Source organism: Paenibacillus sp. LS1, from assembly GCF_026013365.1.
Lineage (GTDB): Bacteria > Bacillota > Bacilli > Paenibacillales > Paenibacillaceae > Paenibacillus.
The window spans coordinates 1-49,423 of the sequence record NZ_JAPDOE010000022.1 but is presented as its reverse complement, the minus strand read 5'-3'; the positions used below and the strand labels follow the sequence as shown (position 1 = coordinate 49,423).

Sequence of the window (49,423 nt, the reverse complement as noted above, 5' to 3'; positions counted from 1 at the left end):
CCAATAAAAGATGAATTTCAGCAGCGTGGTTATACGCTATAAAAATCATCTCAAGTATTTGAAAAGAGCGATAAGCTCATTTTGAATCTGACGAGATTAAAAATCTCATTTTTCGCTTCGAATCATACAGTCCGAAGACTTGTACCGATTTCTCAGCGTCGATCTTGCAAGCAAGATCGTTACTCACTCGTTGTTCAGTTTTCAAAGATCAAACTTGTTTTTTGGTCACCATTTTCTCTCAGCGGCGACTTTTATAATATATCATACTTCGTTTGTTTTGGTCAAGTGTTTTTTTGAAATTCTTTTTTCGAAGCTCGTAATGAGCTGTTCATTTCATCAAAAGCATGTAACCAAGCAAGCAAAGCAACGAGATATAATATACCATATAAATATCCCAGGAGTCAACTATCCAAACAAAGAAATTTTCAACCCCAATAATAACCCCACACCCGGCAATCCTAAAACAGTTACGGTTCCTATGGTTGCAGGGTTCAGAGGGATGTAGGTTCCAGTTAACCAGCCGGAATAATTGACGACGTATATCCCTACTGCAGCCATCACCAGATGAATCCCAAACGATGTGAAAAACGATAACCCTATTCTCTTTCTGAATAAAACAACGATTAGCCCCAGTAGTGATATAACCAATACACTTCCCAATATGACACTCTTCATACCCAACACCTCCATATATAGTGTGAATTTGAATCTACATACTAATCCCTCGCTGCGTTTCAACCCCATCATTAGCCCTGGCCCGCTTGGCTCTCTTCAAATGAATCTGATACTTCCGCTCAGCCGCCTCCAGTACATAAATGGCATAATCAATCTCATCCTGCCCCTGCGCATCTTCGAATTGCCTCATAGCCCTTTCCCACTCCTGCTTTGCCATCTGAATATCTGCATAGATCTGATCCGCCTCAAGTTCCTTCAACATTCTCTTGTGTTTCTCTACCGATTTCCGTGTATTCCGCCACATGAACATAAACTCTCCCCCTCCTGATCAGCACAGCATATTCTCATACTTATCAGGGAAAGGACAAACTTAGAACTTGGACATTTCATTTTCATCATAAAAAAAGAGAGCCCTAGGGCCCTCTCCGCACATCAAACATATTTAGCATCCAAAAGTTTATAAGGAAGCACGCTGTGCGCGAAACCAACTCAAACACGCTAACGCATCTCCCTACGCCCTTCCAGTGCTTTGGAAAGAGTCACTTCATCCGCATACTCCAGATCGCCGCCCACAGGCAATCCATGGGCAATCCGGGTCACACTGATCTCAAACGGACGCACCAAGCGGGAGATGTACATCGCTGTAGCCTCGCCCTCAATATTGGGGTTCGTCGCCAAGATAATCTCTTTTATACGTTCATCACTTAATCGAATCAGGAGTTCCTTCAAACGGATATCATCTGGGCCAATTCCCTCCATAGGTGAAATCGCACCCTGTAACACATGATAGTACCCATCGAATTCCTTGGTGCGTTCCATAGCCACCAGATCTTTCGAATCTTGAACTACACAAATTACAGAGACATCCCTGGACTTATCCTGACAGATGCGACACGGATCCGTATCAGTGATATTACAACACACAGAACAGTAATGAAGGTTACGCTTCACACTTACGAGTGCTTTGGCAAAATCGATAACGTCATCTTCCTTCATGTTAAGCACATGAAAAGCTAAACGCGCTGCCGTCTTGGGCCCCACACCCGGCAACCGGGTGAAGGCATCAATCAGCTTTGCTATTGGTTCGGGATAATACAATCGATTGTGTCTCCTTTGACAGGATCAATTTTTAATTAAAATAATCCCGGAATATTCATGCCGCCTGTGAACTTGCCCATATCCTTATTGGCAATCTCATCAGCCTTGGCCATTGCATCATTAACAGCTGTCATAACGAGATCCTGCAACATTTCAACATCTTCCGGATCTACCGCTTCAGGTTTGATCGTGATAGCAAGCAATTTTTTGTGTCCATTAACTTCAGCAGTTACAACGCCGCCACCCGAAGTACCTTGAACTGTTTTGTCCGCCAGTTCCTCTTGCGCTTTCAGCATTTGCTCCTGCATTTTCTTCACTTGTTTCATCATTTGGTTCATGTTGTTCATAATCATTCATCTCCTTTGTTATAGTTATCGCGCTATGCGCATTATTCTTTGATTACTACAAGGTCCTCACCAAAGAGCTGGATGGCTTCATCAATCCAAGGCTGTTTGTTGCCTGAACCGCCGTCTTCATGCTCAGGTTCAAGCTTAAAGTCCTCCTTTGGCGCTTCAGAAGCCCCTTCCATCGCCCCGGTCCAATCTTTGAGCATCATCGTCACCAATCGTGCTGGACGCCCAAGTTGTTCGGACAACACCCGCTCAATGACTTCGCGGTTAGCCTGCTTCTCCGTCGTTTCACGGTGAATATTGTTTTTAAAAGCAACCAGAACGTTGTCTTCAAGCAATGATACCGGTTCACCATCCACAAACCAGGCATGAACGGTAACCCTTTCTTCCTTCACTCGTTGAAGGATCTGACTCCATTTTTTGCTGATATCTGCGAACTCAGGGGCTCCCTTGCGAGCAACATATTGATCCAACTGTGCTGGAAGCTTCGCAGGCGAGTTCCCTCTCGATACAGGGGCTCTTGTTGCCGGACGAGATGGAGCACTTGATGCACCCTCTCCACCAGACAACCCACTTTTAAGTGCGCGATCCAATTTCTTCTCCAGCTCAGCAAGTTGCTGCTTCAAGCGGTTGATCTCTCCCCCATCAGCAGGTGCCGCATGTGACGAAGCTCCAACTTGGACAGAAGCCTCTCCTTGTACTGGAATACTACACAGTTTAAGCAACGCGACTTCAAATAATGTCTGTGGCTGTACCGCGTACTTCATTTCACTCTGGTACCGATTAAGGGTGTCGATCATGTGGAACAGCTGTTCCTTGGTGAAGGATTCCGCCATATCACGGAAAGATTCCGGATTAAGCACCCGATCCGTCAGTTTATCTGCATCAGGTACCATCTTAATCATAAGCAAATCACGGAAATAATAAAGCAGATTCTCCATGCACTTGTCTGCACTCTTTCCTTCATGCATGAAACCTTCAATCATCTGCAAAATGTAACCAACATCACCTTTGAGCAGCGAAGCAGCCAGTTTGGCAAATTGCTCTGAAGCAATTCCGCCAGTCATATCCATAACCTGCTGGTACGTTACTCGTCCATCCGTAAATGAAGAGATCTGATCCAGCACACTAAGTGCATCCCTCATTCCACCGTCGGATAAACGGGCAATGTATTGGAGTGCATCCTGGTCAGCTTCCATGCCTTCCTGTTCGCAGATCAGTGTAAGTCTTGCTGTCTGCTCTTCCAGGGAAACCCGGCGAAAATCAAATCGCTGACAACGCGATATAATGGTAGCCGGAAGGCGATGTGGTTCTGTTGTTGCCAAAATAAACATCACATGTGGTGGTGGCTCCTCCAATGTTTTGAGCAAAGCATTGAATGCCTCCGTCGTCAGCATGTGCACTTCATCAATAATATAGACTTTCTGCCGGACTTCGGTTGGCGCATATTTAACCTTTTCCCGAAGATCACGGATTTCCTCAACACCCCGATTGGATGCAGCATCAATCTCCTGTACATCCATCACAGCGCCGGTCGTAATCCTGCGGCAAGCTTCACACTCGTTACAAGGTTCAGGCGCAGGTCCACGTTCGCAGTTCACAGCTTTGGCCAAAATCTTGGCGGCACTTGTCTTTCCCGTTCCTCTGGGCCCGCTAAATAAGTAGGCATGGGAAGTCCGCTGTTCACGAATCGCGTTCTGCAAGGTCTGAATAATATGCTGTTGTCCCACCATATCTTGAAACGACTGGGGACGCCAAGCCCGGTATAACGCGATATGCTCCATGATGCGTTACCTTCCTTCCACTTCGCATTCGAGTCCTTTGTCGTTCCCCTATTATACTATATTCCGGGGTGAATCCAAACTTTATCTGACTCATTCATGCGTGGTTTTTTAAGACATATCAAAAAGACCTCTGCATACATACAACTGCAAAGGTCTCTACATTTAAATGGTAAGCCGTGCACCTGCTATCGATATTTGCGATCCAAGTGGCACCCCTGAACAATAGCTCGGGCTAGGCGACCCTCCGGCACAAGAGTAATCTCACTTATGGCTGCTTCCTTCCGGACCTGACCAGGTTCATGAGCACTCATTGCGGAGGACCCAACCGTCAACACCACGTTCAGGGACCAAACCTCACATCGACAAAACCTCTAGCAGGAATTCAACCTCGCTATAGCGGATTGCGAGTTACAGGGCACCGCTACCTCCCCATCTAGCACGGTAAGAAATAGTATAACGTAAGGTTATCCAAATTGCAACCAGAAGGAATGTGAAGGCAGCTAGGCATACATAAAACATATAAAAAACCCCTGCCAGATCAGCAGGGGTTGGTTGGATGCAATTAGCAGACAACTCCAAGAATTGTCCTATTAGATTCCGTATTTCTTCTTGAAACGATCAACACGGCCGCCAGCATCGATAAACTTCTGTTTACCTGTGAAGAACGGGTGGCACGCGGAGCAAATCTCTACACGAAGTCCGTCTTTAACCGAACCTGTCTCAAAAGTATTCCCGCAAGCGCAAGATACTTGACCAATCGTGTAATTAGGATGAATTGCTTCTTTCATTACCTTTCACCTCTTTCCGCCCTGAGCCTCAAGCGGACCCAGAGTAAATGGCACAACTCTGAGATTATAACACGGCCTAATGCCTGTTGCAATCCATTATTGTTAAGAGGTAATCAATCGTTTAGGACGTGCCATTCCAGCTGGTGGAACGTGGGTATACGATCCAATCACCACATCAGGCAACTCGTCTTCAAAGATCTCGATCATCTGCTTCATGCCCAGGATATCACCTTGAGCTGGAGGAATTAACCCCAGATAGCTCTCCGGATCAATATTGAGATTACGCATCTGAATCAAACGTAGATCAGTTCTTCGTGCAAACTCAATCATCGCCTCAATCTCTTCTTCACGATCTGTTACGCCAGGGAAAATCAAATAGTTAATGGATGTGTATACACCTTGCTGCGCCGCGTATTTCATCGACTTCTCGACATTAGCCAAGGTATAACCACGCGGTTTATAGTAGGCGTTATAGTGGTCATCCAGTGCACTAATTGTACTTACGCGCATCAGATCCAATCCAGCGTCTACAATACCTCTAATGTGATCATTCAGACCGGCATTGGTATTAATGTTGATATACCCCATATCCGTTACAGAACGCACTTCACGAATCGCTTCAATAATTAGCTTGGCCTGCGTGGATGGCTCCCCTTCGCAACCTTGTCCAAAGCTAATGATGGATTCTGGTGTCTTCAGGTGTTCCATCATGACCTGGACAATCTCATCCACACGCGGACGGAAGTTCATACGCGTCTGCGGAGAAACAAAGCCACTGTCATCCGGTTGCTCGGAGATACATCCGAAACAACCCGCATTACAGGAATAGGATACTGGTACTCCGCCCTCCCAACGATTCAGGAACGTGTTCGACGAAGTTAGACATTCATATCCGAGTGCACAATTGGACAGGTGAGTATAGAGTCGATTCTCGGGATATCGCTCCGTCAATCGCTTAACCCCCGAACGCACATCATCACGATCACAGTTCAGCGGATTCCATTGATCCGGACTATCCGACTTCGAAGCTGTGACATAGAAACCGCCGTCTTTCCAGACTACTGCGGAATAACCGAACAACGGCAACTTATATTCCTTATCCGTCTTCACATAACCGGGAAGACACAAACGAGTGAATCCTTGTGGAAGCAACGCACCTACAGCCTGTGTGTCTGTTGGCATTGGCAGCATCTCACCTGTGTCCGGGTCCATACCAATGGGCCGGGTACTCGGGAGTCCAACCAACGTTGCACCCTCTGGCAAAGGAATCAACTCATCCTCCATAATCTCAACGATCATATCTCCACTGCGGGCAAGACCGTACAGGGAAGGATGATCAAATACATTACCTTTTTCATCTGCGTATACTAAATACATGATGTTCTCCTCACATCTAATGGGTTAAACCTAACGACGAGTGTATTGTAAAATTCACAGCAAAGCTGCTAAAAATAAGTTATTGGTCGAACGACACTTATGTCGATGTACCTGATGTAGCTGTCTGTCTCGGTGAGCGACGGGTTGTTGTTGTCCCCGAATTGCTTGTTGGACCATTACCAGCTGAATCAAATGCCGCCAAAAACTCTGCATTCGTCTTGCTGTTACGAAGTTTCTTCAGGAAACCTTCGACAAAGTCATGTGAATCATTCATGTTCTTACGAATCGTCCAGATCGTATCCAGCTCTTCCTTGCTGAGCAATACTTCTTCACGACGTGTACCAGAACGACGAATGTCGATCGCCGGGAATATACGACGCTCAGCCAGACGACGGTCCAGATGCAGCTCCATATTACCCGTACCCTTAAACTCTTCATAAATGACGTCATCCATACGTGATCCGGTATCAATTAATGCCGTTGCCAGGATGGTCAGGCTTCCGCCTTCTTCCACATTCCGGGCAGAACCGAAGAAACGTTTTGGACGATGGAATGCAGCTGGGTCAATACCACCACTAAGTGTACGACCGGATGGTGGAATAACCAGGTTATATGCACGAGCAAGACGCGTAATGCTATCCAGCAGGATAACGACATCCTTTTTCGCCTCAACCAGACGAAGTGCACGCTCAAGTACCAACTCTGCCACCTTGATATGATTCTCAGGCAGTTCATCGAATGTCGAAGCCACAACTTCCCCTTTTACCGAACGCGACATATCCGTTACTTCCTCTGGACGTTCATCAATCAACAGGACAAACAGTTCAATTTCAGGATTGTTAGTTGAGATGCTGTTGGCAATTTCTTTGAGGAGAAGCGTTTTACCCGCTTTGGGAGGTGCTACGATCAATCCGCGCTGTCCCAATCCTACCGGGGCGAGCACATCCATAATGCGTGTGGACAAATGGTTGGGGGATGTTTCGAGAACCAGTTTTTTCTGCGGATACAGTGGGGTTAGTGCCGGGAAGTGAAGTCGCTCTGCAGCCGCCGATGGATTCTCACCATTTACAGCGTTGACTTGCAACAATCCGAAGTATCTCTCGTTTTCCTTAGGCGTTCTACACTTACCTGATACAAGGTCACCTGTTCTTAGGTCAAACTTGCGAATCTGAGAAGCTGAGATGTAGATGTCTTCCGTACTTGGCAAGTAGTTAATGGGCCTTAAGAATCCGTAACCTTCAGGTAAAATCTCGAGTACGCCTTGCATGAACATCAGACCGCTCTGTTCAGCTTGTGCGCGTAATATAGCAAAGATTAATTCTTTCTTTTTTAACGTACCATAGTAAGGTATCTGATATTTTTTGGCCAGCTTGTAGAGGTCCGTTAGTTTCATTTCTTCCAAATCGGAAATTTGTAGATCCATATAATAACCACCTATTCAATTAATAAGTCCGTGTGAAATGGATAGTTTCGCTAGATGTTCCGGCTATAGAGCGCAGCTTCTGCCACAATCTCTTCTGTCCATTGTACGGAATGTAACCGTTATAATGCAAATACTTGTCTTTGAGTGTAAGTTTCCGGGTGGGATGGCCAATGTTCGGCAAGATCCGCTAATGAGTGAACACGATGCATTGAGGCGATCAATCCGGATAGACCGGCTATGGAGCGCAGTTCAAACAAAACCGGGGGTTGGGGAAGAGAAATGATGTTCTTACAGCCATATGAAGTTTGATTCAAAAAAAGACCCTCCGGTAAAGGAAACAGAAACATTTCGTCTTATGCCGGAGAGACTGAGAACTCTATTAAAACAGGTTTACCCAATAACTGAAAGGATATGCAGTTCAGCTAAAATAAACATGTGTATGACTGAATCATGCATGATACTGCCATATTAATCGGTTTCCCGCCATACATCTGCACCAAGCAGGCGCAGATTGGTCACCAGATGATCGTAACCACGGTCGATATATTCGACCCCCGTTACTTCAGTCACACCTTCACTGACAGTGAGACCTGCAATCACCAGTGCCGCTCCAGCGCGAAGATCGGATGCTTTTACTTTGGCCGCGTTCAATGCACTGCCTTCAATAATCGCCGAACGTCCTTCTACCCGAATCTTTGCGCCCATCCGCACCAGCTCAGGCACATGTTTGAATCGATTACTGTATACAAAGTCGCTCAGGACACTCACGCCGGTTGCCTGTGTCAAAACACTGGTCATCGGTGACTGTAGATCTGTTGGGAAACCAGGATATACAAGTGCCTTCACGTCAACATGGTTATAATTTGGCTTACCAATGACACGTATACTTTCATCCAATTCCTCAATGCCAACACCCATCTCCAGCAGCTTTGCCGTTAAAGCCTCCAGATGTTTGGGAATCACATTGTCAATCAGAACATCTCCGCGCGTTGCCGCTGCAGCGATCATATACGTACCTGCTTGGATACGATCCGGAATGATAGAATGACGACAGCCTTTAAGCTCCGAAACTCCTTCAATACGGATCGTTTCGGTACCTGCACCCTTGATGCTGGCACCCATGGAATTCAGAAGTGTTGCTACATCTATAATCTCAGGCTCTTTAGCCGCGTTTTCGATAATTGTAGAGCCTTTGGCACGAGTAGCCGCCAGCATAATGTTAATGGTTGCACCGACACTGCTTACATCAAGATAAATCTTTGCTCCGCGCAGCTCTTTGGCATGCAAATGAATGGAGCCGTGTTCGTTTGTTACGGTTGCGCCAAGCGCTTCAAACCCTTTGATATGTTGATCAATTGGACGAGGCTCAAAATTACAGCCCCCTGGTAAACCTATGGTCGCTTCTTTAAAACGCCCTAGCAATGCACCCATCATATAATACGAAGCACGAAGCTTCTTCACGGGACCATTCGGCATAGGAATGGATTTGATCTCAGAAGGATCAATCTTCATCTGATTGCCTTCCCAAGTTACACGTGCTCCGAGTTCCTCCAAAATTTCTGCATAAACCGCCACGTCACTCAAAAGTGGCAGGTTGTCCAACACGACTTCTGACTCGGCAAGCAATGCTGCAGGAATAAGCGCAATGGCGCTGTTCTTGGCGCCGCTTATAGTTACAGTTCCCTGTAACGGACGTCCGCCACTAATCATCAATTTTTCCATAAAGCTTAATGTCCCCCTACGTGTTTTGCAGCCGATGAACGGCAATACGTGCTGTTGGCTTCCGATGTAGAAATAAGGTGTGAAAATGGAAAGACACCGGCTAGGCGGTGTTCTTCCATTTCACAGTATGGAACTGGTAAAGATAAATTACGCTTTGTTGTTGGAACCAAACTCGCGGATTTTACCTTTAACTGTTTCTTTGATTGCATCACGGCCTGGTACGATGAATGTACGTGGATCGTAAGCATCTGGTTTAGCTGCAAGCACTTCACGAACTACTCTTGCGAAAGCAATTTGGTTCTCTGTGTTTACGTTGATTTTAGATGTACCCAAGGAAATGGCTTTGTCGATGTCGTGTTTAGGAATACCTGTACCACCGTGCAATACGAGTGGAACTTGTACCGCGTCACGAACTTCTTCCATTTCTTTGAAGCCCAGGTTAGGCTCGCCATGGTAAGGACCGTGTACGGAACCAAGAGCTGGTGCCAATGTGTCGATACCTGTTTCTTTAACGATACGGATACACTCGTTCAGGTCAGCGTACATGATGCCACCGATAACGTCGTCTTCTTGTCCGCCTACAGTACCTACTTCAGCTTCTACAGAAACGCCTTTAGCGTGTGCATATTCAACAACTTTTTTAGTCATTTCGATGTTCTCATCGATGGAGTGGTGGGAACCGTCGATCATAACGGATGTGAATCCAGCATCGATCGCTTCTTTACACTTGTCGAAGCTTGAACCGTGGTCCAGGTGAATTGCAACTGGAACGGTAATTTTCATGTCGTGGATAAGTCCTTCTACCATTTTAACTACAGTGTAGAAGCCACCAATGTGACGTGCTGCGCCTTCGGATACACCCAGGATTACTGGGGATTTCTCTTCTTCAGCAGCACCAAGAATCGCTTGAGTCCACTCAAGGTTATTGATGTTGTATTGACCAACTGCATATTTTCCTTCGAGTGCTTTGTTCAACATGTCTGTCATAGATACTAATGGCATGGTTTCAATCCTCCTAGGGGTTTGGGTTGTGTCTATGGTTTTTAGCCGAAATCACATACGGGCTTATTATACCACATCCCATGTCAAATACTAAACAAGCATTTGCAAAAATGCTGTGCTTTGCAGCACAGTTTTCATAGACACCGCTTTATGACTTCCCCATTTCCAATATTCCCCGGATGAAGGAGTGAAATACCCCATTGTTTCACCAAGTACCATCTATGTTCTCCACACGCAAAAAAATCCTGTATCTACAGGATTCAGCTGCATTTATTGGCGGCACCATTGCGAAGTTGCATATTCACAGCCACTCGCATCTCATCGATATCAAACGGTTTAGTGAAATGCATGAGTGCTCCAAGATCCGTGGCTTCCTTAATCATGTCCAGTTCACCATACGCGGTCATCATGATGACCTTGATATCCGGATCAATTTCTTTAATATGCTTCAGGATTTCCAGACCGTCCATCCCAGGGATCTTCATATCGAGCAATACCAGGTCAGGCTTGTCATTATTCACAATCTCCAGGGCAACCTTGCCGTTAGGTGCTTGAAACGTGTTATATCCTTCACTGCTGAACACTTCCATTAACAGGATTCGAATACCATTCTGGTCATCAACAATCAAAACTTTTTTATCTTCCACTCTGTAACCTCCTAGAATTAGGAAAGCATGTACATCTTCGAATCTGGATAACTATCCCATAGTCGTCATGATAAGTATTCTACCTCTTCCATTAAAATCCTGCTACCTTCACAAAATGACAAAAAGCATTTCGACCTGCTTTTTACATAAAAAAAGGGATGTCCCAGCATCCGCTAAACGGTTGCCAGGAACATCCCTGATATCTATTACGTTAACACTGAAACCATGTATTATTTCTGCGCATTCTCCAGAGAAGCTTTTACAAACTCACGGAACAATGGTTGCGGACGGTTCGGACGGGAAGTGAATTCCGGGTGGAATTGTACCGCCAGGAACCATGGGTGTCCTGGAAGTTCCACGATCTCAACCAGACGTCCATCTGGGGATGTACCCGAGATAACCAGTCCTGCTTTTTCGATCGTTTCACGGTATTCATTGTTGAACTCATACCGGTGACGGTGTCTCTCATACACCAGCTCGTCATCATAACAAGCCATCGCCAAAGAACCTTCCTGAAGCTTACAAGGATACAGACCCAGACGCATCGTGCCACCCAGATTCTCGATATCTTTTTGCTCAGGCAACAGATCGATCACAGGGAATTCCGTAGCCGGATTAATCTCGGAGCTGTTCGCACCATTCAAACCAACGATGGAACGTGCATACTCAATAACGGAAACCTGCATACCCAGGCAAATACCGAAGAACGGAATTTGTTTCTCACGAGCATAACGGATTGCCGATACTTTACCTTCAATACCACGATCTCCGAATCCACCAGGAACAAGGATACCGCCAATACCATGTAACAAGTCGCCTACATTCTCATCCGTAATATCTTCAGAAGGAACCCAGCGAATTTTCACATCGGCGTTGGATGCAAATCCTGCATGAGACAAGGACTCAACAACACTCAGATATGCATCGTGCAGCGCTACATATTTACCAACAATAGCGATCTCAACCGTATGCTCCAACTTGTTGATCCGGTCAACCAACCCTTCCCACTCGCTCATATCGGGTGCAGGAGTAGTCAGTTTCAGGTGGTTTACCACGATCTCATCCAAGCCTTCTTCACGCAGGTTCAGAGGTACTTGATACAACGTGTCTGCATCACGACATTCAACCACGGCATTCTCATCAATATCGCAGAAGAGAGCGATTTTGGCTTTCATGTCGTCAGACAATTCATACTCGGTACGGCATACAATCACATTCGGTTGAATACCGATGCTGCGTAATTCCTTAACACTGTGCTGCGTAGGTTTTGTTTTCACTTCACCAGCTGCTTTGATATAAGGAATAAGTGTTACGTGGATGTACATTACATTGTCGCGACCTACATCACTCTTGATTTGACGAATAGCTTCCAGGAAAGGCAAGCTCTCGATGTCGCCCACTGTTCCGCCAATTTCCGTAATAACAACATCCGAACCCGCTTCACGTCCAGCGCGGAATACACGCTCTTTGATCTCGTTCGTAATGTGTGGAATAACTTGTACCGTTCCGCCCAGATATTCCCCGCGTCGCTCTTTGCTGATGACGGAAGAGTATACTTTACCAGTCGTGACGTTGCTGTTTTTGGAGAGATTGATATCAATAAAACGTTCATAGTGGCCAAGGTCCAGATCCGTTTCCGCGCCATCATCCGTAACAAAAACCTCGCCGTGCTGATAAGGACTCATTGTTCCTGGGTCGATGTTGATGTATGGATCAAATTTCTGAATCGTTACCTTAAGCCCTCTGTTTTTCAGCAATCTGCCCAGCGAAGCAGCCGTAATCCCTTTGCCTAGGGAGGACACAACTCCGCCCGTCACGAAAATATACTTTGTCACTGTTATTACCCTCCTAATATAAGTACAGAAATTCAGGCGATATATGGTGTTATCGTAACCTGTTTCCCAGGTAATCATCGTTAAAAAGAGCAATGGCAGAAATTCCCTGCATCTGCAAACTGCTCTTTCTGCGAAGACGGTTTAAATACACGTTGTTCTACAGCAAAATATGGTGCAAACATTTCGGTAGCCTTCATTTCATTTGGTGTTTTTGATATACAAAAACGGGCCACGAAATGTTGGCCGGGAGCATGCGGAAATGAAAACATTTTGCAAAATTATGCCTCTAAAAATACAAAAAAAAGTACTCCCGCAGGACGGGGCACCTTCTATAAAAAACATAAATATATTATCGCTCATTCATAAGCCCATGCAATAGTTTACCCGTTACCCCGTCTGCTGTCAAGGCTGACTATTCCGGGGAAACGGGTAAATTATAGACGTCAAAAATGACTACCGATTATCAGAATCGTCGTCAAATTCATCCTCGTTTTCGGACTCTTCTTCGTCTTCTTCGAGGTCTTCATCTTCCAGATCGTCATCTTCGACCAGCACTTCTTCTTCGCTGTCTTCTTCATCAAAGATGTCGTCTTCGTCTTCATCTTCTTCTTCTTCGTCTTCTTCTTCTTTATCCGGGCTGTCGAAGTCTTCGTCGCTGTTATAGCTGTCTTCTTCTTCACCGAAGTCTTCATCTTCCAGATCATCGTCTTCATCGTTGATGATACGCGGACGCTTCGCACCCGTCATGGAATCTTCTGTTCCGGCTACCGGATACCAGCGCTTCAAGCCCCACAGACTCGTACCGACGCAAGCAAAACGACCATCGATATTAATCTCGGTATATAGCTGGGCGATAAACTCGTTGATTTCTTCATCAGTCATTCCGCGCTGCTTCGCTACCTCATTCATCAAGTCACGATAGTAATACGGCGTATTAGCCGCCTTCAGCACCATAAAGGCAAGGTCCACCAAAGGGATCTCTCTTACCTTTTCTTTATCAATTTTCAAATTGAGCGAGGTACTCACTGCAGACACTTCCTCTCACACAAAATTCACTTTTTAACCCCTACGAACTGGACTGTTACGTATAACATATCCATTAACAAACCTAAGTAAAACCTATTTAGCGTTAAAAAGCAAGTTTTTATGTATGGATGTGACGTAAATGCGGAGAGCAGCAACAATATGTCCATATATTAAACGTGAGTTGGCATCGAACTCCTAGGAATATCCTCTTTTATCAAAGAGACAACTCCAAAATAAAAAAGACGGAGTCCCCTCCGCCTTCTGACTGTATACCCTTGAAGGATTGCTCCTCACCAGGTTCCCCGCAAGAGCCCTCTAGCTCTCCATCCATCATATGTCCCTGCGCCCGTTTTGACACGAAGAGAATGTGTTTTTGTAAAAAAAGGGCAAGTTCCCCATGCGGCGGGATGAGCGCATTCATAGAATACCTCAGCATGTTCATCCCGAAGGGGGCTGCCCATTATGGACTATACTGGTTTATTGCATCAATTGATTGACGGAATGCGACGCCCTGAGCCAGAACAGGGAGGGCGATATTTGATCCGATTTGCCAAACCGCAGCAGTACGAAGCCTGTCTCCTGGAATTGTCCCGAATGCGGAATGAATTCACCGACCTCGGGGCTGTTCGCTCCTCGCGACTGGCTCGTTCCATTATTGCTCCAGTGCAACGCCCGGAGGATCTGTACCGCTATGGGGATGAGATTACGATTGAAGCAGACGTGCCCATCTCACTCCACGCTACCGCGCTCCACAGCAAACCGAGCAATGCTCAAGGCATACCCTGGGGAGTAAAGCAGATTCGGGCACCCAAAGTATGGTCCGTGTCTACAGGACACCGGATTAAAATTGGTGTGATTGATACAGGTGCTGACTACCACCACCCCGATCTTCGTTACTCTCTGGCACGCGGAATCAATCTGTTAAACCGTAGCCTGCTTCCCCATGATGATAATGGACACGGTACCCACATTGCAGGGACCATCGCCGCAGCCAACAGCACCGCAGGTATGATCGGTGTAGCCCCGCGCTCCCTGATCTATCCGGTAAAAGCATTTGACCACAACGGATCGGCTTATGTATCCGACATTGTGCTTGGCATCGACTGGTGTGTACGCAACAAGGTCGATATCATCAATATGAGCTTTGGCATGAAAACACGCAGCAAGGCGCTTCTTGACGTTGTCAATCGTGCATACCATGCTGGAATCGTCATTGTTGCTTCGTCAGGAAATGACGGCAAACGCCGCAGTATTGATTATCCGGCACGGTATCCGCAGACCATATCGGTTGGGGCCACCGACAAAAACAGACGTATTGCGTCCTTCAGTAATCGCGGTGCATACGTGGATGTGTATGCTCCTGGTGATAAGATCGTCTCCTCCTGGGTACAGGGCAAACATCACGAAATGAGCGGCACCTCCATGGCGACGTCACATGTGAGTGGCGCTATCGCTTTGCTGCTCGCAAAACATCCGGGGTTATCCCCTAGTGAAATCAAGGCACTCGTCAAGCGTGCTACGATCCCGCTGCGCGCTCGCAAGACCACCACCGCGAAAAGCAAGGTACGCGGTGGCGAGATTGACGCCCTGCGGCTAATGCAAGAGTGCGGGGAGTGATCCGGCTCTGCCAGCGGTCAGCAGGAGTCCATTGACGCTCGGCGAAACACAATAGCCCAGACCGGTACAGTACGTGCGAAGAGACCATTGTGTAGCGGCAGAGCCTTTAGGCTGGCGCCAGCTGTGATGGCAGGGCAGGGCGGCTTGTGTACCCAGTGGATAGGCCGGTTTCTGTAGCCCCCGGGCACACAACAAAAAAAGTCTCCATGTACCACGTTGATGACACAACGTGGGCATGGAGACTTTTTTCCTTAGGCAGAGCGGCGATGTGCCGCGAGCCTGGATTTACATTTTGTCTGGAGCGGTTACGCCTACTAGACGAAGCGCTGTTGCGATAACGGTACGCACAGCACCGATCAGTGCCAAACGTGCCTGAGTTTGCTGCGCGTCTTCCGTAATGACGCGTTCCGCACGGTAGTAGCTGTGGAACAGGGATGCCAGCTCGTATACATAACGGATGATACGATGAGGTGCATATCCTGTTGCTGCTGCCGAGATCTCCTCAGGCAGCTCTCCCATTTTGCGGAGAAGGTCATACTCATGCTCTGTTGTCAGCTTGGACAGATCAATCTGTGCCAGTGGCAACAGCTCAATACCCTGTTCTTCAGCCTGACGATATACGCTGCATACACGGGCATGCGCATATTGTACGTAGAATACCGGATTCTCATTAGATGTCGAAATCGCAAGGTCCATGTCAAAGTCCAGATGGGAGTCCATGCTGCGCATTGTGAAGAAGTAACGAATGGCATCAATGCCGACTTCATCCATCAGGTCTTCCATCGTTACAGCTTTACCTGTACGTTTGGACATCTTCACTTTTTCACCGTTCTGGAACAAGCTCACCATCTGTGCAATCAAGACTACCAATTTCTCAGGGTCATTGCCCAGTGCTTGCATCGCGGCTTTCATCCGTGGAATATATCCGTGGTGATCCGCACCCCAGATGTTGATCATCGTGTCGTATCCACGCGCATATTTGTCACGGTGATAAGCAATGTCCGGCGTCAGGTAAGTATACGTGCCATCGTTCTTGATCAATACACGTTCTTTGTCGTCACCATACTGCATCGTTTTCAACCAAGTTGCCCCGTCTTGCTCATAGATCTCATTGCGGTCACGCAATTCATCCAGTACGCGCAGCACTTCTCCGTTATCATACAGGGAAGTTTCGCTGAACCAGATGTCAAAGTTAACACGGAAACGATTCAAGTCACGTTTGATCTTGTCCAGTTCCTTCTCCAGGCCAAAGTCACGGAAATAAGCCGCACGGTCACCGGGATGCATGGACAGCAATTCTTCACCCTTTTCAGCAACAAGCTGCTTGGCGAATCCTTTAATATCTTCACCGTGATAACCATCTTCAGGCATCTCAGCATCCTGACCCAGCTCTTGCAGATAACGAGCTTCAATGGAACGAGCCAGATTAAACACCTGATTACCTGCATCATTAATGTAATACTCACGAGTTACATCATATCCTGCGTAGTCAAGGATGTTACATAGTGCATCACCTACAGCTGCTCCACGGGCATGACCCAGATGCAAACTGCCTGTCGGGTTGGCACTGACGAACTCCATCTCGACTTTGCGTCCTTCTCCGATGTTAATTCTTCCGTAATCATTACCCTGCTCCTGCACAAGCCCAAGTACTGGGTAAAGGTAACTCTTGTCCAATTTGAAGTTAATGAATCCTGGACCAGCAATTTCAGCCTTCTCGATTCCTGCTTCAGCCAAATTCAGATTGGCAATGATCTCTTCAGCAATCTGACGCGGATTGCGCTTGGCAATCTTGGTCAGCTGCATGGCAGCATTGGTCGCCAAGTCCCCGTGTGTCTTCTCACGCGGCACTTCCAATGTGATGGCTGGCAATTCTTCCTGCGTAACAATTCCGGCAGCCACAATGGCGTTACCGATGGCCGTGCTTACCCGTTCGTTAATCGTATCTAGTGGATTACGTGTCATGAAATTGGTTCCTCCTGTATATGCAAACTAATCGCGAAATGTCCGGATTCTTCATCAAAGCGGTAAAAGTCGTAGCTCCACGCTGCGCGTGCGCTCAATCCCTGAATGGAAAGTTCCAGCTTCTGTGTATGCGTGGACAGGGCAAACGACATGTATGGCGATCGGTAGAAACCAGGAAGCTTCCGATTCAATTCAAAAGTCTGCTCCGATTCCACCTCACCATGACGTATAATCTTGATGGATTGTCCGCCCAGCTTCAACGTGGTGCGGGTTGTGCCTCCCTCGGGTCCAACCTGTGGTTCTTCATAACGAACATAAAGAACAGACCCTTTCAACACGGCTTCACCCTTCATTTCCTGCAGCACATCTTCACCTTCATAACGGCTGTGCAGCCGGATGTGTACCGGTCGCATGTTCGACATGAATGTTAACCTCCATTATATTCGAGGCGACGCAAAATCAGGCACGGCCGGTGAGAACAGCCCTTCCCGTATTGTTGTGTCGCTATACGCGCTCATATTCCCGGATAGCTCGCTATCCTACACTCTACTGTATAACTATATCCAGTTCCCTCGCTCAATTCAAATCCAAATTCAGAGTTTTTTCCTTATCAAGCCAAAAAAGAAGAGCCACACCTGTAAAGTGCAACTCCCTTTTGCTTCATTATAATGAAATTCGTTCAGCCGATCAGGCCCATTGCGATTCATAAGGAAAAGGGCATGTCGACTCGCTCAGCTTCGCTCGCACCTGTACGAGACAACCACAATGCCGACAGGTTGTGCCATATTGCAATCCCGGACATGTCGAGCAGATGGATAGTCTACGCTCGTATTCCTCATCCTGTACCGTCGAACGTGAACGTGAGGCAATCTCAATAAGTCTGGCCATTTTGGCATCACTAATCTTCACATCATACTGATCATTGCAGCCCTTGCAAGGTTCCCGCCTTTTCATGCATTAACCCTCTACAGCGAGTACCCCAACTGATGCTGGAGGAAGGACAAAACGCAATGTGTTATTCTCCAGTGTGATTCCATCCCACGCCACAGGCTGAACGTGACTCGGTTGTTCAAAGGTATTGAATGCACCAAAATCAGCATGATGCAGAATCTGCCCGGAGACTTTAGCCGCTTGAGCTGCTTCCAGCTGGCATACGACTTCCAACTCATCCGTATGGCTTAGATTACAAGCCGTCACATGAATGACCCCATCCTTGTTGCGGGAAGCTGACAAGCTGAGCTGTGGGATGGTCTCTTCTCCGAAGGTGTAATCAGGGCTTTCATAATTCAAATCCAGTCGCTGCGCATCCATATGAACCTGATACATATCAAACACATGATACGTAGGGGTCAGGAGCATTTTGTCCCCTTCCGTGAGAACCAGCGATTGAAGCACATTGACGATCTGCGCAAGATTTGCCATGTGTACCCGTTTATTATGTTGGTTGAAAATATTCAGGTTAACGCCTGCAAGCACAGCGTCCCGCATCGTATTCTGTTGATAAAGGAACCCCGGATTGGTTCCCGGCTCAACGTTATACCACGTGCCCCATTCGTCCACAATAATGCCGACTCTGCCCTCTGGATCATATTTATCCATGATTGCGGAGTGCTTCACCAGCAACTCTTCCATATATAGCGTCTTCTTCAAGGTGGTGAACCATTCAGCCTCGCCGAATCCTGTTGCTGCACCTTTATCATTCCACTCTCCTGTAGGGATGGTGTAATAGTGAAGACTGATTCCGTCCATAAAGCGAGAAGCCTCCCGCATCAACACTTCCATCCATTCATAGTTGCCCTCGTTGGGACCACAAGCAATCTTATAAATCTCGTTCCCCGAATAGTTACGTACGTATGTAGCATACCGGCGATATTCATCCGCATAATATTCAGGACGCATATTACCGCCGCATCCCCAATTCTCATTACCCACGCCAAAATATTTCAGTTTCCACGGTTCTTCCCGGCCGTTACTCTTCCGCCAGTTCGCCATTGGGGATTCGCCGTCAAACGTGATGTACTCCACCCATTCCTGCATCTCCTGCACTGTACCACTACCCAGGTTACCGCTGATATATGGCTCCGTGCCGAGCAGCTCACATAATCTCAAGAATTCATGCGTACCAAAGTGGTTGTTCTCTTCCACACCGCCCCAGTGCGTATTAATCATACGAGCACGCTTACTCTTCGGACCTACACCATCTTTCCAGTGATATTCATCGGCAAAACAACCTCCTGGCCAGCGAAGCACTGGAATATTAAGCTTTTGTAGGGCCGTTAACACATCATTTCGAATGCCATCCGTATTCGGAATAGGTGAATCCTCTCCTACCCACAACCCTTCATAAATGCAACGTCCCAAGTGTTCGGAAAAGTGACCATATATATTGCGATTTATTAATCCTTGATCTGAATCCGTCTTTAAAATAACATTAACCATGATTTCAACCCCCATGAAATGTATTGTTATCGCTTACAATAACTTGTTTCGGAGTAGGTTTCAACCGTTTTTATTTCTAAGCAAACAAGCCTCTTCCTATGTAATTGATCAGGAAGAGGCTTGTTTGTTATAGAACTTCATGCAGAGGCTTACCAAATTGATTTTCATTCATTTCTAATTTGGATTTGCCTGGTTATTATTTCAGAATAACAGGCTACTTAATCCTACTCTGAAGGCAACAACATTTTTTGCGCCCACGTCGTTCCACCATCTGTAGTCTGATAAATTGCAGGTGAGTCATCACTTGTGACTACGAGCCAGCCTGTCTCGGCAGATGGGAACGAGATACGGGAACTGTATCCCGAATCTTTCAGATCAACGTTTTTCCACGTGGAACCTGTATCATATGAGCGACCAATCCCCACTTTACCAGCTGCGGGTGACCCTGCGGACAGATAAGCCGTCTGATTACCGATCAGCGCCATGTTACCTGGATGACCACCTGGATTGGCAGGTCCGGTTCCTTTACCCGCACTGTTTGCACCAGGTGCAGGCCCTCCCCCTGCTGTAGATTGCGCAAAAACTTGTGTCCAATTCTTCCCTTGGTTACCGCTCGCATAGAGGGAGTAGGATTGCTGGGACATGCCAGCATCACCATACAGAAGGGCCCATACTTGCTGACCATGTGCATATAGGTCTGCTCCGCTCCAGGTGTCCGATGCAACCCGGAGAGAAGTGGTCCAGTTCTTGCCACCATCACTCGTTTGTTTCAATTGATATCCCGATCCGGGTACAACCACGAGAGCATACCCTTGCTTCTCTGTCGCGAAGGTAGCTGCACGCGTATTGGCAGGCGTGTTCATTTTGCTCCAGGTTACGCCGCCATCCTTCGTCTGATATGCACCATTATAGGTGTAACCATAACCTACATCTTTGTTGCGGAAATCGATGCGTTTGAATTGAATGCCCGGCGTATCAAACCGCGTCCAGTGAGATCCCCCGTCATTGGTACGGATCAGATAGGTTGCAGGTGAATCCTTCACTCGTGCCAGTGCATAACCGTTCACATTATTCGGAAAATCAAGCTGTGTGAATTGCCACTGCCCGGTATATATGGACTGCCATGTGCAGCCTGAGTTCGAGGTACCGATTAGAAACCCCTCACCCCCGGCTCGTCCAGTTGTATCATTAAGAAAATCAATGTCAGTAAATTGCAGGTGTTGCTCTTCCACACCACTACCCTTTTTTAATGTAGCAGATAGTCCATGGTCTCCCTTTCCACATACCTGCGAGGATGCAGCGTTAGCGCCTGATAGCGTATGTACTGGTCCCATCCCCCAAGCCAGCGTTAACGATAATGCCAGCGTACCAATCCGTTTCCATGTCATCGTTCTCTTGGTTGTCATCGTAACACCTCCTTCTATGGTTTTACCCAAATCGGATGGTTTTAACGTAACAATCCGATGAACCTCGATGACAATTTCGCAAGAAAAAAACCACCTCTACCCATGATTGGTATCATATAGACAAGGGTGGTTGATTACTAAACGTTGTGTACTCTAAGTTAAACGGGAATTGTCATGATACTCAAGATAACAAAACTGATACTTAAGAAACGGCATAAATATGATGACAGAGTCATATCCAGACAGGATATCCGCATATACGAACCTATGCTTAACACAAGCAACAAATGGTAGAGCCATAGGAACATACGTGCTATAATTAATGTTATGGACTTTTGAATAACGGTGGATGTTTTCAGATCACGGCGCAGCTTCCCGAGAGGGGGTGACGTCGATGGTCAAACTTGTGGCGTTGCTTGATGTGATCCGATGGATTGCTGCGATCCTCAGTATTCTACTGAGCGGACGAAAGCTTTACCGTTGGTTACGCAAAAAGTTTCGTAGCAAGCGAAAACCCACCTCATAAGGTTGGACGCCTGACGGTGGGTTTTCGCTTGAATAACAGTTTTTAATTCATGCACGCCGTGGCAATCCACAGCCTTTCGGGTCCTAAGAGTCTTTACCGTTGACGCGGTGAAGGCTCTTTTTTTAGTATATGGTCGAACCCGATCACCATATACTTCACGATTGTAATATATCAATTTATATACTACTGAATACTTATGTAGTCAGTATAGCACAGCTCCAGACAGAAGTTAAATTAGGTTAATTGAAGTCAACTTCGTTATTTCGTTTTGCAGAATAGCTGAGGCCAGGCAGGATAAACGTTAACAATAAAAAAACTGCCCTCCCCTGCGCAGATTTGAACCCGCGCAGACAGAGAGCATCATGTTTATCGATTATTCTGTGATTATTTCACGAATCCAAGCAGCATTTCACGGATCAACTTCGCAGCTACAATCTGTGTCTGTTGTGTTGGATCATAGATTGGTGCAACTTCAACCAGATCACAACCAACTACATTTACATCAGATCCAGCGATCATATGGATAGCTTCCAGCAGTTCCTTGGACGTAATGCCGCCCGCTTCTGCTGTACCTGTTCCTGGTGCTGCTGAAGGATCAAGCACATCGATGTCGATGGTTACGTATACCGGACGGTTGCCCATCTTCGGAAGAGCTTCCTTCATCGGAGCTGCCACTTCAAATGGATAGAAGTTGATGTTCTCGCGACCATACTGGAACTCCTCACGGGAACCAGAACGGATACCGAACTGATAGATGTTTTTGCCACCCATCAACTCAGCCGCTTTACGTACTGGTGTGGAGTGGGACAATGGCTCGCCTTCATAGTTTTCACGAAGGTCTGCGTGTGCATCAATATGAATCAGAATAAGATCCGGGTATTTCTTGTACATTTGTTGGATGACTGGCCAAGTAACCAGATGCTCGCCACCAAGACCAACTGGGAATTTGTCGTCAGCGAGCAGACTGCCGATGTATTCATGAATTACTTCAAGGCTGCGTCCCGCGTTACCGAAAGGCAAGAGCAAGTCTCCAGCGTCAAAGTACGTCATGTCTACAATGCTTTTGTCGAGGTACGGGCTGTACTCTTCAAGTCCAACCGATGCTTGACGGATATGAGATGGGCCGAAACGGGAGCCCGGACGGAAGCTGACGGTGTAATCCATCGGCATTCCATAGATAACTGCTTTTGAGTTTTCATAGTCCTCTGAGCTGCAAATAAATACGTTTCCTGAATAAGCTTGATCCAATTTCATTAATGATTTCCCCTTTATTTCGTTAAATCTTCCACGAATTTAGGAAGTACAAATGCTGCTTTGTGCAGACGCGGAGAGTAATACTTGGTATCCATCTCCGGGATTTGAGTCTCATCCACTTCGAGCGGGTCATGTTTCTTGCTACCCATAGTGAATGTCCACAAACCACTTGGATAGGTTGGAATATTACAGCCGTACACATGTACGATCGGGAAGATTTCTTTGACGTCTTTGTTCACCTTCTGGATCAGATCCGCCTTGAACCAAGGGTTGTCCGTTTGGGCAACGAAGATTCCGTCTTCTTTGAGTGCTTCGTAGATACCTTGGTAGAAACCACGCTCAAACAATGGCGCAGCCGGGCCTACAGGCTCCGTGGAGTCTACGATAATCACATCGTATTCATTTTTATGTTCAATAATATGCATGTAGCCGTCGTTTACGAGCACTTCAACATTAGGCTCGTCCAACTTGCCGGCGATTTCAGGCAAATATTTTTTAGAGTATTCAATGACTTTACCGTCGATTTCGACGAGAACTGCTTTTTCTACACCAGCATGCTTAATCACTTCACGAATGACTCCGCCATCGCCGCCACCGACAACCAGAACTTTTTTTGGATTCGGGTGAGTGTTCAGCGCAGGGTGTGCCGCCATTTCGTGATATACGAATTCGTCTTTTACGGTAGTCATCACCATGCCATCAAGGAGCAACATGTTACCGAATTCCTCGGTTTCTACCATGGCCAAATCTTGAAAATCGGTTTTCTCTGTAACATAGGTCTGCTTAATCTTCGCGGTGATCCCGAATACCGGGGTCTGTTTCTCCGTAAACCACAATTCCATAATCTCTACCTTCTTTCCGTAAAGTTAATGATCAGCCATACCCGACCAAGCGCTATGCACTATAATCGGTTCGCCCAAGCACGTCCAGCGTTCGGCGCCATATCGCGTTATGATTGCTGGCCTGCGGGAAAGGTCCGCGGTTCACTTCATTATATAGATTAAATTTGACCAGAGCGTGCAGAGCGTCTGACTAATCAATGAATCAATGACCATTCGTCTGTTCGTCCTTACGCGCTTTAGTATCTTGTGCCGAATCTTACCTTTTCATTACCCTTTTGCATTATACGCGATTGACGTTTATACTGCAAAACGGTTTTTCCGGCGAAAATGCTACATTTTGTTCGCTTATGCACCCGATTGAATATCCCTGCCAATCAAGTCCCATACTGGAAGAAAAGAGAGGAGCCCGTTCCATGACCAAGCCAAATCAAAAGACCCGCAAACGCGGGTTCCGTGTACGAAAATTCATTAAAAACCTGTCTCTGCTGGCCGTGCTCGCCATGCTTGCTACCGCGGCGGGATTGGTGTACCTATACGCAACCAGCCTGCCCCTCGCAGAATCGGATCGAAATTCCCGATTGCTGGATAGTCAAGGTGAAGTGATCGCTACCTTCTCCGCAGGTGGCAAAGATTCTGTACCTGTTCAACTGGAGGACATCGCTCCAGATCTGGTCCATGCCACTCTGGCTGTAGAGGACCGCAAATTCTATAATCATTACGGATTCGACGTTCAAGGAATGGGACGGGCGGTACTCGTTAACCTTGAACATATGCAGATGTCCCAGGGTGCTAGTACATTGACCCAACAGCTGGCGCGTAACCTGTATCTGTCTCATGAGAAAACATGGACTCGCAAAGCCAAGGAAGCCATGTACACAGCCCAATTGGAGATGAAGTACAGCAAGGATGAAATTTTGCAGATGTATCTGAATGAAATCTATTACGGGCATGGAGCGTACGGAATCGAAGCGGCTTCGCGGATGTATTTTGGCAAATCAGCCAAACAGCTGGATCTCGCAGAGAGCGCTATGCTAGCAGGAATCCCGAAAGGACCCACCTATTATTCACCCTATAACCATATGAAGAATGCCAAAGACCGGCAGAAGATTGTGCTGAATGCCATGGCTGATATCGGCGAGATCACCCAGTCCGAAGCGGATAAGGCCTATGAAAAAATGCTTTCGTTCAAACCGGAGAGCGAGCGTAAAACGGTGGAAAGCGCCCCGTATTTCCGTGACTATATCCGGAATCTGGCCATCAAAGAGCTGGGGATCAGTGAAGCGATGCTGGATCATGGGGGATTGAATATCTACACCACTCTGGATCTGCGTGTACAAAAAGCAGCTGAAGACGCCATAGCGAAGGGTATGGATGCCAAAAGTGAGCTGGAGACGGCTCTAGTGTCCATCGACCCTCGGACGGGTTACATCAAAGCCATGGTGGGCGGCAAGAATTACCGCACCAATCAGATTAACCATGTACTGGCGACAACGCGCCAGCCAGGTTCGGCGTTTAAGCCGATTATGTATCTGGCAGCCCTGGAATCCAAGCAGCTCACCAGTGCATCCATATTTAACAGTGAACCTACCCTTTTTCACTATGACAATGACCGCAAAACCTATAAACCCGGCAACTTTGGAGACAAGTATCTGGGTGAGATTGATTTAAGACAGGCGATCGCCGCTTCAGACAATATCTATGCGGTGAACACCATTATGCAGATAGGTCCTGAGCAGGTTGTGAGGATGGCAAAAAACCTCGGCATTACAAGCAACCTGAGCGCCGTGCCCTCTCTTGCACTAGGAACGTCACCTGTCAGTCCGCTGGAGATGGCGTCGGCCTTTTCTGTCATCGCCGCTGGTGGACAACGAACACCACCTGTCGCCATTCTGCAAGTTACGGATGCCGCAGGACGTGTGCTCTATGAATCGCCTCAGACGAAGGCTGAGACCGTTGTGGAACCTGCGGCAGCTTATGTACTGACTCGTTTAATGGAAAGTGTCTTCGAAAATGGAGGAACGGGCAACCGGGTGTCTAAGGCGATCAAACGTCCGGTAGCGGGAAAAACAGGAACAACCAACACGGATGCCTGGCTGGTTGGATTCACACCGGAGCTCTCCACCGCGGTATGGGTTGGTTACGATCAAGGCAAAGCCATCTCGACTTCGGATGGCCGACGGGCGGCGCCGATCTTTGCCCAGTTCACAGAGCAGGCCCTTGCGAGCGTACCACCTAAAATTTTCACCGTACCTGATCATGTTGTAAGTGTCTATATCGACCCTGAATCCGGCAAACTGGCAGGCAACGGCTGTGAAGAGAAGCGACTGGAAGTCTTTATTGATGGCACTGAACCGAAAGAGGTATGTCATGGTACGACAGATGATTCGGATTCAGGGGAAGATGAGAAAACCCGTCAGGTACAGAATCAACAAGGCATACAGGAAGAGAAACATTCCTGGTGGGGAGATTTCAAACGTTGGTGGGTAGAATGACGCAAATGCGCGATGACTTAGTTGCGTCACCTTTGACCCCCGATTATATTGATCATTTGGAAATTCACTTCGGATGAAAACTAATAATTATTCAGATCGATGAATATTGTAAATGTACAAGCAAAAAGGCCCCAACCGAATTTTCCGGTTAAAGGGCCTTTTGCTTTTTTTCTTTTATACTGTGTTGAATGATCTAACTTAGGCGAGTGCTTCCTTCAATACATCCGGAGAAGCATTCCACCAATCTTCATTGTGTGAAATCAACAGCGTCTTGAGTGCGGCCCGTGCTTCGGGTCCGAGCTCATCCAACATGAAACGGCGCTTCATGGCATAATCCATGCGGTTCACATGTTCCGCCAGCAGTTTCCATCCACGTCTTGCTTCTGTATCAATCCACATCTCACATGCCGTTGCTCCACCATACAGTTGGCCTTCCTCCGTGCGATCGACAGCTACCCACACCAGCCATACCTGGCGTCCATTGGGTACATCCTCACGATTCGTCGAGAACTTGATATTGCGCTCCACTTTGCTCTTCGCATGCATCGCACCGATATCAATTTTGGCTTCGCCATTATCAATAATGACCGGAGAAAGGTTGTTCAGATCAATGGAGCCTGCACCGAAGCCTTTATGCTTGCTTTTTGCACTAACGATATTCAAGGCAATCTGTTTTTTGCCGTTTTGCTCGTTTTGGTCCATGTTTATAGCCTCCAAGGGTTGATACAAATATTTTAACTAATAATTGGCCCATTGCAAACATATACATGCTGTAGATGCTTGTCAACGGGAGGTATTTAACGATGATTCCACGACGCGCCAAGAGCTGGCTCACCGCATCCCTGGCCCTGTGTGTGCTGGCCGGAGGGATATGGATCACTCTGGGTTACACTCGCTCAACTCATTCCGAATTGCCAGTACTCGCCCCGGAATCGGGCAAGCCCAAGGCAATAGCTCCAACGCCAGCACCTCCAGAAAGTGTACAGACCCCTACCGCCGAAGTGTACAGCAACCGTATTGTGGAATATCACATGGATGTAAAACTGGCAGAAGGGAACGTATTGGAAGGAACTCAGACGATTACATGGACTCATCCAGGCAAAAAAACCGTCAATGAGCTTTATTTTCATATGTACCCCAATGCCTTCTCTTCTGCTGACACCACCTTTATGAAGGAATCCGGCGGAAAGCTTCGGGGTGATGTCATGCCTACCAATGGTTATGGCTCCATGCATATTACCGAAATGAAAACGGAGGACGGGCTTTCTCTTCTGCACCGGATGCAGTATGTGCAGCCAGATGACGGAAATATCAAGGACACCACCCTCATTAAAGTACGTTTGCCGAAACCCGTCAAAGGCGGGGAAAGCATCACACTCCACACCCGATTCGAAGTGAATCTGCCCAAGATTTTTGCCCGGATGGGAACTGCTGATGATTTTGTCATGGCAGGTCAATGGTTTCCCAAACTAAGTGCCTATGAACCTGTGGGCAGGCGCGGACGAACAACGGAAGGCTGGAATCTGCACCAATACCACGGCAATTCGGAGTTTTACGCCGACTTCGGTATATATAGTGTGCGTATTCGGGTGCCTGAAACATACAAGGTGGCTGCTACCGGATTTCCAACGCAGCAAGCTGTAGTGAAGAATGGAGAAAAAGTCTATCAATTCTATGCCGATGATGTGCATGACTTCGCATGGGCAGCCTCACCCGATTTTTTGTATGCCGAGGAGCCTTTCTCTGCACCCAATGTACCTGGTGTACGAATCAAGTTGTACCTGGACCCTGCTCATCAGGATCTGAAAGAACGATATTTTTACGCTGCAAAGGCCGCTCTAGCCAATTATAGCAAATGGTTTGGTCCATATCCTTACGCCACCTTATCCATCGTTGTTCCACCTAAAACGGGGAACGGTGCAGGAGGCATGGAATATCCTACGCTAGTTACAGCCTTTGGAGCGGATGACACTACGCCAGGTTATGACCTGGAACGAACCGTAGTCCACGAGATTGGACATCAATACTTCTATGGCATGGTTGCCAGCAACGAATTTGAAGAAGCTTGGCTGGATGAAGGGTTCACCTCTTATGCAGAAGACAAACTGATGGAGCAGGAATACGGACTGATCCCGAACCTGCCGGTACAATCGGGACTGATTACGTCCCCTTCATCTTTAACACAAGAATCCTGGAAATTCGATTCACAGAATGAGTATGCAGCCAATGTCTACACACGTGGCAAGCTTGTATTACTCGGCATTGAACAACAAGTCGGTGCGAAAAAGATGGAGCGCATTCTCTCTACCTATGTAAAGAAGTACCGCTTCAAACATCCCACTTCGGCTGATTTCCAGAACGTTGTGGAACAAGTGACTCGCACTTCCTGGTCTGATTATTTTGATCAATACGTCTATGGTAACGGGATGGCTGACTTTGCTGTAGAGCAGATTCGTGTTACTCCCGTGCAGAAAGACGGCCAAACATTGTACGAGTCATCCGTGACGATCGCGAAAAAAGGTAGTGATTACAACGCCGTTCCTGTTCGCATTGCTTTTGAAGACGGACATATCCTCACCAAGCAATGGGATGGCAAAGAAGATCGCATCACCTACAAATTAACTCACACATCTCCCGTTTCCTGGGCCATGACCGATCCCCTGTACACGATCGTGCTGGAGAACCGCCATATGAACAATTTCCTGAAAGCCGGACTGGATGAGCAGGCGAAGTCCCGCTGGAGCATGAGTGTAACCAAACTAATAGAAGCCATATTCGGAAGTCTGTCATGGTGAGGTGGAAAAGGTGAAAGCGAAAATACGCGAGGGCTGGTTTCTCGTCCGTCAGCATATGTTCATTGCAGCACTCTTATTTCTTTATCAACTTATATGGGGATATTTCCTCTATCAAATGATACAATCGGCTGTCGTCCCACTACTCCTGCGTTATCCGGCTACCGATGCCGGGGAGCTGAGTACGCTTTTGTTCAAAATGGAAAGCCAACTAAACCTGTCTACCCATCCGGAGGTTCATCGTTATCTGTGGATTCTGGGGGCCATGCTGCTGGTTCGCATGTTAATCAGCCCCCTCATTCAGGCAGGACTGCTCTATTCGCTTCAGCACTATAATAGTACAGAAGAGCGCATTCCATTCGTCCGCGGGATTAAAAATCTGTGGAAACCGATGCTACTGCTCCACACCATTCGTACATTATTGGTGCTTCTGCCCGGCTACTGGCTCGTGCCAAATCTGTACTCGATTCTAATGGACGGATTTCATTCCCTTCAATTACTCTTGCCTGGCATACCCTATGTTGCTGCCTGGATCGTATATGGTTGGATTATCCACCATACCCTGCTCTACATGCAGTTCGGTGTTTCGGCACCGGAAGGGGAAGGTGGCGCTCACGGCACACTCAAAGCGCTCTGGATTGCACTGCGTCATCTCATCACCGTGATTGGCATTGCGGTGCTGCTAGGCGGTATTCATCTGCTTATCTTCGGGGCATTCACTTCAGCCTCATGGTTACTAACGGGACTCACCGGACTTATACTACAACAGACGTATCCACTTGCCAGATGTCTATTGAGCCTGTGGAAAATATGCGCCCATTTCCGGTTATGGCAGTCCAAAACATCCAAAGGTTAGAGCAGATGGTTTAAAAATTGTTACCATCACATGTTAAACTTATGGCCTAATATGTACTTATAAATAGGCAAACCTCAACCTTTCCCCGTCAAAGGTCGAGGTTTTTTTTGCTAATTTTGTTGTTAAACGTTGCCAAACCGGTACTCCTCTGTTACAATAATCGCAGTGAGTTTTTAGTAACAACTTTGTAATCTTTACATTCATATTTGTAACTACTTAAAATTAAATCGTCATTTCTTGATTTCGCAGGTGCATAACTAGCATAGCCAAATTCCTGGCACCTGGGAAGCGGGGGAACCAGTTATGGGTGAATTGATCTTGCTACAGAGGGATCATAGGGGACCTTCAACCGAATCCTTAAGCTAACCTCGCAGGCGTTGGAAGGGGTATATCTCTTGTTCAAGAAGAAATTAACCGCAGCTGTACTTAGCCTCACATTCGCGTTATCGCTTGGTGCAGGCAGCGCATTCGCAGATTCAAAGATGGACAAAGTAATTGATTCAGCAATGGGAACTACATACAAAAGTGGGGGAACAACGCTTAACGGCTTTGACTGCTCCGGATTTACACGGTATGTATTCGACAAATTGGGTATTGATTTGGCACGCCAATCGAGTTCCCAATTCGACATGGGTGATTCCGTATCCCGCATGGAGATGAGAGCTGGCGATCTGGTTTTCTTCAATACAACAGGTAAAGGCGTATCTCATGTAGGAATCTTTGTAGGGGATGGAAAGTTCGCACACTCCTCTTCTTCCAAAGGTGTTACGATCAGTGCATTGAGTGAAAACTATTGGGCCAATCGTTATGTTGGCGCTAAACGGATTATGAGCACGGACGCATATGAATCACTGGCCCTTGACTAGGGACAAGCTGAGCAACATGATGCTGTAACCATTAACCATACTGGAACGAAGCAAGAAGCATAACAGAACCGCCCGGTACATTCTCCGCAGGAATGTATCCGGCGGTTTTTTTGTGCTTCATTCCCTGTTCACGTTTTTACGTTGCAAGTTACACACGAGGTATATCCTGCGACATCAACAGGTTCATTTTGCGTTCGCTCGTCCGTGCCCTTATGATGTTTTTACCCATCCCGTTATAATATAAACGGAATTACAGGAACTTTTGTTTCATTTTTTTTCCTGGAAAGGGAGACTTGCTAAATGAACGGCACTTTTGTAGAGTGGACAGAGAGTTTGGTAATGACTAAGAGGAGCGTGCAGAATGTATGAATGAAACCCCTGTAACGTTTCATGTTGTACCCATGCAAGAAGAACATGCGGAGCTTATCTGTAGTTGGCAGTATGACCCGCCTTACAATATCTATAGCTGGCTACCCTGGGAGCAGATGAAAGCACTGGAAGTGGAATTTGGGGATGCACAGCTGCGGCAGGAACAATATGCGATTGTTCTGGATCAGCATGAGCGCATATTCGGATTTGCTCAATACTTCCCACTTCAAGGGGTGACCCGGATTGGCCTCGGCATGCATCCAGAGCTGTGTGGTCAGGGTCTAGGGAAAGCTTTTGTCACCGCCATTGTGCAGGAAGCCATTCGCCGGAACCGGACGAATGAGATCGACCTGGAAGTGCTCACCTGGAATGCCCGTGCCATTCAAGTCTATTTGAAGAGTGGATTTGTCACCCAGGATACATACGAACGACAGACCCCAAGCGGCTTAATGCCCTTTCACTGTATGGTCTATGAAGGGCCTCGTGATTAGAATCCATTGCAAAACAACCAAATCTGCCCCTTGTTATGTGATTAGTTCAAAAAATTACCACAAAATGCTATGATGTCACTACAGGTTCCGTTATAATGATATGGATAGTTTCAGGTTAGATGATCTTTCATTCTGGAGGGGACATAAGGGATGCACAAATGGATCATGAGCGGGGTATTTTTTGCAGCATGCGCTTTAGCTATTGTTTTAATGTTTACGCTTCCAGGGAAAGAGGAAGTGGCTGAAGAAGCCAAACCAACCATGCCAGAAGTAGCACTGGATGCCGGACAGGCTGAGGCATTGGTCAAAGCCAATTGTATCTCCTGTCACGGGGATCAGCTTCAAGGTGGCGTAGGACCTGCTCTGGCAAACATCGGTAGCCAGGATGATCTGGAGAAGATCTACACTACGATTGTCAAAGGTAAAGGCGGTATGCCTTCCTTCAAGGGCAAACTGCAGAATGAAGAGATTGCCAACATCGCCATGTGGCTGTCAGAGAAGAAATAATCTCTACAGCACATAACAAAGAGGCCCTTAATCCCCTTTTGGGAGAATAAGAGCCTCTTTGTTATGCCAATTATTCGGCGTCTGTCGCATGCTCGGCCAGAAAGGCCTCCACTTCACGTGCGGACGGCATCCCGGACTGGGCGCCGAGCTTCGTCACGGATAACGCGGCCGCACCCATGGCGAAGCCTACGGCCGCGTCCAAAGTATCACCGCGCGCGAGGGCTACCGCCAGCGCGCCGTTGAAGCAATCGCCAGCGCCGGTCGTATCGACGGCGCTTACGGCGTAGCCGGGCGCACGGCACGCGCCGGCACGCCCTGCTTGTACGCGGCCGCCAGGCGCCGCCGCGTATACAGCCCCCTCGGGGCCGAGCGTCGTGACGACAGCGGCCCCGAGGGATGCGGCGAGCTCTGCGACCGCCGCATCCAGGTCTTCCGGCCGGAGATGATCCCGGCCGGTAAGCACGGCTAGCTCGCTGCGGTTCGGCGTGACAACGTCGACGCACCGCAGGAGCTCCTGGGGCAGACCCGGCACCGCGGGAGCCGGGTTGAGCACCACCAGTGCGCTGCCTTCAGCCGCCAGTTGGGCGGCGCGGGTGACCGCTGGCAGCGGGATCTCCAGCTGCAGCAGCACCGCTGCGGCTGCAGTCAGGCTTTTTACCGTGTCCGCCTCTTCCAGCATCTCAGGCACTACTTGCCCATTCGCGCCAGGAATAACAATAATCCGATTGTCTCCCCGAGAGAGCCAAATGGAAGCCGTCCCTGTGACCACGTCTTCCAATATGCGAACCTGCGAGGCATCTGCACCACTTTCCGTCAGACTGTGCAGCAGACGTTCGCCAAAACCGTCCGACCCCACCGCACCAATCATCGTGGCCTGTCCACCCAGACGCGCAGCGGCAACAGCCTGGTTTGCCCCTTTGCCACCAGCGAGATAATGCAGCTCCTCACCGCTCACCGTCTCTCCCTCTTCCGGAATCGTATCTGTCTTCACCACAAGATCCATATTGAGACTGCCTACGACAGCAATAAGAGGTTGTTTCTGATTATAGTCTGACATGTATGGTTCACTCACTTCCGGCCGCACGATAATAACCGATCTCGTTATTCGGACCTCATTTTGTCATAAGCTTCGTTATATTGTCCTGCTTCCTTGATATCTACCGATGTAATACCACCCGCATCCCATGACGTGAGACGCAGCGTAACCGTTGTATAATCAATCGTAATAAAAGGATGATGATTGAATGCTTCCGAGATCGCAGCGACCTCATCCACAAATGCAATCCCTTTCATGTAGTTGGAAAACACGAATTTACGTACAATCCACCGTCCCTCTTCCAGTTCCCAGCCTTCCAGCCTCCCTAGATGAGCTTCGACTTCCTCTTGCGAAAAAACCATGCGTTATCTTCCTCCCCATAGGATGGTACCTTACAGACGACGTGCGTCCGTATAACCACCGACACCTTCGGCGCGATTCACAGCAACCTCAAAGGCCAGGCTTACCGCCATGCGGTTGGCCCATTTCACGACTAACATCTTACCACGGACAAGCTTCAAAATCCAATCAACTACATGGCATAGAACCAATAACCGTAAGGCTTTGAGAAGAATTCATTCTCCATTCATCCCCTCCGAAAATGGCATGTACACACACTAAATTAACGGCACAAACGTCAACTCTTCTTCCCCAATCAAAATATGAATGCGATGCTGTTCCTTATCATGGATGACCACTCCACTTCCAACCGGAATGATAGACTCCTCACCCAGCGCATAGAACAGATCCTCTGCCAACGCCTCGTCCACTTCAAGTTGCTCAGGTGCAGCCAGTCTCTCCCACTCTTCCGAGTCCATTTCAAAGAAAACATACCGATCCGGTATGCGTCCGATTGCCGTTGTCAAATCTGTCAAAATTCCTTCATAATCCCGTCCATGCTTTACGCCCATTGGCTTTTCACTCCTATTCGGCCCCTAAGGAGCGGATTTGATCTTATTATACCTGAAAATAACCCTTAAAAAAAAAGGCCTTCTGGTCGATAAATACTATATATGACCGTTTAAACTGTTTTAGCAACCGTAAGGAATGCCTAACATTGAACGGATTGCGGCCAAAAATTCGTCCGGAAGCCCGAATACAGCCGCTTGAAAGGATTCAATTTTATCTCATGGATGAGGTGTATGATGAACATTTCAACGATTATTGGACTAGTTTTTGGGCTGGTCTCCCTTGTACTCGGTATGTTCCTGAAGGGTGCGCCCTTAATCAACCTGGTTAACAATCCGGCAGCCTACGTTATTATCTTTGTTGGTACTGCAGGAACTATCTTTATCGCATTCCCGATGTCTGAAGTTAAGAAAATCCCTAAGCTTTTCGGGATTATTTTCAAAAATCAAGTACTTATTGATCGAGTATCCCTGATCGGCACGTTTATGGATTGGGCTTCCACTACCCGTCGTGAAGGTTTGCTTGCACTGGAATCAAAAGTAGAAGAGATCGACGATCAGTTCCTCCGTGGCGGTATGCGTATGATTATCGACGGCAACGATCAGGAATTTGTAAGTGATGTACTCATGGAAGATATTCATGCTACAGAGGAGCGCCACCGTGGCGGTGCCTTGATCTTCGCTCAGGCGGGGATGTACGCACCAACGCTCGGGGTTCTCGGGGCCGTTGTAGGTCTCATCGCAGCACTTGCCGATCTCAGTGACATGGAGAAACTTTCCCATGCAATTGCGGCAGCATTTATCGCAACACTCCTTGGTATATTTAGTGGTTACGTGTTATGGCACCCGATGTCTAACAAGCTGAAGCGGATGTCCAAGCAAGAAATGGAGATCAAGCTGATGATGGTTGAAGGATTGTTATCCATACAATCCGGTGTATCCACCATTGCCATCAACCAAAAGTTATCCGTATTCCTGACACCTTCCGAACGTAAACAACTGGAAGAGAAGGAGGGATCATCAGGTGAAAAAGGCTAAAAAGCACGAACCACATGAAGAACATATAGACGAGAGCTGGTTGCTTCCCTATTCTGACTTGATGACCTTGTTGCTTGCCCTGTTTATCACGTTGTTCTCTATGAGTTCACTCGATGCAGCCAAGTTCGAGCAGATGGCTTCCGCACTAAGCAGTGCATTGAATGGAGGCTCCGGTATTCTGGATCATACGTCCATGAATCCGGATACGCCAGGTGCCGATCTGGGTAAGAACAAACAGGAACCTACAGAAATCACCAAAAAAACACCAGCTCAAATTACGGATGCGCAGATGGCTCAAAAAGAACAAGAAGATCTGGAAAAACTCAAGAAACGACTTGACCAGTATATCTCGAAGAACGGACTTTCGGACCAGCTGAACACCAAGCTGAATCAGTCTGAATTGAAGATCACCATCAGTGATAACGCCCTGTTCTCCTCAGGCCGAGCAGATGTGAAGCCTGAATCACGATCCCTGGCCAAAGCAATTTCAAGCATGCTACAAGAGTTCCCTGAGTATGAAGTGGTTGTATCCGGTCATACCGATAATATTCCCATTTCGAACAACCAATATAAGGATAACTGGGATCTAAGTGCAGACCGTGCGCTCAACTTCCTGAAAATCCTGTTGCTAAACTCGCAATTGGACCCTTCCAAATTCACACCAAGTGGTTATGGAGAGTATCACCCGATTGCCAGCAATGACACCAATACCGGACGGGCACAGAATCGCCGCGTAGAGGTTTCGATCATTCGGAAGTATCAAAGTAACAATACGAATGTAAAAGCCGTTGGCGAAGGAAACTAGAGGCCTGCAGCGATTCATTAACCAAAGACCGTTCTCCAGGTACAAGGAGAACGGTCTTTTGGGTTTATATATGGCTGATACTTGGTTTATCTCTATATTTCACATTATTTCGGATGAATTAGTCAAAGTCGAATCGACTATTCCAGTGAATAATCCAGCAGACCGCCCAGCTCCGCTTTTTCGGCGGCTGTAAGCTCTCTCCATGCACCTGTGGCCATTTCTCCAAGATGGATGTTCATGATCCGAATCCGCTTTAGCTTACGAACCTCATAGCCAAAAGCACTACACATACGCCGAATCTGGCGGTTCTTTCCTTCGGTCAGGATAATACGGAATACACGATCCGTCATCCGGGTCACTGTACATGGCAGTGTCATTTCACCCAGGATCTTCACCCCCGTGCTCATGCCTCTAAGGAAACTCGGCGTTACAGCTCGATCAACAGTGACGATATACTCTTTCTCATGGCGCCCTTCTGCTCTAAGAATCCGGTTAACGATATCTCCATCATTGGTCATCAGGATCAAACCTTCCGAGTCCTTATCCAGACGCCCAATAGGGAAGATACGTTCATCGTGCCCGACAAAATCAACGATATTGCCCTGAATATGCTGCTCGGTTGTGCTGGTGATCCCGATCGGTTTATTCAGCGCAATATATACGTGTTTTCTCTTTTCCTTGATCGGCTTGCCATTGATTCGTACATCGTCGCCTTCTTCTGCCTGACTGCCCAGTTCAGCCTTAACTCCATTAATCGTGACCTGACCGCTATCCACCAACTTATCGGCTTCACGCCGGGAGCAGTAACCTGTTTCACTAATAAATTTATTAATACGCAAAAGGTAATCTCACCTCATCTATTTCTCTTCGTCTGTAAGTGTGTCATCCGTTACCTGATCTGCCTCAATAATTTCCGGTTGTTGCTCGGATGCAGGCAGTTCAATAATAACCGTTGTTCCCTTGTTCATGACGCTTTTAATATCCATCATGCCCTTATGTGATTGAATAATGCGCTGACTGACCATCAGTCCAAGCCCTGTTCCAGACTCTTTGTTCGTAAAGAAAGGTTCCCCGAGCTTGGGCATCATCTCTTCCGGGATACCGATCCCTTCATCTCTGATCTCAATTCTGACACGGTTCAGCTGTTCGTCATGCTTGAGCTTGATATGGATGCTACCTCCATTTGGCATGGCCTCCATACCGTTTTTCAGCAAATTGATAAATACCTGCTTCAACTGATTCTCTTCACAGTGTACCATAGCCGAATCGGATGAGGCACGCAGTACAAATTCTACACCATGCAGATGCGCCTGACTATCCAGTAACGAGATGACATCGCCGAGAATAAAACGAATATCCCGATTCTGAAAATGAACCGCCTGCGGCTTGGCTAGAATCAGAAATTCACCGACAATAAGGTTGATGCGATCCAACTCCGATAACATCAGATCCAGATGACGATGATTCAGCTTGTTGCTCTCTTGCTGTAACTGCAAGAACCCGCGCAGCGTGGTCAACGGATTACGAATCTCATGCGCCACACCTGCTGCAAGCTGTCCCACGGTTGTAAGCTTCTCAGAGCGTCTGAGCAGCTCTTCCATCCGATTACGACTTGTAATGTCCCTGGAGACACTAATCAGCGCGGTAATCTCGCCAGCTTCGTCTCGTACCGGAGCCGTACTGACACTGACCTCTACCCGGGTCCCGTCTTTCTTCATCCAGGTGGTTTCGTTAGACGTAATAGACATACCCTCAACGAGTTGGGCATGCTGGCGTTTCATTTCTTCTTCTGCCTCTGGCGGGATGATCTTCAGATTACGACCTTCCACCTCACGACTTCGGAAACCATATAATTGCTCAAATGCCCGGTTAACCCGCAGCACTTTCCCTTCAAGATCCGTAATGTGAATGGCATCCGCTGTCTGATTGATAATGGACTCCAGATGCTCTTTCACCGCCCGATTCTCTTCATACATCTGTTTTAGACGGCTCGTATAATGCCCCAGATTGCGAATCATAGCATTAATGCGATTGGCCAGTTGGCCAAGTTCATCCTTCCTCCGTACTTTCAGACGGAAGTCAAAGTGTCCATCGGCTACATCATTCACTTTGCCCAGTATGGATTGGATCGGGCGCGTAATATAGCCTGCGAGCAAATAGCTGCCAAAGATCACGATCTCCAGCAGAACCAAAGATATGGAGGCATGGCTCACCAGCTGCTCAGATACCATGGAGGATATTTGCTTATAGTCCATGACAATACTGATGACATAGGAAGACTGATTGGGTGTGAAAATGGGAATAAAACTCTTCAATACCTTCTGTTCGTGTGTTTCACTGACAAAAGATACATTCTGCCCTGTTCGAATGGCGCGCACCACCGCACGATGGTCCTCTTCCGTAGAACCATATTGGTATGTGCCGAAACGAATTGGTCTGTTATTCAACTTGCTAAAGTTCGAATCTCTTCCGTCATCACCCATGTTCGGGCTGCCGAAAGTTAACGGATTGATGCCTGTAATCTCCAGAATGGAGGGATTGACCTCACGAATTTTATTCAAGATCTCATCCGGACTAGAGATTTTCACATAGTCATCAACTTCCGTATTATTATAGAAGGGATTGATTATGTAGTTTCTCTTTCCATCATGGTAGTAACCCCAGATATCAATATCCGAGGGGCTGGATGTCGAGTACTCGAATCCATCTGACCAGAAATGTTCCAATTTCTGCCCTTGGGGAATCGTCACCTGTTGTTTTTCAAACAACTGCTTAAATGCCTGGTACCAATAGGTCATGGATTTGGTGGACAGCCCCAGCTCTCTCGGATCTGAGGAACGGCTAACCACAATATCATCATCCGTCTGCTCCATTAACGAAATATGCGAAACGCCGACCTTTTGGCTCAAGCGTACAAGTTCTTCATTTGTGATATTATTAATATCCGGGTCCAATTCTTCCGCCGCCATGACAGCAGCAAGCCACAGATTGTTTCCAATCTGTCTTTTTACATAATCCGAACTGTATTGATTCTGTTCGACAGCAATTGCAATCTGTTTCGCAGTGAGCACCATCTTGGTTTCACTGTCCTGCCTCAGATTCTCTTCTGTAGTATAATAACTCAGTGCGATATTCAACACTAAAATAACGAGCACTGAGCACGACATAATCATGGATAATTTCGTTTTAATAGACAAGTTTTTTTGTTCACCTCTCGGCTTGTACCCTCTGGCGATATATGGCAAAACCTATATCCATCATAACGCTTGTATGTCTTTTTGAAAAGGATAATTGACCCTTGTCCAAAAGTTACCGCTTGGCTGAAAAGCTCGAAATTCGTTGTTTCTTGCCTTTTTGAACTCTACAATGAAATTAATCACTATATTTATCCACAAATCCACAGGCTTGTGGATAGTTTGTTTATAACTATGTGAGCAACTGTGCTGTTATCCACAATTCTATACACAACATGTTAACAACCCGAATACTTGTTCGCTGAATAAACGATTTTGGAAGGAGTTATATTGTAATGACTGACCATTCTCTCCAGACCGATCTTGCGCAATTATCTGAGGAAGCTCAGCATGAGCACTGGATGCGGGAGGCTATTGCTGAGGCCTACAAAGCTGAGGCGCTTGGGGAAGTTCCGATTGGAGCTGTAATCGTACAAAACAACCAAATCATTGGTCGAGGGTACAACCTGCGTGAAACTACGCTGGATTCCACCGCCCATGCAGAGATGGTGGCTATCCGTCAGGCCAGCGAGACCATTGGAGCTTGGCGTTTGTTGGATTGTTCTCTGTACGTCACACTGGAACCTTGTCCGATGTGTGCAGGTGCAATTGTACAATCCAGAGTGCCACGCGTTATCTATGGTACGGCTGATCCCAAGGCAGGCTGTGCAGGTACACTGATGAACCTGCTGCAAGAGCCTCGTTTTAACCATCGTACCGAGGTTATTGCAGATATTCTTCAGCCTGAATGCTCCACGATGCTAACTCAATTTTTCAGACGTCTGCGTAAAAAATAAAAATAAACTATATAAATCGAAACTAAACATTTACACGAGAACGTAGAGGACAGAAATGACCTGAAGAAGCAACGCGTTCGCCTTTATCCCCAGATTTCGACCTCTATAATATAGAATCGAAAAATCGGGGGATAACAGCGATCGGAAGGTTGTTCTGTCATCGGAGTGGCAAGTGTAATATTCTTTAGTTCAATTCATATAGCACTACGAACATTCCAATTGAAAGGAAGTGTGCTGCAATGGCACTAACACTTTATGATACAGCCAATGGCATAAGCCTTCGGTTGCTCACATCCCAGGATACACAATCCTATCTGGACCTGATTCAGGTCACACGTGTCCCCTATCAAGCTGTGGAACCCGTGCGAGAGAATGATTTTTATACACTGAATGCTCAGACTCGGCGGATTGAGGATCGGGTCAAAGCAGCAGAAGAAGGTACAGGATATCAATTTGGAATCTATACCATTAAAGACAGCCTGCTGATTGGACAAGTAAGTATCAACAATGTTGTATTGGGCGTTGCCAATTATGCTGATATGGGTTACTTTATCCATCCGGATTATCAGGGCGGCGGACGAATGACAGCAGCGGTTAAACTGGCCGTAGCTTATGGCTTCCGTGCGCTGAAGTTAAATCGGATTCAGGCTGCAGTATTACCCACCAACAAAGGTTCACAGCGAGTACTTGAGAAGAACGGATTTCAGGTTGAAGGTACTGCTCGCAAATATCTCAAGATCAACGGCAAATATCAAGATCATCAGATCTACGCTGTACTTGCTGAAGACTTGGACGAACTTGCAACCAATTAAGAAGAAACATCTCATCACACAACTGTCTGCATCTCCAATTCAACATTATACAGATTCAATGTAAAGAACCGCACTACCCTAGTTATGTAGACATCCCTACTACTCTGTTCAACAAAAAAACCGCCTGTACCCACGCGGAAGGAGATTATCCTTCACTTGAATAACAAACGGTTTGATTTGTTTGGACTCGACGAGATTAGTATCCGTACGAAGCGTTCATCAGTTCTTCGAACTCTTGCATGGTAATTACGTCATCACCAGTAGGGATGTTGATTTTGAATGCTGCTTTTTCGTTAATCTTGGTGTACGTATTGGAACCGGTAAATGCCAGTTTCACTTCGTCTTTCGTATCTTCCGGCTTGATCAGCACATCAGCGACCATCTTTTGATATACCGGGAAGTCGTTTTTATCCAATGCGAAATCGATGTTGAATTGGTTAATTGTCAGAACATCTTTCAATTTATCCAAGTCTTTAGCCATTTCAGCCTGATCTGCCTCAGTGATTTTCAAATCTTCTTTAGCTTTGTCGATATCAGCCTGATCCATTTGCAGCATTTCACGATATTCCTCTTTGGACAGAATATCCAATACTTTAGGCATAGCTTTCGTTACCAGTACAGTAACCGCTTCTTTAACATTGTCATTATTCACCGAGAATTGTACAACCTGCTTCGCATCTACACCTTCAGGAAGTTGTGCATCTTTGGTGTCCAGGTTTTTGAAGAATTTAGCTTGATCGTATTCGCTCAGCACTGCGTCCATGACTTCGTTGCTCAGCTTTTGCGTTTTGGCTGCGTCCATAGCATCAGGGTTCCATTCAGTCCCCTCTTGCTCAGCCAGTTCTTTCAGGTCAAGTTCCAAGAATTTGCCAACAATGTTCTCCGGAATCGGGAAGAACGGAATATTCGGCACTTTCACATAGAGCTTCTCAGCGGTCATCACCATTGGAATATTAAAGGTCATACCCATGTCGCCTTTAAGCTCAATGCCAAGAGTCATCTCTGTCTGCATTGGCTCACTTTGGTATACACCTGTTACATTCAACTGAGCGTCCTTCAGCATGCTCATAAATTGAGCCATGGTTGGATCAGTTTGTGAAGCATCTCCAGGTTTATAGCTCAATTCATTAATAGTGAAGTTAGAACTCATTTCATACGAAGTCAGTTTGGAAGCATTGGCCGCAGCCGTCTTCAATGCCTCTTTTGGTTCCTGCTTGCTGCTACATGCTGTCAAGGCCATAGATACGGTCAACAGCAACGTAAGAAGAAGCGCCCCCATACGTTTAGTCATTTGTTTCTCTCCTCTCGTGATAACCCCAAAAAAATAATTCAATCTTAATGATATACCATATCACCAGATACCGAAACCTAATTTGGGAAAAATGTGATCTTTCCTCTTTAAAATGGCTACAAAGACCTATGTGAGGTTTGGAAATAAGCATGTGCCTGTCTTTATATATGTATGAATACGCAAATACCCCCTGTTAGGTAACAAGGGGCTTTGCGTGAATCTGTTTCTTCTATTAACCTTGAGGATTCAGATGATCCACATGATTTTGATTTTTTACTTTTTTGGAACCGGATAATGGTTCCTGCATGGAAGAGCGTTTGGATGAATGACGATGCTGTTCGGATGCTTGCGCTTCCGGTACGGGAATTGTTTTTGGTTTACTCATATTATTGCCCCCTCATCATTTTTAGGAATGGGATGGGTCCCTATCTTCCGTTTTGTCATGATTCAGTGCATCCTGATGACGGCGAACATTAATATCTTGCTGAATTTGCTGGAAGTTCACTCCTTCAGACTTCAGGCTATTGTCTCGTCTGGGACTGTAACGACTGGGCGCATTCGTGAATGTGCCGTGTATAATCGTGAGCCAGTTCCTGAATCGGTTCTGTACGCTCATCAGTCGTTCGTCCGTCCCGTTCCACATCAATCAGCTGTACGCTAACTTCACGGGAATCGACATATGCGCATTTGAAATCAAAAGAGTACATCTCGTGCCCTGCTGTCGCAATGTGTATCCGAATAGCCTGCTGATCGGCTTCATCGGCCATCACTTGAGCCTGATCGCCAACATTCAGGACTTCGGGTAAACGTTCTTGCCAGGCCCCTACAAGCTCTGTCTGATCGATATTTAACTCGCGGTTCATCTTACCACCTCCACTCCTATAAAGTGCGGCGATGAAGATGTTTTTATTCATAACAGTCTTGTTGAAATATAACATTGTACTGAGCAACGTATACACATCGGCCAAGAACCTGTAAGTTCAGACATTTCGCACGCATAAACGCAAAAAAGGACCCGAGCGAGAACGCTCAAATCCTTGTTATAAGTGTAGTATGGCGGAGAGGGTGGGATTCGAACCCACGTGGAGTTGCCCCCTAACGGTTTTCAAGACCGCCCCGTTATGACCGCTTCGGTACCTCTCCAGGGAAATTAACTTTTATAAACTTGCCACGAAAAGTATCATACCACATCTCGATAATATAATGCAACCTTTTTATATTAAAATTATGATCCCGTATCAGACAACTGCCCCCGTTATACAAAACACTCCAATCCGTCATTCAGAAATGACGGATTGGATTTGTATTCCTTTGATGAGGGTGGTTAGCTAACTGTTACTTAAGAGCGACGTGCAATCACACTTGTACCGCCCATATAAGGACGCAATGCTTCAGGAATAACAACCGTACCATCTTCCTGTTGATAGTTCTCCAGAATAGCGGCTACCGTCCGTCCAACAGCCAATCCTGACCCGTTCAATGTATGAACAAATTCCGGTTTGGCTTTTGGCTCTCTGCGGAAACGGATATTGGCACGACGTGCCTGGAAGTCCTCACAGTTGGAGCACGAGGAAATCTCACGATAGGTATTGCTCTCAGGCAACCATACTTCAATATCATACGTTTTAGCTGAAGTGAAGCCCATATCTGCCGTACACAATGTCAGTACGCGATACGGCAAGCCCAACAATTGAAGTACACGCTCCGCATTTTGAGTCATTTGCTCCAGCTCTTCATATGAAGTTTCCGGAGTAGAGAGCTTGAGAAGCTCTACTTTATTAAACTGGTGCTGACGAATTAATCCGCGTGTATCCCGTCCAGCCGAACCCGCTTCAGAACGGAAACAAGAGCTGTATGCCACAAAATGCTTAGGCAATTGATCTACATTCAGAATCTCTTCGCGATGGTAGTTCGTTACCGGAACTTCAGCAGTAGGAATCAGATAATATTCAGTATCTTTCAACTTGAACAGATCTTCTTCGAACTTGGGCAGTTGACCTGTTCCAAACAAGCTATCCCGATTAACGATGTATGGAGGCAGGATCTCTTCATATCCATGTTGATCGCTGTGCAGATCCATCATGAAGTTAATCAATGCACGTTCCAGACGTGCACCTAATCCTTTATAAAAGGTAAAACGGGAACCTGTTACTTTGGCAGCCGCTTCAAAATCAAGGATATCGAGATCCTGTGCAATTTCCCAATGTGCTTTTGGTGCAAAAGTAAAGGACTTAGGCTCTTCCCATCGACGAATCTCAACATTGTCCTCTTCGGAAGCACCAATAGGTACGCTCTCGTTAGGAATGTTCGGAATCGCCATTGTGAGATCATTGATCTTCACTTCCAATTCACGAACTTCTTCATCCATGGCTTTGATTCGATCAGAGACTTCGCGCATCTCCACAATCAGATCATCAGCATTCTCGCGATTCTTCTTCAGTCTAGCAACTTCTGCGGAGACCGTATTCCGACGGCTCTTCAGTGTTTCGCTCTCTTGAAGTAATTCCCGACGCTTGGCATCCATCTCAGTAAATCCAGCGATAAGATCCAGGGATTTGCCACGTTTAGTCAATGCTTCTTCTACACGTGCATACTCATTCCGCAATATTTTCACATCAAGCACGATATAACCCTCCTAAATAACCTCACATAGTGAAGCCTTATGTTTATGTTAAATCCATTCTCAAAACTCTAATGTAAATACCTTACTATATACTTATCGGATCCTGTAACCTAAAAAACAACCTATGCCCCCGGTGTCATCCTCCGCTGCGATTCCCGCTATGAAGCAGATACAGGCAACATCAGGCATCCGTTCAGATGCAACTGCCAACCTGCGGCCTTTACAAGGCTTCTGGGGGAGTGATCCGATGATCGGAGATCATAGGTTGTACATCATGCATTATTTAGAGTCTACCGTGCGTTTGTAGGATCTGGCCATGTCTACAAAATAAGTATGCAGACGGTAGTCATCCGTCAACTCCGGATGGTAGGAGCAAGCCAGCAAATGCCCCTGACGAGCAGTAACAATTTCATCCTTGTATGTGGAGAGAACCTCCACCTGATCTCCGACACTCTCGATCAAGGGCGCCCGGATAAATACAGCCCTTACCGTTTCTTCAATGCCTTTGACCGGCAAGTCTGTCTCGAAGCTTTCTCTCTGCCGTCCAAAAGCATTTCGGGATACCGTCATATCCATTAGCTCCAAATGAGCTTCTTCTTGCCCTGCAATGTGTTTGGCCATAACGATCAAACCTGCACAGGTGCCAAATACCGGTTTGCCCTCAGCAGCGAACGCTCGAATGGCATCCATAAACCCATACTTGCGCATCAGTTTACCGATCGTCGTGCTTTCGCCGCCAGGAAGGATAAGACCATCCAAGTCCTCCAATTGCTGAACCTGTTTGATAGCCACACCTTCTGCTCCAGCACGTTCAATGCTCCGAATATGCTCTGTGACAGCTCCTTGAAGTGCTAAAACACCGATCTTCATATGTCCATTCTCCTTCTCTGACCAGCCACGATCTTGCATATGGTTATCGAACATTGGACTTTTCCGCTTCATCATACGTGAATTCTAACTTGATATTTTACCGGAAAAATTGTAAATATACAATCCATCCGGTCGGAATAACTTGTATTTTGTCATTGATTCGATCACATAAACATCAAAGTCATGATCATGCTCTTTTCATGAAGTAGGCTAAGGGTTAGAACAGGTTTTTGATTCCGTCAAAGAGATCCACGAAGAAATCTTTTACAGCACGGAAGAACAAACGGAACCATCCGCCTTTATCGGCCTCTTCGGCAGTGATCAAGTTCACTGTTTTTTCCTGAGGCTCAATTCCCTCTGCTTTATACGTGTACGTTACCGTACCAACCTTTGTACCTGCCTTGATTGGTGCTACCAGCTGGTCAGCCTCAGTTACGTTGGCTTTGAACGTCACATCCAGGTTTTGAGTACCTTTGGGAACAACGAAACTTACCGCATTATCTGTTACGACAGGAACGGTCGTTTCTTTACCTTTTTTCAAAGGTACAGCTTCCCAGCCCGTCACTTTGGTCTTGCCTGCGACAGCCTGTTTTACTTCAAAGTTGTTGAATCCAAAGTCCAGTACCTTTTTCGTTTCTCTGAAACGTGCAGATTCTGAATCTGTGCCCATAACGACACTGATGAGACGCATACCGTTACGTTCCGCTGTACCTGTAAAGTTATTACCTGCGTTCGTGGTATGGCCTGTTTTCATTCCGTCCAGACCTTCATAGGCATAGCTTTTGAAGTTGGTTATATTTTTATTCGCTTCCAGCATCCAGTTGTAGTTGATAATTGGAGCTTTATCATTGGGACGGAACTTGTAGGATTGAATCGTTGTGAATTCTGTGTAGTCGGGGTGATCCATAATGATGTATCGGCACAGAATTGCAGCATCCAGCGCGGACATCACTGTTTCCTTGTCTTCAGCTGGGCGGAAGTCAGCAGGCATATCTGCTCGGTCGAGACCGGAAGAGTTGATGAAGAACGTATCCTTCATGCCCATACGCTTCGCTTCATCATTCATCATTTTCACGAAAGCTTCTTCCGAACCCGCAACATGTTCAGCCAAAGCAACCGTAGCATCATTGGCAGAGCCAACAGCCATAGCAATATAGAGATCCTTAACTGTGTGCTGGTCACCTTCCGCCAGGAAAATACGTGAACCGATACTTTGTGCAGCATTCTTTTTAACAGTTACGATGTCGTCCCAGCCAAATTTCCCTTGTTTGACTTGTTCAGCAACAATGTACTCTGTCATCATCTTGGTCATACTCGCAGGTGGCATGGCTTTATCCGCATCCACATTGAGCAGAACCTGTCCTGTTGAAGCCTCCATCAGCACCGCTGATCTAACCTCAAGCCCAAGTGAGTCTACTCCAGGAACTTGCACTGCTTTCTCCGTCTTCGTTGTTGTTGCTGCAGCAGTCAGAACCTGACCGGAGTTATCCGCAGCAGCCATGACCGGCACGACTGCTGACATGCAAAGCATGTTAATTAGCATTACCGAGGCTACGCTCTTTTTGAGCATTTGGCGTTTCTTTTTATTCATGTGTTTGGCTTTCAATGATGAATACTCCCTTCGATCCAAAGCATTGTTAATTGCTTCAGTGCAGCTTATGCTGCGATTTTCTTATTCCCTAACCTGTGCAATGATGTATGAGATGTGTGGTATATGCGCTATATCGAACGAGCAATAATATTGCTCCTAAAGTTCGTTATCGATTGTCACTTAGTCCGCATTTTGCGAATGCTTATGTAAAAGGACGTCCGCGCTTCTGTTTAGCTGCCAGCCTTTGCTGGCATTTCATTTGCTTTTTCAAAACCATATTCATAGATTCACGTCAAATAGCCGCCGCAACGCCTTAATCCAACCTTGGATCGTCACCGCTTGTTCTATTCTATCACAGGGGTATCTGCAAAAAAAGACAGACCCGGTGAAAATCACCGAGCCTGTCCTGGAAATGATTAACTCTCTTCAGATTACAACGAGTAGTTAGGTGCTTCTTTTGTAATCTGTACATCATGCGGATGACTTTCACGCAGACCCGCACCTGTAATGCGAATAAAGCCAGTGTCGTTCCGAAGCTGCTCCAGGTTGCTCGTACCACAGTATCCCATACCTGAACGCAGACCACCGATCAGTTGGTGAATCGTATCAGACAATGGACCTTTATAAGCGACACGACCCTCGATTCCTTCCGGAACCAGTTTCTTGTCATCATCCTGGAAATAGCGGTCTTTACTACCTTGTTTCATCGCACTAAGGGAACCCATACCACGGTATACTTTGAAACGACGACCTTGATAAATCTCGGATTCACCTGGGCTCTCTTCCGTACCTGCAAACAAACTTCCCAACATAACCGCATGAGCGCCTGCTGCAATAGCCTTCGTAATCTCACCAGAGTATTTAATACCACCGTCAGCAATGATTGGTACACCATACTCACGAGCTACAGTAGCACAATCGTATACAGCTGTAACTTGAGGAACACCAATACCTGCAATGACACGAGTCGTACAGATTGAACCTGGACCAATACCCACTTTGACTACAGAAGCTCCTGCTTCGATCAGGTCACGAGTTGCTTCACCCGTAGCCACGTTACCTGCAACAATCGTCAAGCTAGGGAAACGTTCACGAAGCTGACGAACCGCCTCGATAATGTTGATGTGGTGTCCGTGAGCCGAGTCTACAGTAATAAGGTCTACACCGGCTTGAACCAAAGCATCTGCACGTTCGAACGTATCTTTGGAGATACCAATTGCCGCGCCAACCAATAGACGACCTTGTGCATCTTTGGCTGCTTTCGGGAATTGAATCGCTTTTTCAATATCTTTAATGGTAATGAGACCTTTCAGTGTGTTCGTCTCATCAACCAATGGAAGTTTTTCAATCTTGTGTTTTTGAAGGATACCCTCAGCTTCTTGCAGTGTAGTGCCTACAGGAGCTGTAACCAGATTCTCACGAGTCATAACTTCGCTAATTTTGATGCCGTAATCATGGATGAAACGCAAATCACGGTTCGTCAAAATACCAACCAGCTTCTGATCTCCTTCGATAATTGGTACACCAGAGATCCGGTATTTCGCCATAACCTCTTCTGCGTCAGACACCAAATGATCTGCTGTCAGTGAAAATGGATTAGTGATAACGCCGCTCTCTGAACGCTTAACACGGTCCACTTCTTCCGCTTGTTGCTCAACGGACATATTTTTATGGATAATTCCAATGCCGCCTTCACGAGCAATGGCAATTGCAAGTGTTGCTTCAGTAACAGTATCCATACCTGCACTAATCAAAGGAATATTCAGTTTTACGCTATCGCTCAAGCGAACAGAAACGTCTACTTCTTTAGGCAGTGTCTCGGATTTCCGTGGCACTAGCAATACATCATCAAAGGTGAAGCCTTCTTTACCAAATTTATCTTCCCACACGCAAGTGTTCCTCCTTATGTTTGCTCAGCTTTACGGTCCAAAACCCGAAGATTCCAGGCTGTATTTTACGCCGAAAATACGTTTTCTGAAAAATTTATTATTGCCATCTTAGCAAAGCGATATTTAGACTGTCAAGGAAAAGTACTTGGTTATATCAGGTGTGTTGTCTCATGAATACAACTGTTTTTCTTGTGCGGACAAGTCTAATCATTATAACAAAAAAAACGCCTACTCATATCGAGCGACGTTTATCTTCTATATACATAGAAACCAGGCTATTCACGTGGACGTTTGATGCAAATAGGCTATAAAACCTCCTATTTCCTAACTATCCATTGAACCTTATCTATCCATTTATAAACAAATAAAAAACCACCACCG

General features: G+C 46.7%; 47 protein-coding genes, 1 tRNA gene, 1 other RNA gene and 1 riboswitch. Of the genes, 12 read left to right on the top strand and 37 right to left on the bottom strand.

Annotation, left to right across the window (positions count from 1 at the left end):
* Positions 1–405: 405 nt before the first annotated feature.
* The 14 genes from OM416_RS31135 to rpoE form a co-directional block, all read right to left on the bottom strand.
* Positions 406–675, bottom strand: a complete 270-nt coding sequence (locus OM416_RS31135) for a pro-sigmaK processing inhibitor BofA family protein (protein WP_264936106.1) — start codon at positions 673–675, stop codon at positions 406–408.
* Between the two features lie 34 nt (positions 676–709).
* Positions 710–937 carry a DUF2508 family protein gene (locus OM416_RS31130; RefSeq protein ID WP_413775850.1) on the bottom strand — a complete coding sequence of 76 codons (228 nt, stop codon included), beginning with the start codon at positions 935–937 and terminating at the stop codon, positions 710–712.
* Between the two features lie 236 nt (positions 938–1,173).
* Positions 1,174–1,773 carry a recombination mediator RecR gene (recR, locus tag OM416_RS31125; RefSeq protein ID WP_062838113.1) on the bottom strand — a complete coding sequence of 200 codons (600 nt, stop codon included), beginning with the start codon at positions 1,771–1,773 and terminating at the stop codon, positions 1,174–1,176.
* A 35-nt stretch (positions 1,774–1,808) separates the two neighbouring features.
* Positions 1,809–2,120, bottom strand: a complete 312-nt coding sequence (locus tag OM416_RS31120; protein ID WP_036607248.1) for a YbaB/EbfC family nucleoid-associated protein — start codon at positions 2,118–2,120, stop codon at positions 1,809–1,811.
* A 41-nt stretch (positions 2,121–2,161) separates the two neighbouring features.
* On the bottom strand, positions 2,162–3,907 hold the full coding sequence (gene dnaX, locus OM416_RS31115; protein ID WP_264936100.1) for a DNA polymerase III subunit gamma/tau: 1,746 nt from the start codon (positions 3,905–3,907) through the stop codon (positions 2,162–2,164).
* Positions 3,908–4,081: 174 nt separating this feature from the next.
* Positions 4,082–4,349, bottom strand: an RNA gene (gene ffs, locus OM416_RS31110) — signal recognition particle sRNA large type.
* A gap of 148 nt (positions 4,350–4,497) precedes the next feature.
* Positions 4,498–4,695 carry a 50S ribosomal protein L31 gene (gene rpmE / locus OM416_RS31105; protein ID WP_036607255.1) on the bottom strand — a complete coding sequence of 66 codons (198 nt, stop codon included), beginning with the start codon at positions 4,693–4,695 and terminating at the stop codon, positions 4,498–4,500.
* A 102-nt stretch (positions 4,696–4,797) separates the two neighbouring features.
* A complete protein-coding gene (locus OM416_RS31100; RefSeq protein WP_264936097.1) occupies positions 4,798–6,072 on the bottom strand; it encodes a radical SAM protein in 1,275 nt (424 codons plus the stop codon).
* Positions 6,073–6,169: 97 nt separating this feature from the next.
* Positions 6,170–7,495, bottom strand: coding sequence for a transcription termination factor Rho (rho, locus tag OM416_RS31095; RefSeq protein ID WP_062838116.1), 1,326 nt, complete (start codon positions 7,493–7,495; stop codon positions 6,170–6,172).
* 468 nt (positions 7,496–7,963) lie between these two features.
* Positions 7,964–9,217 carry a UDP-N-acetylglucosamine 1-carboxyvinyltransferase gene (locus tag OM416_RS31090; protein WP_264936094.1) on the bottom strand — a complete coding sequence of 418 codons (1,254 nt, stop codon included), beginning with the start codon at positions 9,215–9,217 and terminating at the stop codon, positions 7,964–7,966.
* Positions 9,218–9,364: 147 nt separating this feature from the next.
* Entirely contained in the window at positions 9,365–10,219 is an 855-nt protein-coding gene (gene fba, locus OM416_RS31085; RefSeq protein ID WP_211085573.1) for a class II fructose-1,6-bisphosphate aldolase, read from the bottom strand.
* A gap of 260 nt (positions 10,220–10,479) precedes the next feature.
* Positions 10,480–10,866 carry a response regulator gene (locus OM416_RS31080; RefSeq protein ID WP_076334180.1) on the bottom strand — a complete coding sequence of 129 codons (387 nt, stop codon included), beginning with the start codon at positions 10,864–10,866 and terminating at the stop codon, positions 10,480–10,482.
* A 230-nt stretch (positions 10,867–11,096) separates the two neighbouring features.
* On the bottom strand, positions 11,097–12,701 hold the full coding sequence (locus OM416_RS31075; RefSeq protein ID WP_062838120.1) for a CTP synthase: 1,605 nt from the start codon (positions 12,699–12,701) through the stop codon (positions 11,097–11,099).
* Between the two features lie 453 nt (positions 12,702–13,154).
* Complete coding sequence (gene rpoE, locus OM416_RS31070; protein ID WP_264936089.1) at positions 13,155–13,727, bottom strand: DNA-directed RNA polymerase subunit delta; 573 nt, start codon at positions 13,725–13,727, stop codon at positions 13,155–13,157.
* A gap of 462 nt (positions 13,728–14,189) precedes the next feature.
* Between rpoE and OM416_RS31065 the strand changes: the two genes are divergently transcribed.
* Positions 14,190–15,344 (top strand): S8 family peptidase, encoded by a 1,155-nt coding sequence (locus OM416_RS31065; protein WP_169483065.1) that lies wholly within the window; start codon positions 14,190–14,192, stop codon positions 15,342–15,344.
* Here OM416_RS31065 and OM416_RS31060 read toward each other — a convergent pair.
* From OM416_RS31060 to OM416_RS31035, 6 genes are all read right to left on the bottom strand, one after another.
* Positions 15,321–15,581: a hypothetical protein gene (locus tag OM416_RS31060; protein WP_264936087.1), complete on the bottom strand. Its 261-nt coding sequence runs from the start codon at positions 15,579–15,581 to the stop codon at positions 15,321–15,323. The genes OM416_RS31065 and OM416_RS31060 overlap by 24 nt on opposite strands.
* A gap of 48 nt (positions 15,582–15,629) precedes the next feature.
* Entirely contained in the window at positions 15,630–17,309 is a 1,680-nt protein-coding gene (argS, locus tag OM416_RS31055; RefSeq protein ID WP_264936085.1) for an arginine--tRNA ligase, read from the bottom strand.
* A complete protein-coding gene (locus tag OM416_RS31050) occupies positions 17,306–17,731 on the bottom strand; it encodes a DUF1934 domain-containing protein (RefSeq protein ID WP_264936083.1) in 426 nt (141 codons plus the stop codon). The genes argS and OM416_RS31050 overlap by 4 nt, the downstream gene beginning before the upstream one ends.
* A 265-nt stretch (positions 17,732–17,996) precedes the next feature.
* Positions 17,997–18,263 carry a DUF6171 family protein gene (locus tag OM416_RS31045; RefSeq protein WP_264936081.1) on the bottom strand — a complete coding sequence of 89 codons (267 nt, stop codon included), beginning with the start codon at positions 18,261–18,263 and terminating at the stop codon, positions 17,997–17,999.
* 3 nt (positions 18,264–18,266) lie between these two features.
* Complete coding sequence (locus tag OM416_RS31040; RefSeq protein WP_264936079.1) at positions 18,267–19,748, bottom strand: alpha-N-arabinofuranosidase; 1,482 nt, start codon at positions 19,746–19,748, stop codon at positions 18,267–18,269.
* 224 nt (positions 19,749–19,972) lie between these two features.
* Positions 19,973–21,154, bottom strand: a complete 1,182-nt coding sequence (locus tag OM416_RS31035) for a WD40/YVTN/BNR-like repeat-containing protein (RefSeq protein ID WP_264936077.1) — start codon at positions 21,152–21,154, stop codon at positions 19,973–19,975.
* A gap of 394 nt (positions 21,155–21,548) precedes the next feature.
* Here OM416_RS31035 and OM416_RS31030 point away from each other — a divergent pair, with 394 nt between their 5' ends.
* The gene (locus OM416_RS31030) at positions 21,549–21,680 is read left to right on the top strand and encodes a hypothetical protein (protein WP_264936075.1); all 132 of its coding nucleotides are present in this window, start codon (positions 21,549–21,551) and stop codon (positions 21,678–21,680) included.
* A gap of 384 nt (positions 21,681–22,064) precedes the next feature.
* Here OM416_RS31030 and speB read toward each other — a convergent pair whose 3' ends face one another.
* Complete coding sequence (speB, locus tag OM416_RS31025) at positions 22,065–22,934, bottom strand: agmatinase (RefSeq protein ID WP_036607280.1); 870 nt, start codon at positions 22,932–22,934, stop codon at positions 22,065–22,067.
* Positions 22,935–22,948: 14 nt separating this feature from the next.
* Positions 22,949–23,776 carry a polyamine aminopropyltransferase gene (speE, locus tag OM416_RS31020; protein ID WP_264936073.1) on the bottom strand — a complete coding sequence of 276 codons (828 nt, stop codon included), beginning with the start codon at positions 23,774–23,776 and terminating at the stop codon, positions 22,949–22,951.
* 413 nt (positions 23,777–24,189) lie between these two features.
* Between speE and OM416_RS31015 the strand changes: the two genes are divergently transcribed.
* Positions 24,190–26,268, top strand: coding sequence for a transglycosylase domain-containing protein (locus tag OM416_RS31015; protein ID WP_264936071.1), 2,079 nt, complete (start codon positions 24,190–24,192; stop codon positions 26,266–26,268).
* Between the two features lie 198 nt (positions 26,269–26,466).
* On the opposite strand, the gene OM416_RS31010 is transcribed toward OM416_RS31015, so the two are convergent.
* Complete coding sequence (locus tag OM416_RS31010) at positions 26,467–26,970, bottom strand: YwhD family protein (protein ID WP_062838130.1); 504 nt, start codon at positions 26,968–26,970, stop codon at positions 26,467–26,469.
* A gap of 101 nt (positions 26,971–27,071) precedes the next feature.
* Here OM416_RS31010 and OM416_RS31005 point away from each other — a divergent pair, with 101 nt between their 5' ends.
* From OM416_RS31005 to OM416_RS30985, 5 genes are all read left to right on the top strand, one after another.
* Positions 27,072–29,063 (top strand): M1 family metallopeptidase, encoded by a 1,992-nt coding sequence (locus OM416_RS31005; protein ID WP_264936068.1) that lies wholly within the window; start codon positions 27,072–27,074, stop codon positions 29,061–29,063.
* Between the two features lie 10 nt (positions 29,064–29,073).
* Positions 29,074–29,916, top strand: a complete 843-nt coding sequence (locus OM416_RS31000) for a hypothetical protein (protein WP_264936066.1) — start codon at positions 29,074–29,076, stop codon at positions 29,914–29,916.
* Between the two features lie 254 nt (positions 29,917–30,170).
* A riboswitch (cyclic di-AMP (ydaO/yuaA leader) is annotated at positions 30,171–30,308 on the top strand.
* A gap of 3 nt (positions 30,309–30,311) precedes the next feature.
* Entirely contained in the window at positions 30,312–30,782 is a 471-nt protein-coding gene (locus OM416_RS30995; protein ID WP_169483074.1) for a C40 family peptidase, read from the top strand.
* 365 nt (positions 30,783–31,147) lie between these two features.
* A complete protein-coding gene (locus tag OM416_RS30990) occupies positions 31,148–31,642 on the top strand; it encodes a GNAT family N-acetyltransferase (RefSeq protein WP_264936056.1) in 495 nt (164 codons plus the stop codon).
* A 150-nt stretch (positions 31,643–31,792) separates the two neighbouring features.
* A complete protein-coding gene (locus tag OM416_RS30985; RefSeq protein WP_264936055.1) occupies positions 31,793–32,149 on the top strand; it encodes a c-type cytochrome in 357 nt (118 codons plus the stop codon).
* Positions 32,150–32,219: 70 nt separating this feature from the next.
* Here OM416_RS30985 and rbsK read toward each other — a convergent pair whose 3' ends face one another.
* From rbsK to OM416_RS30965, 4 genes are all read right to left on the bottom strand, one after another.
* Positions 32,220–33,206, bottom strand: coding sequence for a ribokinase (gene rbsK / locus OM416_RS30980; protein WP_264936053.1), 987 nt, complete (start codon positions 33,204–33,206; stop codon positions 32,220–32,222).
* 44 nt (positions 33,207–33,250) lie between these two features.
* Complete coding sequence (locus OM416_RS30975) at positions 33,251–33,547, bottom strand: 4a-hydroxytetrahydrobiopterin dehydratase (protein ID WP_062838136.1); 297 nt, start codon at positions 33,545–33,547, stop codon at positions 33,251–33,253.
* Between the two features lie 30 nt (positions 33,548–33,577).
* Positions 33,578–33,706, bottom strand: a complete 129-nt coding sequence (locus OM416_RS30970) for a hypothetical protein (RefSeq protein WP_264936050.1) — start codon at positions 33,704–33,706, stop codon at positions 33,578–33,580.
* A 96-nt stretch (positions 33,707–33,802) separates the two neighbouring features.
* The gene (locus OM416_RS30965; RefSeq protein ID WP_264936048.1) at positions 33,803–34,096 is read right to left on the bottom strand and encodes a hypothetical protein; all 294 of its coding nucleotides are present in this window, start codon (positions 34,094–34,096) and stop codon (positions 33,803–33,805) included.
* 234 nt (positions 34,097–34,330) lie between these two features.
* Here OM416_RS30965 and motA point away from each other — a divergent pair, with 234 nt between their 5' ends.
* Positions 34,331–35,131 carry a flagellar motor stator protein MotA gene (gene motA, locus OM416_RS30960; protein ID WP_017691317.1) on the top strand — a complete coding sequence of 267 codons (801 nt, stop codon included), beginning with the start codon at positions 34,331–34,333 and terminating at the stop codon, positions 35,129–35,131.
* Entirely contained in the window at positions 35,118–35,936 is an 819-nt protein-coding gene (motB, locus tag OM416_RS30955) for a flagellar motor protein MotB (protein ID WP_264936046.1), read from the top strand. The genes motA and motB overlap by 14 nt, the downstream gene beginning before the upstream one ends.
* A gap of 137 nt (positions 35,937–36,073) precedes the next feature.
* On the opposite strand, the gene rluF is transcribed toward motB, so the two are convergent.
* Both rluF and OM416_RS30945 read right to left on the bottom strand, forming a co-directional pair.
* The gene (rluF, locus tag OM416_RS30950; protein WP_264936044.1) at positions 36,074–36,775 is read right to left on the bottom strand and encodes a 23S rRNA pseudouridine(2604) synthase RluF; all 702 of its coding nucleotides are present in this window, start codon (positions 36,773–36,775) and stop codon (positions 36,074–36,076) included.
* 18 nt (positions 36,776–36,793) lie between these two features.
* Positions 36,794–39,133: an ATP-binding protein gene (locus OM416_RS30945; RefSeq protein WP_264936041.1), complete on the bottom strand. Its 2,340-nt coding sequence runs from the start codon at positions 39,131–39,133 to the stop codon at positions 36,794–36,796.
* 332 nt (positions 39,134–39,465) lie between these two features.
* On the opposite strand from OM416_RS30945, the gene tadA reads away from it, so the two are divergent.
* Both tadA and OM416_RS30935 read left to right on the top strand, forming a co-directional pair.
* Positions 39,466–39,966, top strand: a complete 501-nt coding sequence (gene tadA, locus OM416_RS30940) for a tRNA adenosine(34) deaminase TadA (RefSeq protein WP_264936039.1) — start codon at positions 39,466–39,468, stop codon at positions 39,964–39,966.
* 239 nt (positions 39,967–40,205) lie between these two features.
* On the top strand, positions 40,206–40,778 hold the full coding sequence (locus OM416_RS30935) for a GNAT family N-acetyltransferase (RefSeq protein WP_264936037.1): 573 nt from the start codon (positions 40,206–40,208) through the stop codon (positions 40,776–40,778).
* Positions 40,779–40,974: 196 nt separating this feature from the next.
* Here OM416_RS30935 and OM416_RS30930 read toward each other — a convergent pair whose 3' ends face one another.
* The 8 genes from OM416_RS30930 to guaB all read right to left on the bottom strand — a co-directional run bounded on the left by OM416_RS30930 (position 40,975) and on the right by guaB (position 49,042).
* A complete protein-coding gene (locus OM416_RS30930; RefSeq protein ID WP_264936035.1) occupies positions 40,975–42,069 on the bottom strand; it encodes a hypothetical protein in 1,095 nt (364 codons plus the stop codon).
* Positions 42,070–42,301: 232 nt separating this feature from the next.
* Positions 42,302–42,454 carry a small acid-soluble spore protein P gene (locus OM416_RS30925; RefSeq protein ID WP_036607296.1) on the bottom strand — a complete coding sequence of 51 codons (153 nt, stop codon included), beginning with the start codon at positions 42,452–42,454 and terminating at the stop codon, positions 42,302–42,304.
* Between the two features lie 136 nt (positions 42,455–42,590).
* Positions 42,591–42,932 (bottom strand): hypothetical protein, encoded by a 342-nt coding sequence (locus OM416_RS30920; protein ID WP_062838147.1) that lies wholly within the window; start codon positions 42,930–42,932, stop codon positions 42,591–42,593.
* A gap of 191 nt (positions 42,933–43,123) precedes the next feature.
* A tRNA-Ser gene (locus OM416_RS30915) sits at positions 43,124–43,212 on the bottom strand.
* 196 nt (positions 43,213–43,408) lie between these two features.
* Positions 43,409–44,692 (bottom strand): serine--tRNA ligase, encoded by a 1,284-nt coding sequence (gene serS / locus OM416_RS30910; RefSeq protein ID WP_264936030.1) that lies wholly within the window; start codon positions 44,690–44,692, stop codon positions 43,409–43,411.
* 279 nt (positions 44,693–44,971) lie between these two features.
* On the bottom strand, positions 44,972–45,562 hold the full coding sequence (gene pdxT / locus OM416_RS30905) for a pyridoxal 5'-phosphate synthase glutaminase subunit PdxT (protein ID WP_264936028.1): 591 nt from the start codon (positions 45,560–45,562) through the stop codon (positions 44,972–44,974).
* A 217-nt stretch (positions 45,563–45,779) separates the two neighbouring features.
* Entirely contained in the window at positions 45,780–47,168 is a 1,389-nt protein-coding gene (locus OM416_RS30900; protein WP_264936026.1) for a D-alanyl-D-alanine carboxypeptidase family protein, read from the bottom strand.
* Between the two features lie 416 nt (positions 47,169–47,584).
* The gene (guaB, locus tag OM416_RS30895) at positions 47,585–49,042 is read right to left on the bottom strand and encodes an IMP dehydrogenase (protein WP_145153749.1); all 1,458 of its coding nucleotides are present in this window, start codon (positions 49,040–49,042) and stop codon (positions 47,585–47,587) included.
* Positions 49,043–49,423: the final 381 nt, after the last annotated feature.

Coding starts and splice junctions, on each gene's coding strand:
- OM416_RS31015 (WP_264936071.1), top strand. CDS start 24,190: ATGACCAAGCCAAATCAAAAGACCCGCAAACGCGGGTTCCGTGTACGA.
- OM416_RS30975 (WP_062838136.1), bottom strand. CDS start 33,547: ATGGTTTTTTCGCAAGAGGAAGTCGAAGCTCATCTAGGGAGGCTGGAA.
- dnaX (WP_264936100.1), bottom strand. CDS start 3,907: ATGGAGCATATCGCGTTATACCGGGCTTGGCGTCCCCAGTCGTTTCAA.
- OM416_RS31130 (WP_413775850.1), bottom strand. CDS start 937: ATGTTGAAGGAACTTGAGGCGGATCAGATCTATGCAGATATTCAGATG.
- rpmE (WP_036607255.1), bottom strand. CDS start 4,695: ATGAAAGAAGCAATTCATCCTAATTACACGATTGGTCAAGTATCTTGC.
- OM416_RS30930 (WP_264936035.1), bottom strand. CDS start 42,069: ATGACTAAACGTATGGGGGCGCTTCTTCTTACGTTGCTGTTGACCGTA.
- OM416_RS31035 (WP_264936077.1), bottom strand. CDS start 21,154: ATGACAACCAAGAGAACGATGACATGGAAACGGATTGGTACGCTGGCA.
- OM416_RS30985 (WP_264936055.1), top strand. CDS start 31,793: ATGCACAAATGGATCATGAGCGGGGTATTTTTTGCAGCATGCGCTTTA.
- OM416_RS31060 (WP_264936087.1), bottom strand. CDS start 15,581: ATGCCCACGTTGTGTCATCAACGTGGTACATGGAGACTTTTTTTGTTG.
- OM416_RS31040 (WP_264936079.1), bottom strand. CDS start 19,748: ATGGTTAATGTTATTTTAAAGACGGATTCAGATCAAGGATTAATAAAT.
- fba (WP_211085573.1), bottom strand. CDS start 10,219: ATGCCATTAGTATCTATGACAGACATGTTGAACAAAGCACTCGAAGGA.
- argS (WP_264936085.1), bottom strand. CDS start 17,309: ATGACACGTAATCCACTAGATACGATTAACGAACGGGTAAGCACGGCC.
- motA (WP_017691317.1), top strand. CDS start 34,331: ATGAACATTTCAACGATTATTGGACTAGTTTTTGGGCTGGTCTCCCTT.
- rbsK (WP_264936053.1), bottom strand. CDS start 33,206: ATGTCAGACTATAATCAGAAACAACCTCTTATTGCTGTCGTAGGCAGT.
- OM416_RS30935 (WP_264936037.1), top strand. CDS start 40,206: ATGGCACTAACACTTTATGATACAGCCAATGGCATAAGCCTTCGGTTG.
- tadA (WP_264936039.1), top strand. CDS start 39,466: ATGACTGACCATTCTCTCCAGACCGATCTTGCGCAATTATCTGAGGAA.
- OM416_RS31120 (WP_036607248.1), bottom strand. CDS start 2,120: ATGAACAACATGAACCAAATGATGAAACAAGTGAAGAAAATGCAGGAG.
- OM416_RS31010 (WP_062838130.1), bottom strand. CDS start 26,970: ATGGACCAAAACGAGCAAAACGGCAAAAAACAGATTGCCTTGAATATC.
- rho (WP_062838116.1), bottom strand. CDS start 7,495: ATGGATCTACAAATTTCCGATTTGGAAGAAATGAAACTAACGGACCTC.
- OM416_RS30965 (WP_264936048.1), bottom strand. CDS start 34,096: ATGGGCGTAAAGCATGGACGGGATTATGAAGGAATTTTGACAGATTTG.
- pdxT (WP_264936028.1), bottom strand. CDS start 45,562: ATGAAGATCGGTGTTTTAGCACTTCAAGGAGCTGTCACAGAGCATATT.
- OM416_RS30990 (WP_264936056.1), top strand. CDS start 31,148: ATGAATGAAACCCCTGTAACGTTTCATGTTGTACCCATGCAAGAAGAA.
- OM416_RS31135 (WP_264936106.1), bottom strand. CDS start 675: ATGAAGAGTGTCATATTGGGAAGTGTATTGGTTATATCACTACTGGGG.
- OM416_RS31100 (WP_264936097.1), bottom strand. CDS start 6,072: ATGTATTTAGTATACGCAGATGAAAAAGGTAATGTATTTGATCATCCT.
- OM416_RS31045 (WP_264936081.1), bottom strand. CDS start 18,263: ATGAAAAGGCGGGAACCTTGCAAGGGCTGCAATGATCAGTATGATGTG.
- speB (WP_036607280.1), bottom strand. CDS start 22,934: ATGAAATTGGATCAAGCTTATTCAGGAAACGTATTTATTTGCAGCTCA.
- OM416_RS31090 (WP_264936094.1), bottom strand. CDS start 9,217: ATGGAAAAATTGATGATTAGTGGCGGACGTCCGTTACAGGGAACTGTA.
- OM416_RS30920 (WP_062838147.1), bottom strand. CDS start 42,932: ATGAACCGCGAGTTAAATATCGATCAGACAGAGCTTGTAGGGGCCTGG.
- OM416_RS31050 (WP_264936083.1), bottom strand. CDS start 17,731: ATGTCGAACATGCGACCGGTACACATCCGGCTGCACAGCCGTTATGAA.
- OM416_RS30925 (WP_036607296.1), bottom strand. CDS start 42,454: ATGAGTAAACCAAAAACAATTCCCGTACCGGAAGCGCAAGCATCCGAA.
- OM416_RS31005 (WP_264936068.1), top strand. CDS start 27,072: ATGATTCCACGACGCGCCAAGAGCTGGCTCACCGCATCCCTGGCCCTG.
- OM416_RS31030 (WP_264936075.1), top strand. CDS start 21,549: ATGGTCAAACTTGTGGCGTTGCTTGATGTGATCCGATGGATTGCTGCG.
- OM416_RS31065 (WP_169483065.1), top strand. CDS start 14,190: ATGGACTATACTGGTTTATTGCATCAATTGATTGACGGAATGCGACGC.
- speE (WP_264936073.1), bottom strand. CDS start 23,776: ATGGAATTGTGGTTTACGGAGAAACAGACCCCGGTATTCGGGATCACC.